The organism is Thauera humireducens (assembly GCF_001051995.2).
Lineage (GTDB): Bacteria > Pseudomonadota > Gammaproteobacteria > Burkholderiales > Rhodocyclaceae > Thauera > Thauera humireducens.
On sequence record NZ_CP014646.1, the window covers coordinates 3,566,002 to 3,621,195 of the forward strand.

Annotated in this window: 54 protein-coding genes (2 of these 54 cut by a window edge); 23 read left to right on the forward strand and 31 right to left on the reverse strand. The window is 67.3% G+C overall.

Annotated elements, in window-relative coordinates; genetic code table 11:
• Positions 1 to 655, forward strand: partial view of a class I SAM-dependent methyltransferase gene (locus tag AC731_RS16570; protein WP_004259768.1) — the 3' portion only. 521 nt of this gene lie to the left of the window's left edge; 655 of the gene's 1,176 nt are visible here — the last part of the coding sequence; the start codon falls outside the window, past its left edge; the stop codon is at positions 653 to 655.
• Positions 656 to 673: 18 nt separating this feature from the next.
• On the opposite strand, the gene AC731_RS16575 is transcribed toward AC731_RS16570, so the two are convergent.
• Complete coding sequence (locus tag AC731_RS16575) at positions 674 to 1,477, reverse strand: alpha/beta hydrolase (RefSeq protein WP_048707775.1); 804 nt, start codon at positions 1,475 to 1,477, stop codon at positions 674 to 676.
• Between the two features lie 182 nt (positions 1,478 to 1,659).
• Between AC731_RS16575 and AC731_RS16580 the strand changes: the two genes are divergently transcribed.
• Positions 1,660 to 1,857: a DUF2905 domain-containing protein gene (locus AC731_RS16580; RefSeq protein WP_004259774.1), complete on the forward strand. Its 198-nt coding sequence runs from the start codon at positions 1,660 to 1,662 to the stop codon at positions 1,855 to 1,857.
• Positions 1,858 to 1,878: 21 nt separating this feature from the next.
• On the opposite strand, the gene AC731_RS16585 is transcribed toward AC731_RS16580, so the two are convergent.
• From AC731_RS16585 to AC731_RS16600, 4 genes are read right to left on the reverse strand one after another with little or no spacing between them, the layout of a single operon-like run.
• Positions 1,879 to 3,135, reverse strand: coding sequence for a multifunctional CCA addition/repair protein (locus tag AC731_RS16585; RefSeq protein WP_048707776.1), 1,257 nt, complete (start codon positions 3,133 to 3,135; stop codon positions 1,879 to 1,881).
• On the reverse strand, positions 3,135 to 3,779 hold the full coding sequence (locus tag AC731_RS16590; RefSeq protein ID WP_048707779.1) for a glutathione S-transferase family protein: 645 nt from the start codon (positions 3,777 to 3,779) through the stop codon (positions 3,135 to 3,137). Before AC731_RS16590 ends, AC731_RS16585 begins: the two co-directional genes overlap by 1 nt.
• A gap of 24 nt (positions 3,780 to 3,803) precedes the next feature.
• Positions 3,804 to 4,760: a complex I NDUFA9 subunit family protein gene (locus AC731_RS16595; protein ID WP_048707780.1), complete on the reverse strand. Its 957-nt coding sequence runs from the start codon at positions 4,758 to 4,760 to the stop codon at positions 3,804 to 3,806.
• Between the two features lie 40 nt (positions 4,761 to 4,800).
• Complete coding sequence (locus AC731_RS16600) at positions 4,801 to 6,741, reverse strand: lytic transglycosylase domain-containing protein (RefSeq protein WP_048707781.1); 1,941 nt, start codon at positions 6,739 to 6,741, stop codon at positions 4,801 to 4,803.
• Here AC731_RS16600 and AC731_RS16605 point away from each other — a divergent pair.
• The gene (locus AC731_RS16605; protein ID WP_237266555.1) at positions 6,740 to 7,372 is read left to right on the forward strand and encodes a 5-formyltetrahydrofolate cyclo-ligase; all 633 of its coding nucleotides are present in this window, start codon (positions 6,740 to 6,742) and stop codon (positions 7,370 to 7,372) included. The genes AC731_RS16600 and AC731_RS16605 overlap by 2 nt on opposite strands.
• Before the next feature lie 12 nt (positions 7,373 to 7,384).
• Here AC731_RS16605 and ilvA read toward each other — a convergent pair whose 3' ends face one another.
• The 17 genes from ilvA to ubiB form a co-directional block, all read right to left on the reverse strand.
• Positions 7,385 to 8,905 (reverse strand): threonine ammonia-lyase, biosynthetic, encoded by a 1,521-nt coding sequence (gene ilvA / locus AC731_RS16610; protein ID WP_048707784.1) that lies wholly within the window; start codon positions 8,903 to 8,905, stop codon positions 7,385 to 7,387.
• Positions 8,906 to 9,021: 116 nt separating this feature from the next.
• Positions 9,022 to 9,969: an HPr(Ser) kinase/phosphatase gene (gene hprK, locus AC731_RS16615; RefSeq protein WP_004259797.1), complete on the reverse strand. Its 948-nt coding sequence runs from the start codon at positions 9,967 to 9,969 to the stop codon at positions 9,022 to 9,024.
• Positions 9,938 to 10,423, reverse strand: a complete 486-nt coding sequence (gene ptsN / locus AC731_RS16620) for a PTS IIA-like nitrogen regulatory protein PtsN (protein WP_048707786.1) — start codon at positions 10,421 to 10,423, stop codon at positions 9,938 to 9,940. Before ptsN ends, hprK begins: the two co-directional genes overlap by 32 nt.
• A gap of 136 nt (positions 10,424 to 10,559) precedes the next feature.
• Positions 10,560 to 10,883 carry a ribosome hibernation-promoting factor, HPF/YfiA family gene (gene hpf / locus AC731_RS16625; RefSeq protein WP_004259801.1) on the reverse strand — a complete coding sequence of 108 codons (324 nt, stop codon included), beginning with the start codon at positions 10,881 to 10,883 and terminating at the stop codon, positions 10,560 to 10,562.
• 17 nt (positions 10,884 to 10,900) lie between these two features.
• Positions 10,901 to 12,361 carry an RNA polymerase factor sigma-54 gene (locus tag AC731_RS16630; protein WP_048707789.1) on the reverse strand — a complete coding sequence of 487 codons (1,461 nt, stop codon included), beginning with the start codon at positions 12,359 to 12,361 and terminating at the stop codon, positions 10,901 to 10,903.
• Between the two features lie 7 nt (positions 12,362 to 12,368).
• A complete protein-coding gene (lptB, locus tag AC731_RS16635) occupies positions 12,369 to 13,091 on the reverse strand; it encodes an LPS export ABC transporter ATP-binding protein (RefSeq protein ID WP_004259805.1) in 723 nt (240 codons plus the stop codon).
• Positions 13,078 to 13,527, reverse strand: coding sequence for a recombination regulator RecX (gene recX, locus AC731_RS16640; protein WP_048707792.1), 450 nt, complete (start codon positions 13,525 to 13,527; stop codon positions 13,078 to 13,080). The genes lptB and recX overlap by 14 nt, the downstream gene beginning before the upstream one ends.
• A 12-nt stretch (positions 13,528 to 13,539) precedes the next feature.
• Entirely contained in the window at positions 13,540 to 14,574 is a 1,035-nt protein-coding gene (gene recA / locus AC731_RS16645; RefSeq protein WP_004259809.1) for a recombinase RecA, read from the reverse strand.
• Between the two features lie 133 nt (positions 14,575 to 14,707).
• On the reverse strand, positions 14,708 to 15,193 hold the full coding sequence (locus AC731_RS16650; RefSeq protein WP_048707796.1) for a CinA family protein: 486 nt from the start codon (positions 15,191 to 15,193) through the stop codon (positions 14,708 to 14,710).
• Between the two features lie 19 nt (positions 15,194 to 15,212).
• Complete coding sequence (locus AC731_RS16655; RefSeq protein WP_004259814.1) at positions 15,213 to 15,695, reverse strand: phosphatidylglycerophosphatase A family protein; 483 nt, start codon at positions 15,693 to 15,695, stop codon at positions 15,213 to 15,215.
• Between the two features lie 109 nt (positions 15,696 to 15,804).
• On the reverse strand, positions 15,805 to 16,764 hold the full coding sequence (gene thiL, locus AC731_RS16660; RefSeq protein WP_048707797.1) for a thiamine-phosphate kinase: 960 nt from the start codon (positions 16,762 to 16,764) through the stop codon (positions 15,805 to 15,807).
• Between the two features lie 154 nt (positions 16,765 to 16,918).
• Entirely contained in the window at positions 16,919 to 17,464 is a 546-nt protein-coding gene (gene ubiT / locus AC731_RS16665) for a ubiquinone anaerobic biosynthesis accessory factor UbiT (protein ID WP_048707799.1), read from the reverse strand.
• 102 nt (positions 17,465 to 17,566) lie between these two features.
• On the reverse strand, positions 17,567 to 18,478 hold the full coding sequence (locus tag AC731_RS16670; protein WP_048707800.1) for a U32 family peptidase: 912 nt from the start codon (positions 18,476 to 18,478) through the stop codon (positions 17,567 to 17,569).
• Between the two features lie 54 nt (positions 18,479 to 18,532).
• Positions 18,533 to 19,546 carry a ubiquinone anaerobic biosynthesis protein UbiU gene (ubiU, locus tag AC731_RS16675; RefSeq protein ID WP_004259838.1) on the reverse strand — a complete coding sequence of 338 codons (1,014 nt, stop codon included), beginning with the start codon at positions 19,544 to 19,546 and terminating at the stop codon, positions 18,533 to 18,535.
• A gap of 109 nt (positions 19,547 to 19,655) precedes the next feature.
• On the reverse strand, positions 19,656 to 21,116 hold the full coding sequence (locus AC731_RS16680) for a high affinity choline transporter 1 (protein ID WP_004259843.1): 1,461 nt from the start codon (positions 21,114 to 21,116) through the stop codon (positions 19,656 to 19,658).
• A gap of 122 nt (positions 21,117 to 21,238) precedes the next feature.
• Positions 21,239 to 23,431 (reverse strand): ornithine--oxo-acid transaminase, encoded by a 2,193-nt coding sequence (rocD, locus tag AC731_RS20380; protein WP_048707803.1) that lies wholly within the window; start codon positions 23,429 to 23,431, stop codon positions 21,239 to 21,241.
• 115 nt (positions 23,432 to 23,546) lie between these two features.
• Positions 23,547 to 25,076, reverse strand: a complete 1,530-nt coding sequence (gene ubiB, locus AC731_RS16690; protein WP_048707805.1) for a ubiquinone biosynthesis regulatory protein kinase UbiB — start codon at positions 25,074 to 25,076, stop codon at positions 23,547 to 23,549.
• 173 nt (positions 25,077 to 25,249) lie between these two features.
• On the opposite strand from ubiB, the gene argS reads away from it, so the two are divergent.
• From argS to AC731_RS16710, 4 genes are all read left to right on the forward strand, one after another.
• The gene (argS, locus tag AC731_RS16695; RefSeq protein ID WP_004259856.1) at positions 25,250 to 27,013 is read left to right on the forward strand and encodes an arginine--tRNA ligase; all 1,764 of its coding nucleotides are present in this window, start codon (positions 25,250 to 25,252) and stop codon (positions 27,011 to 27,013) included.
• Between the two features lie 15 nt (positions 27,014 to 27,028).
• Positions 27,029 to 27,661 (forward strand): SPOR domain-containing protein, encoded by a 633-nt coding sequence (locus AC731_RS16700; protein WP_004259870.1) that lies wholly within the window; start codon positions 27,029 to 27,031, stop codon positions 27,659 to 27,661.
• A 66-nt stretch (positions 27,662 to 27,727) separates the two neighbouring features.
• Positions 27,728 to 28,363, forward strand: coding sequence for a thiol:disulfide interchange protein DsbA/DsbL (locus tag AC731_RS16705; RefSeq protein WP_004259874.1), 636 nt, complete (start codon positions 27,728 to 27,730; stop codon positions 28,361 to 28,363).
• A complete protein-coding gene (locus tag AC731_RS16710) occupies positions 28,360 to 28,791 on the forward strand; it encodes a PilZ domain-containing protein (RefSeq protein ID WP_004259879.1) in 432 nt (143 codons plus the stop codon). The genes AC731_RS16705 and AC731_RS16710 overlap by 4 nt, the downstream gene beginning before the upstream one ends.
• A gap of 86 nt (positions 28,792 to 28,877) precedes the next feature.
• Here AC731_RS16710 and AC731_RS16715 read toward each other — a convergent pair whose 3' ends face one another.
• Together AC731_RS16715 and AC731_RS16720 are read right to left on the reverse strand one after the other, a co-directional pair.
• Positions 28,878 to 31,493: a TRAP transporter permease gene (locus AC731_RS16715; RefSeq protein ID WP_004259885.1), complete on the reverse strand. Its 2,616-nt coding sequence runs from the start codon at positions 31,491 to 31,493 to the stop codon at positions 28,878 to 28,880.
• 119 nt (positions 31,494 to 31,612) lie between these two features.
• Positions 31,613 to 32,581: a TAXI family TRAP transporter solute-binding subunit gene (locus tag AC731_RS16720; RefSeq protein WP_004259890.1), complete on the reverse strand. Its 969-nt coding sequence runs from the start codon at positions 32,579 to 32,581 to the stop codon at positions 31,613 to 31,615.
• 329 nt (positions 32,582 to 32,910) lie between these two features.
• Here AC731_RS16720 and AC731_RS16725 point away from each other — a divergent pair, with 329 nt between their 5' ends.
• On the forward strand, positions 32,911 to 33,771 hold the full coding sequence (locus tag AC731_RS16725) for a helical backbone metal receptor (protein WP_004259892.1): 861 nt from the start codon (positions 32,911 to 32,913) through the stop codon (positions 33,769 to 33,771).
• Here AC731_RS16725 and AC731_RS16730 read toward each other — a convergent pair.
• Complete coding sequence (locus AC731_RS16730) at positions 33,768 to 34,208, reverse strand: putative toxin-antitoxin system toxin component, PIN family (protein WP_048707812.1); 441 nt, start codon at positions 34,206 to 34,208, stop codon at positions 33,768 to 33,770. The genes AC731_RS16725 and AC731_RS16730 overlap by 4 nt on opposite strands.
• Positions 34,209 to 34,345: 137 nt before the next feature.
• Between AC731_RS16730 and AC731_RS16735 the strand changes: the two genes are divergently transcribed.
• Entirely contained in the window at positions 34,346 to 35,545 is a 1,200-nt protein-coding gene (locus AC731_RS16735; protein WP_156480675.1) for an ISL3 family transposase, read from the forward strand.
• Positions 35,546 to 35,597: 52 nt separating this feature from the next.
• Here AC731_RS16735 and phaC read toward each other — a convergent pair whose 3' ends face one another.
• Together phaC and AC731_RS16745 are read right to left on the reverse strand one after the other, a co-directional pair.
• A complete protein-coding gene (phaC, locus tag AC731_RS16740) occupies positions 35,598 to 37,427 on the reverse strand; it encodes a class I poly(R)-hydroxyalkanoic acid synthase (protein WP_048707814.1) in 1,830 nt (609 codons plus the stop codon).
• Between the two features lie 38 nt (positions 37,428 to 37,465).
• Positions 37,466 to 38,485 (reverse strand): MBL fold metallo-hydrolase, encoded by a 1,020-nt coding sequence (locus AC731_RS16745; protein ID WP_048707817.1) that lies wholly within the window; start codon positions 38,483 to 38,485, stop codon positions 37,466 to 37,468.
• Positions 38,486 to 38,647: 162 nt separating this feature from the next.
• Between AC731_RS16745 and AC731_RS16750 the strand changes: the two genes are divergently transcribed.
• The 5 genes from AC731_RS16750 to AC731_RS16770 all read left to right on the forward strand — a co-directional run bounded on the left by AC731_RS16750 (position 38,648) and on the right by AC731_RS16770 (position 43,416).
• On the forward strand, positions 38,648 to 39,091 hold the full coding sequence (locus AC731_RS16750) for a MerR family transcriptional regulator (protein WP_004259902.1): 444 nt from the start codon (positions 38,648 to 38,650) through the stop codon (positions 39,089 to 39,091).
• Between the two features lie 108 nt (positions 39,092 to 39,199).
• Positions 39,200 to 39,667, forward strand: coding sequence for a PaaI family thioesterase (locus AC731_RS16755; RefSeq protein WP_004259903.1), 468 nt, complete (start codon positions 39,200 to 39,202; stop codon positions 39,665 to 39,667).
• A gap of 48 nt (positions 39,668 to 39,715) precedes the next feature.
• Complete coding sequence (gene can, locus AC731_RS16760; RefSeq protein ID WP_048707820.1) at positions 39,716 to 40,858, forward strand: carbonate dehydratase; 1,143 nt, start codon at positions 39,716 to 39,718, stop codon at positions 40,856 to 40,858.
• Between the two features lie 36 nt (positions 40,859 to 40,894).
• Positions 40,895 to 42,106 carry an acetyl-CoA C-acetyltransferase gene (locus tag AC731_RS16765; protein WP_048707822.1) on the forward strand — a complete coding sequence of 404 codons (1,212 nt, stop codon included), beginning with the start codon at positions 40,895 to 40,897 and terminating at the stop codon, positions 42,104 to 42,106.
• 176 nt (positions 42,107 to 42,282) lie between these two features.
• A complete protein-coding gene (locus AC731_RS16770) occupies positions 42,283 to 43,416 on the forward strand; it encodes an acyl-CoA dehydrogenase (RefSeq protein WP_048707825.1) in 1,134 nt (377 codons plus the stop codon).
• 54 nt (positions 43,417 to 43,470) lie between these two features.
• Here the strand turns inward: AC731_RS16770 and AC731_RS16775 are convergent, their stop codons facing one another.
• The gene (locus AC731_RS16775; protein ID WP_048707827.1) at positions 43,471 to 44,676 is read right to left on the reverse strand and encodes an MFS transporter; all 1,206 of its coding nucleotides are present in this window, start codon (positions 44,674 to 44,676) and stop codon (positions 43,471 to 43,473) included.
• A 139-nt stretch (positions 44,677 to 44,815) separates the two neighbouring features.
• A complete protein-coding gene (locus AC731_RS16780; protein WP_004259914.1) occupies positions 44,816 to 45,721 on the reverse strand; it encodes a LysR substrate-binding domain-containing protein in 906 nt (301 codons plus the stop codon).
• A 111-nt stretch (positions 45,722 to 45,832) separates the two neighbouring features.
• Between AC731_RS16780 and AC731_RS16785 the strand changes: the two genes are divergently transcribed.
• The 9 genes from AC731_RS16785 (at position 45,833) to AC731_RS16825 (ending at position 54,142) form a co-directional block, all read left to right on the forward strand.
• Positions 45,833 to 46,924, forward strand: coding sequence for a 4-oxalomesaconate tautomerase (locus AC731_RS16785; RefSeq protein ID WP_048707828.1), 1,092 nt, complete (start codon positions 45,833 to 45,835; stop codon positions 46,922 to 46,924).
• A complete protein-coding gene (locus AC731_RS16790) occupies positions 46,921 to 47,946 on the forward strand; it encodes an amidohydrolase family protein (RefSeq protein WP_004259921.1) in 1,026 nt (341 codons plus the stop codon). Before AC731_RS16785 ends, AC731_RS16790 begins: the two co-directional genes overlap by 4 nt.
• A 14-nt stretch (positions 47,947 to 47,960) precedes the next feature.
• A complete protein-coding gene (gene ligK / locus AC731_RS16795) occupies positions 47,961 to 48,653 on the forward strand; it encodes a 4-carboxy-4-hydroxy-2-oxoadipate aldolase/oxaloacetate decarboxylase (RefSeq protein ID WP_004259925.1) in 693 nt (230 codons plus the stop codon).
• Positions 48,654 to 48,758: 105 nt separating this feature from the next.
• Positions 48,759 to 49,673 (forward strand): amidohydrolase family protein, encoded by a 915-nt coding sequence (locus AC731_RS16800; RefSeq protein ID WP_048707830.1) that lies wholly within the window; start codon positions 48,759 to 48,761, stop codon positions 49,671 to 49,673.
• 2 nt (positions 49,674 to 49,675) lie between these two features.
• Positions 49,676 to 50,119: a protocatechuate 4,5-dioxygenase subunit alpha gene (gene ligA, locus AC731_RS16805; protein WP_004259931.1), complete on the forward strand. Its 444-nt coding sequence runs from the start codon at positions 49,676 to 49,678 to the stop codon at positions 50,117 to 50,119.
• A 4-nt stretch (positions 50,120 to 50,123) separates the two neighbouring features.
• Positions 50,124 to 50,978, forward strand: a complete 855-nt coding sequence (locus AC731_RS16810) for a class III extradiol dioxygenase subunit beta (RefSeq protein WP_048707831.1) — start codon at positions 50,124 to 50,126, stop codon at positions 50,976 to 50,978.
• Entirely contained in the window at positions 50,978 to 51,937 is a 960-nt protein-coding gene (locus tag AC731_RS16815) for a Gfo/Idh/MocA family oxidoreductase (RefSeq protein WP_205626604.1), read from the forward strand. The genes AC731_RS16810 and AC731_RS16815 overlap by 1 nt, the downstream gene beginning before the upstream one ends.
• A gap of 91 nt (positions 51,938 to 52,028) precedes the next feature.
• A complete protein-coding gene (locus tag AC731_RS16820) occupies positions 52,029 to 53,030 on the forward strand; it encodes an aldo/keto reductase (RefSeq protein ID WP_048707834.1) in 1,002 nt (333 codons plus the stop codon).
• A gap of 155 nt (positions 53,031 to 53,185) precedes the next feature.
• Positions 53,186 to 54,142, forward strand: coding sequence for an AEC family transporter (locus AC731_RS16825; RefSeq protein ID WP_048707837.1), 957 nt, complete (start codon positions 53,186 to 53,188; stop codon positions 54,140 to 54,142).
• A gap of 15 nt (positions 54,143 to 54,157) precedes the next feature.
• On the opposite strand, the gene AC731_RS16830 is transcribed toward AC731_RS16825, so the two are convergent.
• Together AC731_RS16830 and AC731_RS16835 are read right to left on the reverse strand one after the other, a co-directional pair.
• On the reverse strand, positions 54,158 to 54,940 hold the full coding sequence (locus tag AC731_RS16830) for an SDR family NAD(P)-dependent oxidoreductase (protein ID WP_048707839.1): 783 nt from the start codon (positions 54,938 to 54,940) through the stop codon (positions 54,158 to 54,160).
• A gap of 3 nt (positions 54,941 to 54,943) precedes the next feature.
• A protein-coding gene (locus AC731_RS16835) for an NIPSNAP family protein (RefSeq protein WP_048707842.1) crosses the window boundary here: on the reverse strand, positions 54,944 to 55,194 show its 3' portion. 106 nt of this gene lie beyond the right edge of the window; only the last 251 of its 357 coding nucleotides appear in the window; the start codon falls outside the window, past its right edge; it ends in the stop codon at positions 54,944 to 54,946.

Below are 55,194 nucleotides of genomic sequence, written 5' to 3' on the forward strand. Positions count from 1 at the left end.
GCACCTGCTCGTATCGCGTGCGGACGGCTTGCTCGAGCGCGGCGTCAGTCTGGCGGAGGACGGCGCCGGCGGGCGCCGCCTGTGCTGGGCCGACGTGCCGGCCGAGGGCGTCGTCCGTGACGCCGCGCGCGCGCTGGACCTGCCCGCGCCGGCGGGCGGCGAGTACGTCACCGAGCTCAACCTTGCCGGTCGCGCCTGGGTGTCGGCCTGGGCGGAGCGGCTGGAACGGGGCGCGATGCTGCTGATCGACTACGGTTATCCGCGCGCCGAGTATTACCTGCCGTCGCGTTCGAACGGCACGCTGCTGTGCTACTACCGCCACCATGCCCACGGCGACCCCTTCCTGTGGCCGGGCCTCAACGACATCACCGCCTTCGTCGACTTCACCGCCGTGGCCGAGGCCGCCTTCGATGCCGGGCTGGACGTGCATGGCTACACCACCCAGGCGCAGTTCCTGTTTAACTGCGGCGTGCTCGAATGCCTGGCGCGTCGCGGCCCGCAGGAAAGCGCCGACTACATTCGCGCCGCGCGTGCGGTACAGCGCCTGACGGCGCCACAGGAGATGGGCGAGCTGTTCAAGGTGCTGGCGGTCGGGCGCGGCATCGATGCAGCGCTGCTCGGCTTCGTGCGCGGCGACCGCCTGCACGGGCTCTGAGCCCGTCCGGCGGCGGGCTTACAGGTTGCGCTCTTCCAGCCAGTCGGCGATGCGCGCAGCCACCGTTTCCCAGCCGCGCTCCAGCATCAGGCCATGGCCCATGTCGGGAAAGATCTCCGCGCGGCGGGCGTAGGTGGTCGCGGTCATATGCACCTGGTCGGGCGGAATCAGCGCATCGTGGCTGGCGCCGAGGATCAGCATCGGCACCTGGTGCATGCGGCCCGGATGGGGCAGGTTGAACAGGGTCATGTCCCAGATCGCGCGATGCGACTCCGGCTGGCTGAGGCGGTAGTAGCGCTGCAGGTCGGCGGCATCCACCGGCTGGTGGAACAGCGCCTCGCGCAGGCTGCTGATATCGACATCGTCGCCCGCCATGATGCGGTTGAGGTCGGCGAGCAGCGTCGGGCGTTTCAGCATCAGGCCGAAGGCCGAGCCCATCAGCCCTTGTGGCGGCACGGACGACATCAGCACGGCGGCGGGCGCGTCATGCTGTTCGAGGTATTTCTGCACCACCATGCCGCCCATCGAATGGCCGATGAGGACCGGGGGTGCGGGCAGTCGGGCCGCGACCTCGGCGACGTCGCGCACGTAATCGTCGATGGAATACGAGTCGAGGTGCTCACGGCGCCTGCTGTGGCCATGGCCCGACAGCGACAACGCATAGGCCGCCCAGCCACGTTCGGCGAACCAGGGCAGGAAGTGTTCCTCCCAGCACCAGGCCGAGACGTAGGCGCCATGGACGAACAGCAGAGGCGCAGGCTTGGGTTGGCCGGACGGGGTGCGGCACAGCACCTCGAGGTCGCCGAATCGTCCCGCGTTCATCGCACACCTCCGTGGCGGACGCCGGGCGTTGGGGCGGGTACGGGGAAGGCGGTGGCGTAGTCGGCGTGAGGGCGTTTCGTCATGAGGTGTCCGTCGATCGGGTTTTCGGGGGGTAGAGAAGCCCCTTGCTTGCCGCGCCCCGTGGGCACGGGTCTAATCCGGTTTTTGCTGCGGGGGCACAGATGCTCAAGTGGGTGCTGGTCGTGGTTCTGCTGGTGCTGGTCACCGGACTGTTGCGGCCAGGCACAGCTCGCCGGCTGCGCCTGGGCCGCCTGCCCGGGGATCTCGCCTTCCGCTTTCGGGGCCAGTCCTATCATTTCCCGTTTGCCACCACGGTACTGATTTCCGTGCTGGCATGGCTGATTCTGCGATCGCTCTAGGCATGAGGGAAGGGCATTCGGTCACGTTCGGGGAGGTGTGCCGGCGTCCGGCGCAGGCGCGCCATCGCGCAGTCTGAGCGCGCGTACGGCTGCCACGCGGGCTTCGTGCACGGCTTGCGGGATGCGGGCCTTGTCGCTGCAGCTGCGCGCGATGGCGCCGGCATCGATGCCGCGCACCGCAGCCAGTGCCGACAGCCACAGCGCTCGCGGCGCCCACTCCGGGCGCGGGCCGCCGCCACGGCCGTGGTGGTCGCAGGCCGTGGCCTCGAGCGCGAGGATGAAGCGCTCTGGGCGCCGCAGGGCGTCGCAGCGCTCCAGGACCTTCACCATCGTCTCCGGACGCAGCACCGGCGCCTCGCCGAAGACGCCGTGTTCGCGGGCAACCATCTCGGCCAGGTCGCGGCATTCGGACGGCGCCTTCAACCGGGTGGAGACCTCCCTTGCGCGCCGGGCACTGGCGTCCTCGTGGCGGTAGTGGTGCGGCAGGATCCCGGCCGGGGTGTCGGCCTTGCCCAGGTCGTGCATCAGGCAGGCCCAGCGCACCGCCAGCGGCTGGTGCGTGGCTGCGGCGTAGTCGATGACCATCAGCACATGTTCGCCGGTGTCGATTTCCGGATGATGACTGGCCATCTGCGGCACGCCGAAGAGGTGCTCGAGTTCGGGCAGGATGTGGGCGAGCGCACCGCATTCGCGCAGCACGCGGATCATGCGCGAGGGCGTGTCCTCCATCAGGCCGCGCGCGAACTCCTGCCACACGCGCTCGGCCACGAGGTGGTCGACCTCGCCCGCCTCGACCATGCGCCGCATCAGCGCGAGCGTTTCAGGGGCGATGCTGAAGTCGGCGAAGCGGGCAGCGAAGCGCGCCACGCGCAGGATGCGCAACGGATCTTCGGCGAAGGCGGGCGACACGTGGCGGAAGATGCGTGCCTCGAGATCCTGCACGCCGCCATGCGGGTCGATCAGGCGACCGTCCTCGTCGCGTGCGATGGCGTTGATCGTCAGGTCGCGGCGCAGCAGGTCTTCCTCGAGCGTGACCTCCGGTGCCGCGTAGCAGACGAAGCCAGTGTAGCCGTTGCCGGACTTGCGTTCGGTGCGGGCGAGCGCGTACTCCTCCTGCGTCTGTGGATGCAGGAAGACCGGGAAGTCCTTGCCCACCGGGCGGAAGCCCTGCGCCAGCATGTCTTCGGGGGAACTGCCGACCACGACCCAGTCGCGGTCCTTGACCGGCAGTCCGAGCAGGGCGTCGCGCACGGCGCCGCCCACCACATAGCATTGCATCAGCCGTACAGGTCCTCGGCAGGGATCGATTCGGTCTCCGTGCGTGCGGCGGCCGCCCAGTCCTGCATGTGCGGATTGGCAAGCATGGTCGCGAGGTACTCGCCGGCCGCGCCTTCCGGCTGCACGCCGTAGGTCTGGAAGCGGAAGCACACTGGCGCGAACGCCGCGTCGGCCAGCGAGAAGTGGCCGAAGAGGTAGGGGCCGCCCTGGCCGAAGCGCGCGCGGCAGTCGTTCCAGATCGCGACGATGCGCGCGATGTCGGCGTCGACTTCCGGCGTGTGGCCGAAGCCGCGGTAGTCCTTGCGGATGTTCATCGGCATCTTGCTGCGCAACTGCTGGAACCCGGAGTGCATCTCGGCGGTGACGGCCCGTGCCGTGGCGCGCGCCACCGGATCGGTCGGCAGCAGTGCCGGCTGCTTCTCGGCGAGGTATTCGCCGATCGCCAGCGAATCCCACACCACGACGCCGTGGTCGTTGAGGCAGGGCACCTTGCCCGAGGGCGAATGCGACAGGATGCGCTCGCGGCTGCCCGGTATGAACAGCGGGATGTCGATCTCGTCGAAGGCGATGCCGCTCTCGCGCGCTGCGAGCCAGGCACGCAGCGACCAGGAAGAGTAGTTCTTGTTGCCGATGATGAGTTTCATGGCTTGCTCCGTGGTGGTGAGGCCTTACCGGCGCGCGCGGCGACGGAAGGGGTAGTAGTTGGCGCGCATGGCATCCCTGCCAAGCCAGCCCGGCACGACCGCCTCGATCGCCGTGGGCGTCACGCCGAACGGCAGCGGCTCCCCCGTGGCGACGTTGTCGACGCGCATCGAGCGCACGTTGTCGCGGCTCATCAGCGGCTGCGGTGCCAGTTCCATCAGGCGCGCCTGCAGCATGGCCAGCCCTTCGGGCAGGGCGATGACCGGGCGCGGCTTGCCGACCAGGGCGGAAACGTACTCGACCAGCTGCCGCAAGGTGTAGACGGTCGGGCCGGCAAGTTCGTAGGTCTGGCCCGCGGCCTCCGGTGCCGTGAGGCTGCGCCACACGATCTCGGCGATGTCCTCGACGTGAACGGGCTGGAAGCGCGTGTTCGCCCCGGCGAGCGGCAGCACCGGAAAGAGGCCGGCCAACTCCGCGAACATGTTCAGGAAGCGGTCGTCGCGACCGAAGATGACCGAGGGGCGCAGGATGACCCAGTCGAGGTCGGCGCCCGTGCTGCGGATCGCGGCTTCACCGGCCGCCTTGGAGCGCTGGTACTCGGACGGCCCTTCGCTGCTCGCCCCGAGCGCACTGATGTGCACCAGTCGCTTTACGCCTGCGCCGCGACAGGCGGTGACAATCTTCTTCGGCAGCTCGACGTGGGCGCGGGCAAAGTCAGGTCCGTAGGGCTCGCCGCTGCGCGAATGCAGCACGCCGACGAGGCTTACCACCGCGTCCGCGCCGGCGAACAGGCGGGCGAGGGTGGCCGGATCATGCACGTCGGCTTCGACGGCCTCGACGTTGGGCAGCAGGAGGATGTGGCCGGCCCTGCTGCGGCGGCGGGTAGGAACGAGCACGCTCACCCCGGCATTCGCCAGGCGGTTGGCGATGGCCCGGCCGACGAAGCCGGAGCCACCTACGAGAACGACGCGTTTGACTTGCATGGTGGAATCTCGCTGTTGCTGTTTACGTAAAGGTTCGTGTTCATTCGCGCGCCGGGCGGGGGCTGACGACGCCCAGCCGGTCCTTGAGCGACTGCGGTCTGCGGTCGAGCATGGCACCGTAGATCACGGCATTGGTCATCACCTTGCGGACGTAGTCGCGCGTCTCGTCGAAGGGGATGGTCTCGGCATAGATGGCGCCTTCGAGCGGCTTTTCGTCGCGCCAGCGGCGTGCGCGCCCCGGCCCGGCGTTGTAGCCGGCGCTGGCCAGCACCGGGTGGTTGTCGAGTCCCTCGAGGATCAGGCGCATGTAGCTGGTGCCGAGCAGGACGTTCGTGTCCGGGTCGGCGAGCATGCTCTGGCTGTAGTTGCGCAGCCCGATCTGGCCGGCAACCCATTTGCCGGTGGCGGGCATGACCTGCATCAGCCCCTGGGCGCCGGCGCTGGAGCGAGCCGGCACGACGAAGCGGCTTTCCTGGCGCATGAGGCCGTATATCCAGGCCAGGTCGAGCCCCTGGCTGCGCACCTGCGGTTCGATGAGGTCGCGGTAGGGGGTCAGGAAACGCAGTTCGAAGTTCGCACGCGGGTTGGCGAGCTCGGCGGTATTGATCGCGCGGTCGTAGAGTTCGTTGCGCAGGGCGATATGTGCGGCAGCGAGGCGGAAGGGCTCGTCGCGGTCCCGCAGCGCCCAGATCCATTCCCGTATCGCCTCGGTGCGCATGTCCAGTCGGTACAGGGCGAGCGCGCGCTGCAGGCCCGGATCGCTTTCCGCTTCGGCGAGCCGTGCTGCAGGCAGCAGGCCATTTGACGGTGGCGGCGAGAACGGCTGGCCAAGCTCCTCCCCGGCAAGGATGCCGTAGAAGTGCGGTTCGCCGGCAATGCGGGCGAACAGGGTCTCGGCCTCGGTCCGGTTGCCGGTGGCGGCATGCGCGCGCCCGAGCCAGTAGGTCCATTCGGGCGCTTCGCGCTCGCCGTCCGGGAGCGCCTCGATCGCGTCCCGCACGCCCTTCCAGTCGAGCGCGCGCAGGGCGGCACGCACCCGCCAGGCGCGCTGCAGCGGCGTCAGCTCGACGCCGGCCGTCGCGCGGTACAGGCCCAGGGCCTCGGGGAACTGGTCCAGCGCCGCGTGCATCGCGATGACGGCCATCATGTGGCCGCGTTCCTCGCTGCCGAGGCGGTCCTGCAGGCGCAACAGACGATCGTAGGCGCCGCGTGAGTCCTCGCGCGCGACACGCGTCAGTGCGGCGAGCACCAGTTCGCGGCCGCCGCGGGTGACGGAAAAATTGGCGGGCAGGCGGTCGAGCCAGGCGCCCGGCGACTTCAGGGCGTGCTCGACCTGCGCGGCGGCGGGCGCTGCTTCGGCCGGCAGCCAGCGCCAGGTGATGCGCGCGTCGTCCGGCTTGCGCGTGTCGACCTGGCGGCGGGCGCGTTGCCACACCGCGTCCTCGCTGACGCTGCCGGATTCGAACGCGGCGCGCAGCGGGGTGTCGCAGGCGGCAGGGGCGTCGTCCAGGGTGCGCCACTGCTGTGCGACTTCTTCCAGCGCACTGCGGTCGCCGGTCATCAGGCGTGCGGTCCAGGCGGTGCAGCGCATCTCGTAGTCGGGATTGCGCAGCGCCGGGTAGAGGGTGACGAAGCGTGCCCAGTCGCCGTCCTTGGCCAGCCGGCGCAGCCAGTCGGCGCGAAGTCGCTCGGCGAGCACAGTACCGGCTTCCGCGTGCAGGAATGCATCAAGCTCGGCGTCGGGCGCAGGTTCCGGGCGCGCGAGCACGTTCACCAGCCGCCAGTAGCGGACGTAGACATCGAGGACATGGGGTCCAGTGGTCGCGGCCAGCTGCTCCAGCATGCGCTGGTCGCCCTTGCGCAGCGCTTCGCGAGCGGCGACGATGCGGGTGTCGCCGGGTTCGGACACCGTCTGCCCCGGCGCTGCTGTCGATGCAAGCAGTCCGACCGCCAGCAGTGCGGCTGTAACGCCTTTCTTCATGCTCTTCTTGCTCTCCATTGCGACCTACCATACCACAGTGATGACGCCTGTTTTCGACCCCCGGGAGGACCTTGTGCAGCGCCGCAACGGAATGCGGCAAAAGGCCCTGAAAGCGCGGCTGGAACTGCGTGCCGGGGACCGGCAGGAGCTCACCCGACGGCTGCTGTTTCATCTCGATGCGGTGATCCGCGAACTGGCGCCGAGCTCGCTCGGATTCTGCTGGCCCTATCGCGCGGAGCCGGATCTGCGTGACTGGGTCGCGGACTGGCTGACGCAGGGGGAAGAGCGGGTCGCGGCGTTGCCGGTGGTGGTCGAGAAGGACACCGCGATGCATTTCCGGCGCTGGGTGCCGGGGGCGCCGATGGTGCCCGACCGGCATGGCATCCCGCATCCGCTTGACGCAGTGGAAGTGCAGCCCGAGGTAGTGCTGGTGCCGCTGAATGCCTTCGATGCAGCGGGCTACCGCCTGGGCTACGGCGGCGGCTATTTCGACCGCACGCTGGTGCAGATGCGGACGATCGCGATCGGGGTCGGATTCGAGCTGGGACGGGTCGACAGCGTGCTGCCACAACCGCACGACCGGCCGATGAACTGGATCGTCACCGAGGCCGGGGCAGCGCGGGCCGCCTGAGCTGCCGCGGGTTCAGCTGGCGAGGAACAGGCGGTAGGCGGGATTGTCCGTCTCGGCGACGTATTCGTAGCCCAGACGCTGCAGGAAGTCGTCAAACGCCGCCTTGTCGGCCGGCGGTACCTGCATGCCGACGAGCACGCGGCCGAAGTCCGAGCCGTGGTTGCGGTAGTGGAACAGCGAGATGTTCCAGTCCGAGCGCAGGTTGGAGAGGAAATTCATCAGCGCGCCGGGCCGCTCGGGAAAAACGAAGCGATAGACGACCTCGTTCTCGGCCTGCGGCGAGTGGCCGCCCACCATGTAGCGCACGTGGGTCTTGGCCAGCTCGTCGTCGGTGAGATCGAGGGCGGGCAGCTCGTGGCGCTCGAGCATCTCGACCAGGCGGCCGGCCTCGTTGCGGTTGTGAACCGTGACGCCGACGAAGATGTGCGCCTGCCTGGCATCGGCGTAGCGATAGTTGAACTCGGTGATGTTGCGGTTGCCGAGCACGCTGATGAACTTGCGGAACGAACCCGGTTTCTCCGGAATCGTCACCGCCAGCACCGCCTCGCGCTGTTCGCCCAGTTCGGCGCGTTCGGCGACGAAGCGCAGGCGATCGAAGTTCATGTTCGCGCCCGAGGCCACCGCGACCAGGCTCTTGTCGCGCAGCTTGTGGCGCCTGGCGTATTCCTTGGCGCCGGCCACGGCCAGCGCGCCCGCAGGCTCCAGGATGGAGCGGGTGTCTTCGAACACGTCCTTGATCGCCGCGCAGATCGCGTCGTTGTCGACCACGATCATCTCGTCGACGTACTGCTGGCACAGGCGAAAGGTCTCCGCGCCCACTTCCTTGACAGCCGCGCCGTCGGCGAAGATGCCGACCTGATCGAGCGCGATACGCTTGCCCGCCGCCAGCGACTGGGTCATCGCATCGGCGTCGACAGCCTCGACGCCGATGATCTTCGTCTCCGGACGCAGGCGCTTGATGTAGGCCGCCACGCCGGCGATCAGGCCGCCACCGCCGACGCAGCAGAACACCGCGTGGATCGGCTTCGGATGCGCGCGCAGGATCTCCATGCCCACCGTGCCCTGGCCGGCGATCACGTCCGGGTCGTCGAAGGGATGGACGAAGGTGAGCTTCTCTGCCTTCTCGAGTTCGAGGGCGTGCGCGTAGGCGTCGGAGTAGGACTCGCCGGCGAGCACGACCTCGCCGCCGCGCGCCTTGACCGCGTCGATCTTGATTGCCGGCGTGGTGCTCGGCATCACGATCACTGCGCGCACACCGAGCTTGGCCGCCGACAAGGCCACGCCCTGGGCGTGGTTGCCGGCGGAAGCGCAGATCACCCCGCGCTTGAGAGCCTGTGGAGACAGCTTGGCCATCTTGTTGTAGGCCCCGCGGATCTTGAAGCTGAACACCGGCTGCATGTCCTCGCGCTTGAGGAAGATGCGGTTGTGCGCGCGCGCGGACAGATTGGTGGCGAGGTCGAGCGGCGTCTCGACGGCAACGTCGTAGACCTGCGCGTTGAGGATGCGCTCGAGATAATCCGTGGGGGTGCTCATGAGGGGGGCTCGCGGTGAAGCTGAAGCAGCAAAGGGGTCGAGGGTAGCAGCCGATGCGGCGCTGCGGCAAGGCGGGCTGTCACGACGCCGCGCGGCGGAACGCGACGGGGTGCGAGTCAGGCCTTGGGGTCGTGGCCTTCGGCCTGCATCAACCGCATCTGGCGGTCGATGAGTTCCTGCATCGTGTCGACGCCGCGCAACTGCAGGATCGTCGAGCGCACGGCCGCTTCGAGCAGCACGGCGAGGTTGCGTCCCGCGGCGACGGGCAGCACGACCCGCGCCACCTTCACGCCGAGGATGTCCTTGACCTCCTGCTGCAGGGGCAGGCGGGAGGGGTCGCCCGCGCCCGGCTGACGGCGCTCCAGGTGGCAGACCAGGCGCAAGCGCATCTTGCGCCGGCAGGCCGTCTCGCCAAAGATGGTGCGGATGTTGAGGATGCCCAGGCCGCGGACTTCGATGAAGTCCTGCAGCATCGGCGGGCAGCGTCCTTCGAGCACGGTGGGGGCGACGCGCGAGAACTCGACGACGTCGTCCGCCACCAGGCCGTGGCCACGCGAGATCAGCTCCAGCGCGAGTTCCGACTTGCCTGCGCCCGAATCGCCGGTGATCAGCACGCCCACACCGAGCACGTCCATGAAGACGCCGTGCAAGGAGATCTTCTCGGCCAGTTCCCGTGACAGGTAAAGGCGCAGCTGGTCGATCACGCCGGCCGCGGGCTGCGGCGTGGTGAACAGGGCGACGTCGTGGGCCTCGCAGATGCCGTGGATGATGTTCGAGGCAGCACAGCCGTCGGCGATGATGATGGCCGGTGGCCGGGTCGACAGGATCTCGTTGAGGTGATGGGCGACCTTGTCGGTCGTCTGGCGCCGTGCCCAGGCCAGCTCGGCTGCGCCAATGATCTGCAGGCGCGTGGGGTGGATCAGGTTGAGGTGGCCGACGAGGTCGGCCGGCCAGATACGCTCTTCAGCGACGGCCAGCGTGGCGTCGAGCCGTCCGCTGACGTGGGTGAGTTCAAGGCGCTCGCGCTGGGCCTCAAACAGCCTCGCGACGCTTGTCTGCCGCATCGGTACCCCAGTCGAGGAACATCTGGTGGATGTGTTCGGCGTCGGGCGCGTTCAGTAGTGCTTCGCGGAAGGCGCGGTCGCTGAACATCTGCGCGAGCTCGGACAGGAGCTGCAGGTGGGTCTCGTTGGCTTGCTCGGGCACCAGCAGCACGAACAGGAGATTCACCGGGCGGCCATCGGGCGCATCGAACTGCACCGGGGCAGCCAGGCGCAGGAAGGCGCCGGCCGCTTCCTTCAGGCCCTTGATGCGGCCATGCGGGATGGCGATGCCCTGGCCGAGGCCTGTGGAGCCAAGCCGTTCTCGAGCGAACAGGCTGTCGAACACGAGACTGCGGGCGATGCCCTGGTTGTTCTCGAAAAGCAGCCCCGCCTGTTCGAAGACACGCTTCTTGCTGCTTGCATCGAGATCGACCACCACATTGGACAGTGGCAGGAGTTGAGGTATCAGGCTCATTCGCAGTGGAGCTTGCGCAGCGCCGTTGCCGCTGGCGCCGCGCTGGGCGATCGGACGGACCGGGATGCGTTGAAGCCGCGTCTTGAAAACGCGCGCATTATACCCACACCCCGGACATAAAACCGCAACCTGGCAATCAGGCTTCCGGCTCCTGATGCTTCAGGGCTTCGTGGTTGTGGTCGGCCATCTTCTGCTTGTATTTCTGCACCTGACGATCGAGCTTGTCAGCCATCGAGTCGATGGCGGCGTACATGTCTGCGTCGTCGCTTTCGACGAAGAGATCCTTGCCGCGCACGTGCAGCGTGACTTCGGCCTTCTGCTTCAGCTTTTCGACGGAGAGGATCACCGCCACGCTGGTGACGTTGTCGAAGTGGCGGATGACGCGGTCAAGCTTGGTGCTCACGTAGTCACGGATGGCCGGGGTGACCTCGACGTGGCGCCCGGTGATGTTGAGATTCATGGTAACTCCTGTTGTTGTCAGATCGATTTGCGCAGACTGACCGGCGGGATATTCAGTGATTCGCGGTACTTCGCGATGGTGCGTCGTGCGACCACGATACCCTGCTGGCCCAAAACTTCTGCAATCCGTGCGTCGGACAGCGGCTTCTTGCTGTCCTCGGCGTCCACCAGTTGACGAATCAGTGCCCGAATCGCCGTGGAAGAGGCCGCTCCGCCAGTGTCGGTGGAGACGTGGCTGCCGAAGAAATACTTGAGTTCGAACACACCGCGCGGCGTCGCCATGTATTTCTGCGTTGTGACGCGCGAAACGGTGGATTCGTGCAGTTCGAGCTGGTCCGCGATCTCCCGGAGAGTGAGTGGCCGCATCGCCACGTCTCCATGATCGAAGAACTGCCGCTGCTGGTCAACGATGGCCTGGGAGACCCGCAGGATGGTGTCGAAACGCTGCTGGACGTTCTTGATCAGCCAGCGTGCTTCCTGTAACTGGCCGGTCAGGCCGCCGCCCTGGCCGCGGTTCTGCTGCAGCAGGCTGGCGTAGAGCCGGTTGACGCGCAGGCGCGGCATCGCGTCCTGGTTGAGGCTGACGGTCCAGCGCCCGCGGATCTTGCGCACGATGACGTCAGGCAGCACGTAGCGCGTCTCGGAGACGGAGTGGCGCGAGCCCGGATGCGGGTCGAGGCTGCAGATCAGAGCGTGGGCAGCGCGCAGCTGGTCGTCGTCGCAACCGGTGTGTTTCTTGAGGCGCGCGAAGTTGCGCTCGGCGAGCAGTTCGAGATGCTGGTCAACGATCTCGAGCGCGAGCATCTGCGTCGGCGTCTCGGGCATCGCACGCAACTGGAGCGACAGGCATTCCTGCGGGCTGCGTGCGCCGATGCCGGCAGGGTCGAGGTGCTGCACGTGGCGCAGCGCGATGGAAAGCTCGTCGAGGTCGATGTCGAGCTCGGGTGGTAGCAACTCGAGCAATTCCTCGAGCGGCTGGTGCAAGTAGCCGTCGTCGTCCAGCGCCTCGATGATGAAGCGCACCAGCGCGCGGTCGCGGTCGGAGAGCGGCGACAGCGCCACCTGTTCGTCGAGGTGGTCGCGAAGCGACAGCTCGGCCGCCTGGAACTCCTGGAAGTCGGTGTCGTCGTCATCGTCGCGCTTGGCCTGGGCGCCACTGCCGACGTTGGACCAGTCGATGCCTTCCTCGTTGTCCTCGCGATCGTTCGCCTTTCCTGCTTCGCCGTCGCTGGCGGCCTCGGCGCTGGTTTCGCGTTCGCGCTCGCGCTCACGTTCGGCAGGCGGGGTGCTGGTGGCGAGACCGGGCTGCGGCACGAAGTCGTCGATCTCCTCGCGCTCGAGCATCGGGTTCTCGAGCAGGAAGCGCTCGATCTCCTGGTTCAGCTCGAGCGTGGACAGCTGCAGCAGCTTGATCGACTGCTGCAGCTGAGGCGTCAGCGTGAGGTGCTGCGAGAGCTTGAGCTGGAGGCTGGGTTTCATTCGGGCGCTAGAGGCGGAAATGTTCGCCGAGGTAGACCTGGCGCACCTTCTCGTTGGCGATGATCTCGTCAGGCTGGCCGCTGGCGAGCACGCGACCCTCGCTGATGATATAGGCGCGATCGCAGATGCCAAGCGTCTCGCGCACGTTGTGGTCGGTGATGAGCACGCCGATGCCGCGTTCCTTGAGGAAGCGGATGATCTTCTGGATATCGATCACGGCGATCGGGTCGACGCCGGCGAAAGGCTCGTCGAGCAGGATCAGGCGCGGATCGGTGGCGAGCGCGCGGGCGATCTCGCAGCGGCGGCGTTCGCCACCCGACAGGGAGATCGCGGTGTTGTCGCGCAGGTGGGTGATGCCCAGTTCCTCGAGCAGTTCCTGCAGGCGTTCGTCGATCTGGCGTGACTCCAGCCCCTGCAGTTCGAGCACCGCGCGGATGTTCTCGGCCACCGTGAGCTTGCGGAACACGCTCATTTCCTGCGGCAGGTAGGACAGGCCGAGGCGGGCGCGGGCGTGAATCGGCAGGTGGGTGAGATCCTTGCCGTCCAGTCCGATCTGGCCGCCGTCGGCACGCACCAGGCCGACGATCATGTAGAAGCAGGTGGTCTTGCCCGCCCCGTTGGGGCCGAGCAGGCCGACGACCTCGCCCGAGCCGACCTCGAAGCCGACGTCGTGCACCACCGTGCGCGCCTTGTAGCGCTTCTGCAGACCGGCGACCTTAAGCAGACTCATCGTAGGGCTCTTTCAGCAGCTTGCGGATCAGGTCGGGCGCAAAGCCGCGGGTTTGCAGGAAGCGCGCCTGCCGGGCCCACTCGCGGGGGTCGGTCGGCGGCTCGCGGAAGCGGCCATGCAGCACGCTGCGGGCACGCTCGATCTCGGACTCGGTACATTCGCCGGCGATGGCCTCGTCGATCAGCTCGCGCTCGATGCCGCGACGGGCCAGCTCGTTGCGCAGCCGGCTCGCGCCGAAACGCGCGGCCTTGCCGCGCACGAAGGCTTCCGCGAAGCGGCTGTCGGACTGCAACCCGAGTTCGCCCATGCGTGCGATGACGGCCTCGACCTCGTCGGCCTCGCCATGCGCGGCGAGCTTGCGCGCCAGCTCGGCGCGCGAATGATCGCGGCGGGCGAGGTGGCGAAGGGCGCGCTCGCGCAGGCTGGGCTCGGCCATGGCGTCGGGCGCTCAGGCCTCGGCGGCTGCCGCAGCGGGCGTCGCCGGCGGCATTTCAGGCAGACCGACCGCGACGCGGACCCTGTTCTCGATCTCGCGCGCCAGCGCAGGGTTGTTGCGCAGGAACTCGCGCGAGTTGTCCTTGCCCTGGCCGATCTTGTCGCCCTTGTAGGCGTACCAGGCGCCGGACTTGTCGACGATCTTGTGGTCGACGCCGAGATCGATGATCTCGCCTTCGCGCGAGATGCCCTCGCCGTACAGGATGTCGAAGTGCGCTTCCTTGAACGGGGGCGAGACCTTGTTCTTCACCACCTTGACGCGGGTCTCGGACCCGACGACCTCGTCGCCCTTCTTGATCGTGCCGGTGCGGCGGATGTCCATGCGCACCGAGGCGTAGAACTTGAGCGCGTTGCCGCCGGTGGTGGTCTCCGGGCTGCCGAACATCACGCCGATCTTCATGCGGATCTGGTTGATGAAGATGACCAGCGTGTTGGTGCGCTTGATGTTGGCGGTGAGCTTGCGCAGCGCCTGCGACATCAGGCGGGCCTGCAGGCCGGGCAGCTGGTCGCCCATCTCGCCTTCAATTTCGGCCTTGGGCGTCAGCGCGGCGACCGAGTCGACCACGACCACGTCCACGCCGCCCGAGCGCACCAGCATGTCGGCGATCTCGAGCGCCTGTTCGCCGGTGTCGGGCTGGGAGATCAGCAGGTCCTGGATGTTGACGCCGAGCTTTTCGGCATAGCCGACGTCGAGCGCATGTTCGGCGTCGATGAACGCGGCGGTGCCGCCGAGCTTCTGCATCTCGGCGATGACCTGCAGCGTCAGCGTGGTCTTGCCGGATGATTCCGGGCCGTAGATCTCGACCACACGACCGCGCGGCAGGCCGCCGAGGCCGAGTGCGATGTCGAGCCCGAGCGAGCCGGTGGACACGGTCTGGATGTCGCGTTCGACGTTGCCGTCGCCCATGCGCATGATCGAGCCCTTGCCGAACTGCTTTTCGATCTGCGAGAGCGCAGCGGCGAGCGCCTTGGCCTTGTTGTCGTCCATGAAAGTCGTTCCTGAGTGATTGGCGAATTATGGCACAGAGCTTGCTGTGATGCTGTCGGGCATCTCTGACGGCGACAGTGTAAGACCTGTAAATGAATACAGCAATGCCGCGGGTCGGCGCCCGCCAGCCGCTTCAGCGAGCGAGTTCGATCACTTCGCTGAGCGCGTGGATCACGGTCTGACGGCGCACGGCCGTGCGATCCCCGGGCAGCTGAAGCGTACGGACCCGTGTCGGCACCCCGCGTTGCGCCCAGGCCACGCACACCATGCCGACGGGTTTCTGCGCGCTGCCGCCGGTCGGGCCGGCGACGCCGGATACCGCGACGGCCAGGTCCGCGGTGCTGCGTGCCAGGGCGCCTTCCGCCATTTCGGCGACCGTGGCTTCGCTCACCGCACCGTGGCTGTCGAGCGTGTGCGCAGAGACGCCGAGCATGTCGGTCTTGGCCGCATTCGAGTAGGTGACGAAGCCGCGGTCGAACCAGGCCGAACTGCCGCTGGTGGCGGTGACGACCTGTGCGATCCAGCCGCCGGTGCAGGACTCCGCGGTGGCCAGCATCCAGCCGCGCGCGGCCAGCGCCTCGCCGACCGCGACCGAGAGCGCGTCGAGTTCGGTGTCCATGCCTCTCCTCCCCTTCGGATCAGATGCCGAACAGTGTGACCAGTACCGCCAGTGCCAGCAAGGTGTAGCCCGCCGCAACGAGGTCGTCGAACATGACCCCGAAGCCGCCTTTGAAGCTGCGGTCCGCCCAGCGCACCGGCGGCGGCTTGACGATGTCGAAGAAGCGGAACAGCGCCACTGCGATGGCCTGCCACAGCAGCGTCTTGGGGGCGAATGCGAGCACCAGCCAGGTGGCGACCATCTCGTCCCATACGATGCCGCCATGGTCCGGCACGCCCAGTGCCTGTCCGGTCCGTTCGGCGGCGATCACCCCGGCAACGAACAGGCTGGCGAGCAGGGCGAGGAAGACGAATTCCGACAGCGGGGTGCGGATCAACGGGTACAGCGCCCACGCCAGCAAGGTGCCGACCGTGCCCGGCGCCCACGGCGACAGTCCGGCACCGAAGCCGAGGGAGATGAAGTGGGTCGGGTGGCTCAGCAGCAGGCGCGGGGTTGGGCGCATTGAGGGGTCCTGATCGGGGTTCTGCGGTATGTGGGCGTGGCGGCTCGCGTGCGCACGCTCAGGCGAAATGACTACTCAGGCGAAATGACTACTCAGGCGAAATGACTACTCAGGCGAAATGATCGTAGCCCGAGGCGCTGGCGGGAGCCAGCATGCCGTCGGATTCGCGCAGCAGGCAGTCGCCTGTCTGGCCGGTGATCTGGCCGATGCGGTGCAGCGGCAGACCCAGTCTGGTGGACAGTTCGCGTAGCGCCGGGCGTGCGCCGACCGGTGCGGTGAACAGCAGCTCGTAGTCGTCACCGCCGGACAGCAGGCAGCGTCTGGCCGTCGCCGCGTCCGCGCCGGTCGCGCGCAGCGCGCAGAGCGGCAGGGCGTTGACCTCCACGATGGCACCAACCCCGGAACGCTCCAGAATGTGGGCGAGATCGCCGAGCAGGCCGTCGGATACGTCGAGCATCGCCGTCGCCAGGCTCCGCAGTTGCAGGCCCAGTTCGACGCGCGGCAGCGGACGCTGCAGGGCGTCCACGCAGCGGGCGTGCCCGGCCGCGTCCAGTGCGACCTCGCCGCGCAGCGCAGCCAGTCCAAGCGCAGCCAACCCGGGCTGGCCCGAGATCCACAGCTCGTCTCCGGCGCGGGCGCCGGCACGGGTGATCGCCTTTCCTGCGGGGACCTCGCCGATGATGGTGACCGACAGGTTCAGCGGGCCGCGGGTGGTGTCGCCACCTGCAAGGTCTACGCCGAAGGCTTCGGCGCAGGCGAACAGGCCGCGCGCGAAGGCCGCGATCCAGGCATCGTCGGCTGCCGGCAGGGCAAGGGCGAGGAAGGCCCAGCGCGGCTCAGCCCCCATCGCTGCCAGGTCGGAGACGTTGACCGCGAGTGTCTTCCAGCCGAGATCTTCCGGATCGGTGTCGGGAAAGAAGTGGGTGCCGCTGACCAGCATGTCGGTCGAGACCGCCAGCTGCATGCCGGCGCGTGGGCTCAGCAGCGCGGCATCGTCCCCGACAGCGAGGTCGGTATGTCGCGGGGGCCGGCTGAAATGACGCCGGATCAGGTCGAATTCGGAAGGCATCGCGCGTCGGGGCCAGCACGGTATCGAGGGGGTGCAAGCTTAACGCAGATGGCGCGTGCGGGTGGCGCAGGTCACGCCGCCGGCCGTCAGGCTCCGCACCTCCGGCCGGGTGCGCGAGCCGGGCGGATGCCTGAGGTCGGACGTGTCGGAGGTCTCAGCCGCGGCGGCCGGTGAGGCGAGCCTTCAGTGCGTCCCAGTCGACCGCGTCGAGCGTGTTCTTGACCAGCAAGCCGAGGTCGGTGTCGCCTTCCATGCGCAGGCGACGGCTGAAGAACAGGGTGTCGGGGTCTTCCTCGCGCAGTGCCAGCGCCATGAAGTCGCGGGTGGTCGCGGAGATGATCAGGTCCGGTTTCCTGTCCGCCGCCGGCGTGGCGCGGCGAAAGCCCTTTTCGGTGAGGGTGAAGTCGAGCGTGAGGCCGGCATCGAGCACGCGCATCTGCAGGTGATGGCCGGTGAGCGGCGCGAGCGTGTCGCGCGGCAGGATGCGATCGAGCGCGAGGTTCAGCGCCAGTGTCAGCACCTGCGTGGGCGGTTGCTGCGGCAGACGCGACACCAGCTTCGCCACCGGTGCCGGCACGGTGAAGTCGGGAATGCGAAGGTTCTCCAGGCGTTCGCCGATGCGTCGGCGCAGGCTGCCGGGCAGCAGGTCGGCGGGCAGCGGCGGGCGAGGCAGGGCTGGAAGCGCGGGAAGGGCAGGCATGTTCGGTCTCCGGGGGTGAGGCGGGCGGGCGACGAGAGCGGGGGGCGAAGACGGGGTTCTGGGCGGGGACGCTGACCGGCAGGGGCGGGCGGTCCCTGCCGGTCAGGCGGCGATGTACTGCTCCACGCCGGCGCGACCGTGCCAGAAGCCGTTGCACGGCGCCTCGACCATCAGCGCGCGGCTGGCGGCGAGCGCGTCGGCCGGCGTGTGGGCACCGTCGAGCGCGGCGCGGAAGAGTTCGACGATGCCACGCGTGCTGGCGCCCTGCGGGCTGATGCGCAGCATCTCGGCCTTGCCTTGCACGGCCGGGAGGTCGGCGAGCAGGTTGTGCACGCGCGCCGACTGGGTCTGCACGCCGTTCAGGGTGAGGAAGGGTTCGCCTTCGCGCGTGCGCAGCGTGATGCCGTCCATGATCGACAGACAGCGGAACTCGCAGGTGTCCTTCTGCAGGTTGAAGTGGCGGGCGGTGAAGCAGCGCGCCGAATGCGCCAGCGGCAGCCGGCCGTAGGCGAAGACCTCGGTCTCGATCGGCGTTGCGAGCGCTGCGCGCACCTCGGCCAGCGCCGCGCCCGACATCTCGGGAGCGACGGCCCAGCGCGTGGCGCCGGAATCGACCATCAGCTGCAGCGTCGCCGGATTGAAGATGTTCAGCGTCGGGCCGGCGATCCAGTTCTTCACGCCAGCGTCGGTCAACAGGCGCACCGCGCCCATGTCGTTGGCCTCGACGCGAAAGCCGGGCTCGCCGCTTGCGCTCTGGCGCACGATGCGGCGCAGCACCTTGAGGTCGGACTCGGACTCGATCAGGCCCTGGGTGCTCATCACCACTTCCTTGCCTGCGGCGGCGAGCATCTGGCCGACCTCGAGCCAGTCGTCGAGGCGCAGTTCGTGACGGCGCGAGCAGACCGTCTCGCCGAGATAGACGCTGTCGACCGGGCTTTCGGCGATGTCGGCGTAGAAATCGAGCACGCTTTGGCGCGGCCAGTAATAGAGCAGGGGGCCGAGGGCGAGTTTCATCGGGGGCGTCTCAGTTCGTTCGGATGATGCGGTGCGATGCAGCGTGCGCGGGGCTCACTTCCACGGGCGGTAGTAGGCGCCCAGCGTGTGGCTCTGGCCTTCGGAGACCTTGTTGAGTTCGGCCATCCACGCCGGCAGCACGCTGAAGCCTTCGGCGCCGCCGGACTTGAGCTTGTCGAGCGCAGCGCGCCAGACCTTGGTGACCTGGGCGACGTAGGCCGGGCTGCGCTGGCGACCCTCGATCTTGATCGCGCGGATGCCGATGCGGGCGAGTTCGGGCAGCAGCTCGAGCGTGTTGAGGCTGGTCGGCTCCTCGAGTGCGTAGTAGGTCTCGTCGTTGACCTCGAAGCGGCCCTTGCACAGCGTCGGGTAACCGGCGCGCTCGCCGTCGGCGAAGCGGTCGATGAGGATGCCGTTGAGCCGCGTCTCCATGCCGCGCGGCGTGTCTTCCCAGCGCACGTGCTTGCCCGGCGAGCAGGCACCGTTGCAGTTGGGCGACTCGCCGGTGGCGTAGGCCGACAGCGCGCAGCGTCCCTCGACCATCACGCACAGGCCGCCGAAGCCGAAGACCTCGATCTCGACCGGGGTGTGGGCGACGACGCTCTCGACCTGCGCCATCGACAGCACCCGCGGCAGCACCGCGCGCTGGATGCCGAAGTGTTCGTGGTACCAGTTGATCGCTTCGTAGCTGGTGGCCGAACCCTGCACCGAAAGGTGCAGGCGCAGCTGCGGATGGGTCCTGGTGGCGTAGGCCATCAGGCCGGGGTCGGCGAGGATCAGCGCGTCGACGCCGTATTCGGCGGCGCGGTCGATGGCCTGCGTCCAGCTCGACCAGTTGTCGGTCTGCGGGTAGGTGTTGAGCGCCAGCAGCACCTTGCGCTTGCGTGCGTGGGCATAGGCGACGCCCTCGCGCACCTGTGCCGGGTCGAAGTTCAGCCCGGAGAAGTTGCGTGCGTTGGTGGCGTCCTTGAAGCCGAGATAGACGCAGTCGGCACCGTGGTCGATGGCGGTCTTGAGGGCCGGCAGGCTGCCGGCGGGACAGACGAGCTCGATCGGGGAAGAAGTCATTGAGGCGGGACCAAGGCAGGGGAAAAATGCCCCGCAACCTTAATGCCGCAAAACAAAAGGGGCTTTGACTCGTGTCAAAGCCCCTGCATTGGATGCTGCCCGACCGGGTTCAGCGCGCCGTGTGGTGCGTCCCCGCGGCGGCGTGATGGTGGCTCGCATGCGGCCGGTGGTGCGAGGGCTTGCCGATCAGTCCGCCGACCAGCATGCCGAGCGCGCTGGCCGCGAGGCCGAAGAGTTGCGGCTCGATGTCGCCCTCCTGCACGAACAACTCGAACAGGATCCAGGTCGTCAGGCCGCAGACGATGGCGAGCGCGGCACCGAGGTTGTTGGCACGTTTCCAGAACAGGCCCGCCGCCAGCGGCACGAAGGCGCCCGCCAGGGTGATGCGGTAGGCGTTCTCCACCATCTGGTGGATGCTCGATTCGGTGCTGGTGGCGTACCAGGTGACGAGCACGGTGAAGATGACGACGGTGACGCGGGTCGACCACAGGAACTGGCGGTCGCGCATCGCGGGGAAGAAACCGCGCAGCACGTTCTCGGAGAAGGTGACCGAGGGCGCCAGCAGCGTGCCCGAGGCGGTGCTCATGATCACCGACAGCAGGGCGCCGAAGAACACGACCTGCGCGGTGAAGGGCATGTACTGCAGGATCAGCGTCGGCAGGATCAGTTGCGAGTCCTGTTCCATCAGCCTGCCCACCATGTCCGGGTCGATGATCGTCGCGGTGTAGGCGAGGAACAGCGGCACGGCGGCGAAGAAGAAGTAGCTGACGCCGCCGAGCGTGGTGCCCCACACGGCGACGGTCTCGTTCTTCGACGAGTTGACGCGCTGGAACACGTCCTGCTGTGGAATCGAACCCAGCGCCATGGTGGCGAAGGCGGCGATCCACGCGATCATGTCGACCATGTCGAGCGTGGGCAGCCAGTCGAGCTTGCCGTCCGCTGCTGCCTTGGCGACGACGACATCGAAGCCGCCTGCCATGTCGCCCGCCAGCGTGGTGACGTAAAGCAGGCCGAGCACGATCACGATCATCTGCACGAAGGTCGTCATCGCCACCGACCACATGCCGCCGAACAGGGTGTAGACCAGCACCACGGCGGAACCGATCAGCATGCCCTCGTTCATCGACACCACGTCGGCCGACAGCACGTTGAACACCAGGCCCAGTGCGGTGATCTGCGCCGCCACCCAGCCGAGGTAGGACAGCACGATGCAGATCGACAGGATCAGCTCGGTCGTGCGGTTGTAGCGCATGCGGAAGAAGTCACCCAGCGTCAGCAGGTTCATGCGGTACAGCGGGCGCGCAAAGATCAGGCCGAACAGCACCAAGCACACCGAGGCGCCGAGCGGGTCGGAGATCAGGCCGCGAAAACCTTCGTCGATGAAGGTGGCGGAGATGCCGAGCACGGTTTCGGCACCGAACCAGGTGGCGAACACCATGGCCAGCACCACCACCATCGGCAGGTTGCGGCCGGCGGTGATGTAGTCACGCGCGTTGTGTACGCGGGTAGCGGCATACAGGCCGATGCCGATGGAAACGACGAGGTAGGCGACGACAAGCCAGAGCAGCATGGTTGGGCCCTTCGTGATGGCGCATCCGCGCGTGGTGAGCGAAAAAATGAGGCGCGAGTTTATCAACAGAACGCCCGCGCAGGGGGGGTGATCTGCGTTCCAAGGGCTTGATCGTTCGCAGGTTATTGCATGCGTACAACGTCCGCGTCGACCCCGGCGGGTGTGAGCATCCGCAGGGTGTCGAGGATGCGGCGCGCGGCCTCGTCGAGCGTGGCTTCGTCGATCGTCAGCGGCGGCGCCAGCCGGATCACGTTGCCATGGGTGTCGCGGGTGGCGATGCCGCGCGCGAGCAGCTGCGTGGCGACCTCGCTGGCGTCGGCGAGGGCGGGGTCGAGCGCAAGCCCGACGAGCAGGCCGCGACCGCGCACTTCGCGCACGCACGGCAGTGCGGCGGCGCGCAGCGTTTCCATCAGCTGCGTGCCCAGGCGTGCCGCGCGCTCCCAGGGTCGGGTCTCGGCGAGCAGGGCGAGCACCTCGGTGCCGACTGCGGCGGCGAGCGGATTGCCGCCGAAGGTCGAGCCGTGGTCGCCGGGGCCGAAGACATCCATCACGCGACGGTCGGCGAGAAAGGCCGATACCGGCAGCAGTCCGCCGCCGAGTGCCTTGCCGAGGATCAGCCCGTCGGGACGCACGCCGTCGTGTTCGCATGCGAGCAGGCGTCCGGTGCGACCGAGGCCGGTCTGTACTTCATCGGCGATCAGCAGCACGTCGTGGCGGCGGCAGATCTCCGCGCAGCGTGACAGGTAGCCCGGTGGCGGCACGACGATGCCACCTTCGCCCTGGATCGGCTCGACCAGGAAGGCTGCGGTATCGGGCGTGATCGCCGCCTCGAGGGCGTCCACGTTGCCGAACGGCACGCGCTCGAACCCGGGCGGGAAGGGGCCGAAGCCGTTACGGTACTGCGCATTGGCGGACAGGCCGACGATGGCGATGGAGCGGCCGTGGAAGTTGCCGTCGCAGGCGAGGATGCGGGCGCGCTCGGGAGCGATGCCCTTGACCTTGTAGCCCCATTTGCGTGCCGCCTTGAGCGCGGTTTCCACCGCCTCGAGCCCGGTATTGACCGGCAGTGCGCATTCGTAGCCGAAGGTGGCGCACAGGCGCTCGAGGAAGACCGGCAGACGGTCGCTGGAGAAGGCGCGCGAGGTCAGCGCGAGGCGCTGGGCCTGATCCACCAGCGCCCTGACGAGGCGCGGGTGGCCGTGGCCGAAACTCATCGCCGAGTAGGCGCTCATCATGTCGAGATAGCGGCGGCCGTCCGTGTCCCAGAGCCACACGCCCTCGCCGCGCTGGAATACCGCCGGCAGCGGTGCGTAGTTGGTGGCACCGAAGCGGCGCTCCGCCGCGCGCAGCCAGTCGGTGGAAGGACCGAGCGCGGCGAGCACGAACTCGGCGATCCAGTCCGCACCCCGGTGGTCGGCATCGAGATCGGGCCGGTACTCGACGATCTCGAGTCCGACCAGGTCGGCGCAGGCGCGCAGTCCGAGCAGGGCGTCGGCGAGCGTGCGCGGCTCGATGCCGCCCGGCTCCGGGCAGGTGACCGCGGGGAAGGCCTGCGGATCGAGCGCGTCGAGGTCGAGGCTGAGGCCGAAGCCGGCGTCCGGATCGGCGCGCGCGAGGCGGAGCGCGTCGGCGAATACCGCGGACAGCCCGCGGGCGCGCACCTCGCTCATCGTGAAGACGCGCACCCCCAGCCGCGTCAGCAGCGCCAGCTCTTCGGGCTCCCAGGCGCGCGCGCCAATGATGCAGGTGCGTGCAGGGTCGAGTGCGGGGCCGGGGATGCCGGTGAGCGCGGCATGGCCTGTGCCCAGCAGCGCGGCGAGCGGCATGCCGTGGATGTTGCCGGAGTGGGTGGTGGCGTCGGTGTGGCTGTCGAGGTGCGCGTCGATCCAGATCAGGCCGGGCGCGCGCGCGCGCCGTCGGCCGATGCCGCGCCAGGTGCCGGCCGCAACCGCGTGGTCGCCGCCGAGCACCAGCGGGAAGCGGTCCGCGGGCAGGGTGGCGATGCGGTCGGCAAGGCAGCGCGCGAAGTCGGCGTTGGCCGCAATGCGGGCAGCCATGTCGCTCCCGGCAATGTGGTCTTCCTTGCCGGCGCGCGCGCGGGCGCTGGTCACGTGGGCGGGCGGAACGCCCGGGCTCAGGATGGCAGCCCATTCCGCCGCCGGCCCGAGGCCGGCGAGGCGCTGCCGTAGCGGGCTGTCCTGCAGGGCAGCGGGGGCGGCAGCCGTGCCCGCATGCGGTGCGCCCAGGGCCGATGCGGCACCGATGATGCTGACCAGAGCGTGGGGCGCCCGCAGTGCGCCGGGATTCGTCGTCATCGCACACCTCCCGTTCGCGGCCATGGCTGGGCCGCTCGCCTTCAAGCGATTCGACGCAGGGGGGTGGGAATCGTTCAGCCGGTCCCGGTCGGGCACGGCGCTGTGCCCGGCGGACTCAGCCGAAGAAGCGGTACAGCTCCAGGCCGAGCAGCGCCATCGCGATTGCGCCGACGGCGAGCAGCAGCCTGCCCTGCCCACGCTGACTGGCGGCGAGTTCGTCGAGGCGCTGCTGTTGTGCGCTCTGGTGGCGGCCGGACTCGGACAGGGCGTGATGCACCAGGCGCGGCAGTTGCGGCAGGGTGCCGGCCCAGGCCGGCACCTCTTCCTTGACGCCGCGCATCAGTGCGCGCCAGCCCATCTGTTCGTCCATCCAGCGCTGAAGGAAGGGCTTGGCGGTTTTCCACAGGTCGAGCTCGGGGTCGAGCTGGCGACCCAGGCCCTCGATGTTGAGCAGCGTCTTCTGCAGCAGCACGAGCTGCGGCTGCACTTCCATCTCGAAGCGGCGCGCGGTCTGGAACAGGCGCAGCAGGGTCTTGCCGAACGAGATGTCCTTCAGCGGCTTGTCGAAGATCGGCTCGCACACGGTGCGGATCGCGGCCTCGAACTCATCCACGCGCGTCTTCGCCGGCACCCAGCCGGCCTCGATGTGGGCGAGCGCGACGCGGCGGTAGTCGCGCTTGAAGAAGGCGAGGAAGTTCTGCGCGAGGTAGTTCTTGTCCACCTCGTTGAGCGTGCCCATGATGCCGAAGTCGAGCGCGATGTAGCGCCCGTCCTGATGCACGAAGATGTTGCCCGGGTGCATGTCGGCGTGGAAGAAACCGTCGCGGAACACCTGGGTGAAGAAGATCTCCACGCCCGCGCGCGACAGCGCCTTCAGGTCGGTGCCCTGGGCGAGCAGCGCCGGCGTCTGCGAGATCGGCACGCCGCGCATGCGCTCCATCACCATGACCTTGCTGCCGCACCAGTCCCAGTAGACCTCGGGCACGATCAGCAGCGACGAGTCCTTGAAGTTGCGCCGCAACTGCGAGCAGTTGGCCGCCTCGCGCATCAGGTCGAGCTCGTCGTGCAGGTACTTGCTGAACTCGGCGACGACCTCGCGCGGCTTCAGGCGCCGGCCTTCGGGCCAGATCTTCTCGAGCAGGATCGCAGCCACTTCCATCAGCGCGAGGTCATGTTCGATCACGCGCTCGATGCCCGGGCGCAGCACCTTGACCGCGACCTCGGTGCCGTCGGGCAGGCGGGCGAAATGCACCTGTGCGACCGAGGCCGAGGCCACCGGGGTGCGCTCGAAGTCGTCGAACACCTCGTCGATCGGCCGGCCATAGAAACCTTCCAGCACGCCGAGCGCCTGCTCGGTGGGGAAGGGCGGTACGCGATCCTGCAGCAGCGCGAGCTCGTCGGCGAGGTCGGGCGGCAGCAGGTCGCGCCGCGTCGACAGCATCTGGCCGAACTTGACGAAGATCGGGCCGAGCGATTCGAGCGCCTTGCGCAGGCGCACCGCGCGCGATTCGGAAAAGCGGCGCCAGAAGAACACGGTGTGCCAGATGCGCGCCAGCCTGCCGCTGCTGTCGGCGTCGAGGATCATGCGGTCGAGGCCGAAGCGCAGGCCGACGGAAACGATCTTGGTGAGGCGGAAGAGACGCACTTTGCAGAGCCAGGCAGCCGGAAAGGCCGGACTTTAGCCCGAAAGCCCGAAACGGTGGAAGTCGCGCCCGGTGCTGTGCGCCCGGGCCGCATCGAAATGCCCGCTCACAAGCCGGGCCGGGGAGGGCGACGCGATCCGCTATAATCGCGCGTTTAGTTTGCCTACCGAGTGCCATGAGCGCCGACCCGAAAGTCCTGCTGACCGATCTGCTGAAGACCGCGCTGAAGAGCGTGGCGCCGGATCACGCCGATACCGCCATCCTGCTGGAGCGCCCGAAACAGGCGAGCCACGGCGACTTCGCCACCAACCTCGCGCTGCAGCTGGCCAAGCCGCTCAAGCGCAATCCGCGCGACCTGGCTGCACTGCTGCTGGCCGAACTGCCGGCCACCGGCCTCGTCGCCAAGGCCGAGGTCGCCGGCGCGGGATTCATCAACTTCACGCTCGCGTCCGATGCCAAGACCGCGGTCGTGCGCGACGTGCTGGCCAAAGGCGCGGACTTCGGCCGCGGCGCGGCCAAGGGCGTCAAGGTGCAGGTGGAGTTCGTCTCCGCCAACCCCACCGGCCCGCTGCACGTCGGCCACGGTCGCGGCGCGGCCTATGGTGCCTCGCTGTCGGACGTGCTGGCTTTCGCTGGCTACGATGTCACCCGCGAGTATTACGTCAATGATGCCGGCCGCCAGATGGACATCCTGGCGCTGTCGACCTGGCTGCGCTACCTCGCATTCTTCGGCATCGAGATTCCCTTCCCGCCCAACGCCTACCAGGGCGATTACGTGATCGACATGGGCCGCGACATGCGCGACGCCCACCAAGATCGCTTCGCCAAGGTCACGGCCCAGCAGGTGCTCGCCGGCACGCCCGGTCTGCCGCCCGCAGAGCGCAAGGACGACGAGTCCAAGCAGCAGCGCGAGGAACACCTCGATGCGCTGATCGCCAACGCCAAGCAGCTGCTCGGCGACGACTACGGTTGGGTGCACGGGTTTGCGCTGAACGAACAGCTCGGCGACGGCCGCGACGACCTCGGCGAGTTCGGCGTGCGCTTCGACAAGTGGTTCTCGGAGCAGAGCCTGTTCGACACCGGCCTGGTCGAGCGTGCGGTGACCCAGCTCGAGAAGCAGGGCCACATCTACGTGCAGGATGGCGCCAAGTGGTTCCGTTCCACTGCCTTCGGCGACGAGAAGGACCGCGTCGTGCAGCGCGAGAACGGCCTGTACACCTACTTCGCCTCCGACATCGCCTACCACCTCAACAAGTACGAGCGCGGCTTCGACCGCGTCATCGACATCTGGGGCGCCGACCACCACGGCTACATCCCGCGCGTGAAGGGCGCCATCGCCGCCCTTGGCCTGCCGCCGGAGAAGCTCGAGGTGGCGCTGGTGCAGTTCGCGGTGCTGTACCGCAACGGCCAGAAGACCTCGATGTCCACCCGCTCGGGCGAATTCGTCACCCTGCGCGAGCTGCGCAAGGAAGTCGGCAACGACGCCTGCCGTTTCTTCTACGTGCTGCGCAAGTCCGACCAGCATCTCGATTTCGATCTCGACCTCGCCAAGAGCCAGAGCAACGAGAACCCGGTCTACTACGTGCAGTACGCCCACGCCCGCGTGTGCTCGGTGTTGAACCAGTGGAGTGGCGAAGCGTCGGAACTCGCAGACGCCGACCTCGGCCTGCTGCAGAACGAGCGTGAGCTGGCGCTGTGCGCCCGCCTGTCGATCTTCCCCGAGCTGGTGCAGAACGCCGCGGCCGATTACGCGCCGCACCAGGTGGCCTTCTACCTGAAGGACCTCGCTGCCGATTTCCACAGCTGGTACAACGCCGAGCGCATGCTGGTGGAGGATGAGGCGGTCAAGCTCGCCCGGCTGGCGCTCGCGGCGGCGGTACGCCAGGTGCTCGCCAGCGGGCTCGCCCTGCTCGGCGTGTCCGCGCCGGAATCGATGTAATCCACGGAGACGCATGTGAGTCGTGATCGCAAGCCTGTTCGCAAGCCCGCGCGCGCGCCGTCGCGCAGTGGGGGCGGCACGCTGATCGGCATCTTCATCGGCCTGGTGTTCGGGGCGCTGATCGCCGCTGGGGCGGCGTGGTACTTCACCCGTTCCAATCCCTTCCAGGCCGCGCCGGTGGCGCCGCGTATCCCGTCGGCCGACCAGCCGCCGGCGGCCCTGCCGGGCAAGCCGGGCGACCGCCCGGTGGTGAAGCAGGACTTCGAGTTCTACAAGATCCTGCCGCAAGGCGACAACGTGCCGGCGGTCGTCGACCCGGCCGCAAAGCCCGGCACGCCAGCCGCGCAGCCCCCCAAGACGCCAGCCCAGCAGGCCCCGGCGCCGGTACAGGAAGCCGCGGCCAAGCCGGTCGAACGCCTTTACCTGCAGGTCGGGGCCTTCGAGAACCCGGGCGAGGCGGACAACCTCAAGGCCCGTCTGGCGCTGGCCGGTATCGAGGCGAGCGCCCAGCGCGCCCAACTGGCCGATGGTCGGGTGGTGCACCGTGTGCGCATCGGCCCGTTCTCGAGTCCGGAGGACATGAACCCGACGCGCGCCCGCCTGGCCGCCGCCGGATTCAATGCCTCGGTGAGTCGCAGCAATCCCTGACCTCCCTGCCGGGAACGCCCCGCGAGTTCCGGCGTCTGAATGCCGTCATCGAACCTGGAGCCCTGCATGAACCGTCGTGATGCCCTGAAACAGCTTGCCGCCTTTGCCGCAGCCCTGCCCGTCGCCAACGCCGCGTGGGCGCGGGATGCGTTTACCGTCCTGAATCCTGCGCAGAAGACCGACGATCCGTCGAAGATCGAGGTCGTCGAGTTCTTCCATTACGGTTGCCCCCACTGCCGCGATTTCGATCCGCTGGTCGAGGCCTGGAGCAAGAAGCTGCCCGCCGACGTGAGCTTCCGCCAGGTGCCCGCGATCTGGAACAACCCGCAGCTGGCCGGGCTGGCCCGCCTGTTCTATGCCGCCCAGGTGTCGGGCGAGCTGCACGCGATCCACGGCAAGGTGTTCGTGGCGGTGCAGGAGGAAAAGCGCCCGCTCCATTCCGAGGAAGGCGTGCGCGAGTGGATCACTGGCAAGGTCGCCGACACGGGCAAGTTCATGGACGCGTACAAGTCCTTCGGCGTCAATTCGATGCTGCAGCGCGCCGACCAGCTCGCCCGCGCGATGCGCATCCAGGGCGTGCCGACCGTCGTCGTCGATGGCCGCTTCGTGACGTCCGCCTCGATGGCGGGCAGCCACCAGAATGCGCTGAAGGTCACCGACGAGCTTATCGAGCGCATCCGCAAGGAGCGCGGCGGCAAATGAGCGAAGTGCGGCCCGCGCAGACGATGCTCGCGGAGGCGCTGGGAGGCGATCGGCGCGGTAGCCAGCGCTTCGTGGCGCGGCGCCGTGGCGAGCCGTGCTTCTGGGTCATGATCGGGGGTGAGCGCATCGCCCTCAACGACATCTCGCCCGAGGGTTTTTCGTTCCAGGCCGACGATCCGCAGGCCTTCGGCGAGGAGCTCGAGTTCGTGCTGCTGCGCGACGGCGTGCCCGACGAGATTCACGGGCGGGCGCGTCGCATGAACTACCTGGACGGGGCGGCGCAGATCGGCTGCCGGTTCGTGGCCTTGGAGGGGGACGGCACCGAACGCCTGCGGGACTGGCTGATCGCCCATGTGATCATGAGCGCCACGGTGCGCATTACGGAGAAAGACGCCGCTGCCATCGTCAGTGGTCGGTCGCTGATCTGAAGCGGCGTCGGGCTCGCATCGGGTAGAAGAAAAAAGCCGCTGACCCCTTGGGGTGCAGCGGCTTTTTTGCGGGCGCCGTATTGTGATCAGGCAGCGACGCGTGGCGCCGGTTCGCGTCGTGCGCGACGTTTCTGCACGAACCACACCAGCCCCAGCAAGGCGAAGGCGGGGATGAACATCCACTCCTTGTCCGGACGGTTGCTTGCGGGCAGTTCGATCGTCTTGATGGTGAAGCCCTGTTCGAGGCCGAGCTTTTCGGCCTGGCTGCCGAAGCGCACCGCGGCGACCTGCACGTCCTCGCCCAGTGCCATCACCGTCAGGCCCATCTGATTCAGGCGCTCGCGGGCGTTCGCCGCGGGTTCGCCGAGCGGCAGCAGTACGCCCTTGGAGATGTCGCGGCCCTCCAGGCTGATGCCTTCGACCCAGACGCGCAGGTTGGCATTGCGCGGCGCCTGCTCGACCAGGCGGGTGAGCTCGGTGGGCGGCACCTCCTCGAAGGGTGGGTACAACATGTCCATCCAGAAGCCCGGGCGGAACAGGGTGAAGGTGACCAGCAGCAGCAGCAGCGATTCGTGCACACGGCTCTTGGTTACGAACCAGCCCTGAGTCGCAGCGGCGAACATCATGCTGGCGAGCGTTGCGCTGACGATGGTCAGGATCAGGTGGAAGGCGTCGGTGATGTCGATCAGCAGCAGCTGGGTGTTGAAGATGAACATGAAGGGCAGGATCGCCGTCCGGCCGCTGTAGCCGAAGGCGGTGAAACCGGTCTTGATCGGGTCGCTCTTGGCGATGCCTGCGGCCGCGTACGAGGCCAGACCCACCGGCGGCGTCACGTCGGCCATCAGGCCGAAATAGAACACGAACATGTGGACCGCGATCAGGGGCACGAGCAGGCCGGTCTGGGCGCCGAGCTCGACGATCACCGGCGCCATGAGCGTCGACACCACGATGTAGTTCGCCGTGGTCGGCAGGCCCATGCCGAGGATCAGGCAGATCACCGCGACCAGGATCAGCATCACCATCAGGTTGCCGCCCGACAGGATCTCGACCAACTCCGTCATCGCGAGGCCGATGCCGGTCAGCGTGACGGTGCCGACGATGACGCCGGCGGTTGCCGTGGCGATGCCGATGCCGATCATGTTGCGCGCACCGGTGACGAGACCGTCGAACAGGTCCTTGAAGCCGTGCTTCAGCGTGGCACCGAAGTTGCCGGTGCCGCGGAAGAAGGCGAACAGCGGGCGCTGGGTGACGAGGATGAAGATCAGGAACAGCGTGGCCCAGAACGCCGACAGCGCGGGCGAGAGTTGCTCGACCATCAGGTTCCAGATCAGCGCCGCGACGGGCAGCAGGAAGTGCAGGCCGGACTTCAGGGTCGGGCCGATCTCCGGCAGGTACTCCATGGTCTCGCCAGGCTTGTCCATGTGCAGCTCGGGATACTTTGCCGCGAAGCGCACGATGGCGACATAGGCGCCAAGCATCAGCGCGCCCATCACCAGGAAGGCACTCTCGCCGAGCACGGTCTTGGCCCATCCCAGGCCCCAGTAGATGGCCGCGGAAAGGATCACCAGGCCGGACACGGTCATCGTCGTCGTCACCGCGACCCGCTGCCAGGGCAGGGGCTCACGCCGCGGCAGGCCCTGCAGGTTCATCTTCAGCGCCTCGAGGTGCACGATGTAGTACAGCGCGATGTAGGAGATCAGCGCCGGCACGATCGCGTGCTTCATCACCTGCACGTAGGTGATGCCCACGTACTCCACCATCAGGAACGCGGCTGCGCCCATCACCGGCGGCATGATCTGGCCGTTGACCGAGGAGGCCACCTCGACCGAGGCGGCCTTGTCCGCGCGGTAGCCGACACTCTTCATCAGCGGGATGGTGAAGGTGCCGGTTGTGACGACGTTGGCGATCGACGAACCGGAGATGAGGCCGGTGCTGGCCGAGGCGACGACGGCGGCCTTGGCCGGGCCGCCGCGCATGTGGCCGAGCAGGGCGATGGCCGACTTGATGAAGTAGTTGCCCGCCCCCGCCGTCTCGAGCAGGGCGCCGAACAGTACGAACAGGAAGATGAAGCTGGTTGACACGCCCAGCGCCACGCCGAACACGCCTTCGGTCGTCAGCCACAGGTGGCTCATGCCCTTGGCGAGCGAGGCACCGCGGTGGGCAATGACCTCGGGCATGTACGGGCCGAAGAAGATGTAGCCGAGGAAGACCACGGCGAGGATCACCATCGGCAGGCCGAGCGCGCGGCGGGCGGCCTCCAGCAGCAGGGTCAGGCCGACGACGGATGCCACCAGGTCGGTGGTGGTCGGCATGCCCGGACGGCCCGCGAGTTCCTTGTAGAAGATGAACAGGTAGGCCGCGCAGAAGGCGCCGGCCGCGGCGAACAGCCAGTCGACGACGGGAATGCGGTCACGCGGCGAGCGCTTGAAGGCCGGATAGGCCGCGAAGGCGAGGAAGACGGCAAAGCCGAGGTGGATCGCGCGTGATTCGGTGTCGTTGAACACGAACACGCCGAGCGAGAAGGGCAGGGGCGAGGCGATCCAGAGCTGGAACAGGGACCAGGCCAGGGCAACGACCAGCAGCAACTGGGCGGTGAAGCCGGTGGGCTTGCGACCCCCTGTGTCCGCTTCAGCCACGATCTGCTTGAGTTGTTCGTCGGTCAGCTCGATGCTGCGCGTATCTTTGTTGTCAGGGCCGGCCATGCGCCACCTCCCTCATTGTGTGTTGCTGGGTCGAACACGAAAAACGGCGAAGGGCTGATGGCCCGCCGCCGTTTCACAGAAAGTCGCGCCGCCCGTGTCGCGGGCGGCGCGCGGCGGAATTACATCCAGCCCTTTTCCTTGTAGTACTTCACCGCGCCATCGTGCAGCGGGGCGGACATGCCGTTCTTGATCATGTCCTTCGGCTCGAGGTTGGCGAAGGCCGGGTGCAGCTTCTTGAAGTCCTCGAAGTTCTCGAACACCGCCTTCACCAGGGTATAGACCGTGTCGGCCGGCACCTTGGACGAGGTCACGATGCTCGCCACGACGCCGAAGGTCTTGGTGGCTTCGGGGTTGTTGGCGTACATGCCGGCCGGGATGGTCGCGGGTGCGAAGTAGGGGTACTGGGCCAGGATCTTGTCCACGCCCGGGCCGGTGATCGACACCAGCTTCGCGCCGCAGGTGGTCGTGGGGTCCTGGATGTTGGCGGCCGGGTGGCCGACGACGAAGGCGAAGCCGTCGATCTTGTTGTCGCACAGGGCGGCGCCGTGCTCGTCGGGCTTCAGTTCCGAGGCGAGCGAGAAGTCGGCGAAGCTCATGCCCATCGCCGGCAGCAGCACTTCGAGCGTGGCGCGCTGGCCCGAACCCGGGTTGCCGATGTTGAAGCGCTTGCCCTTGAAGTCCTCCATCTTGGTGATGTTGGCTTCCTTGCGCGACAGCACGGTCAGCGGCTCGGCATGCAGCGAGAACACCGAGCGCAGGTCGGGGAAGGCGCCGCCGTCCTTGAACTGGACTTCGCCCTTCAGTGCGTTGTACTGGATGTCGGACTGCGACACGCCGAAGTCGAGCTCGCCGGCCTTGATGGTATTGACGTTGTAGACCGAGCCGCCGGTGCTCTCGACCGAGCAGCGGATGCCGTGCTGGGCGCGATCCTTGTTCATGAGGCGGCAGATGGCTCCGCCCGCCGCGTAGTAGACGCCGGTGACGCCACCGGTACCGATCGTGACGAACTTTTGTTGGGCCTGCGCGGGCGTGGCGCCGAGCGTTCCGAAAAGGGCGAAGGCGGCGGCCAGAGCGGTGATTTTCTTCATCTGTTCATCCTCGGAAAGGAAGTGTCTGAGTTGTCGCGTCGCGCCTGCGCAGCCGCCTGTGAGCGCGCTTTGGCGTGTGGAGGCGGTTCCGTGGCTGGACGACAGGCGGAGGATTGCATAGGTCGACTGGATTTGTCAGCTTCGGGTAGTCCGCAATAAGTGCGGAGTCCGGGCAAAGGAGAGCCCAGGCCGGGTGGACGCAGTGCCGATCAGGCGGTAAGGTCGATCGCTGCGGGTCGTCGTGCCCGCGTGATCGCGGCACTGCTTTCCGCGCCCCGGTGCGGGCGGAGCATGGGCCGCGCCGTCCGCCCCTCGATTGCCTGAACGCCATGCATCTCGCCGATCCCCGCTTCACCGATCCCGCTGCGCCCGTGTTGCGCGACGCGCTGGGTACCCTGCATCAGTCTGCGGGCTCGTCTGCGCGCATCGTCTCGCTCGTGCCCTCGCTCACGGAACTCCTGTTCGAGCTGGATCTCGGGGCACAGGTGGTGGGACGCACGGGATTCTGCATCCATCCGCGCGAAGCCCTGCGTGCCGTGCCCAAGGTCGGTGGAACGAAGGACGTGAAGATGGACCGCATCCGCGAACTGGCGCCCACGCATGTGATCGCGAACATCGACGAGAACCGGCGCGAAACCATCGATGAGCTTGCGGCCTTCGTGCCCAATATCGTGGTCACGCATCCCTGTGGGCCGCGCGACAACCTCGCGTTGTTCGACCTCTTTGGCGGGCTGTTCGGGCGCGAACGCGCCGCGCAGGCGCTCGCGGCCGATCTGCGTGCTGCGCTGGGCGAGGCGGAAGCAGTGAGGGCAGCGCTGCCGGCGGAGCGTGTGCTGTATCTCATCTGGCGCGAGCCATGGATGACGGTCGCGCGCGACACCTATGTGTCGGCCATGCTCGCGGAGGTCGGCTGGACCACCTTGCCCGGTGTACACGGCGGTGTCAGTGGTGCCGGGCGCTATCCGGCCTTCGATTGGTCGGCGGGCTGGCTCGGCGACGTGGAGCGCGTGTTCCTGTCGAGCGAGCCCTATCACTTCCAGTTGCGTCATGCCGACGAGGTGACGGCGCTGAGTGGCCGTCCGGCGACATTGATCGACGGCGAGATGGTGTCGTGGTATGGCAGCCGGGTGGTTGCCGGCTTGCGCTATCTGGCGGGGCTGCGTCGGCAGTTGGTCGATTTCGCGCGCTAGTCGTCCGCCAGCTGCGCGACGAGGCGTTCGGGCGTCAGGACAGTGAAGCGGTCGCGCACGAGTCGGTGTCGGGCCAGTTTCAGCAGGGCCTTGTCGCGCGTGACGAGATGGCTCGCGCCGGCGTCACGGGCGATCTCGAGGAACTTCTGGTCGTCGCCGTCCCGGCAGGCGGGCAGTGCTGCGGCATCGGCCGGCGGTGTGTCCGGTAGCAGGCTCAGGCGTACGCGATAGGTTTCGTGCAATAGCGCCTGGGTGGCAGGCTCGAGGCGAAACTGCGGGTAGCCGAGCACGATGCGCAGTTCGTCGAGCGCATCCGCCCGGCCGTGCAAGGAGCAACGGCCGTCCTCGATGAACGCGCGCAGCGGGGCCAGGCGCGGATCGCAGAACATCCACAGCGCGAGGACGGTGTTGGTGTCGAGGACGAGCCTGGCGGTCATGTCGGCGGAGGTGGGAAAAAAAGAAAAAGGTTCTTCGCGCGATCTGGGGGTAGTAGTGGTTGACGGTTCTGAGGTTGGTAGATTGGCAGTCGCCAAACAAACCGATCCCCTTCCTCTTCCCCGTCATGTGCGATGCTATGTTGGGCGTGGTCTTCTGGGAAGGCCGCCTCGTCGATTCATGCCAGGAGCGAGCCGACGGTTCGCTGCTTCTCACCCTCTCTGAAGACCCCTCACACCGCCCGCGATGTGGGCGCTGCGGTAGCGACGGTGTTCTGCTCCACGAGCGCCGGCGACGCCGGGTGCGCGATCGAGACTGGTTCGATCGACGCGTCTGGCTGGATGTGCCGATTCGCCGCCTCGACTGTTACCAGTGTGGCGCACGGGCGGCCGAGCGCCTGAGCTGGCTCGACACGGGTGAGCGCATCACACACCGATTACGCGCCTGGATCGAGGCGCTGGTGCAGATCCTGCCGATCGCCCACGTCGCCCAACTCACGGGCTTGCACTGGCACACCATCAAGCGCATCGACCATCGGCGTCTGCAGACCCGGTATGGCGCTTTCGATGCGCAGGGCGTGCGTCGGTTGGTGATGGACGAGTTCGCGCTGCACAAGGGGCACCGCTACGCGACGGTGATCATGGATGCTGAACGTATGCGCGTGTTGTGGGTCGGCGAAGGCAACAGCCGCGAGGCGATCCGGCCCTTCTTCGAATTGCTGGGCAAAGAGGGCTGTCAGCACATCGAGGCGGTCGCAATGGACATGAACACCGCCTTCGATCTGGAGGTGCGCGCCCATTGCCCGAACGCCGAAGTCGTCTATGACTTGTTCCATGTCGTCGCCCGCTTTGGTCGGGAGGTCGTCGACCGGGTGCGCGTCGATCAGGCCAATGCCTTGCGCAGTGCGCCCGCACAACGTCAGGTCATCAAGCGCTCGCGCTGGTTGCTGCTGCGCAACCGCGACAACCTGGGCAACGAGCAGGCGGTCAAGCTCGAGGAACTGCTGGCGGCCAACGCACCGCTGGCTACCGTCTATCTGCTGAAGACCGCCATCAAGGAAATCTGGTTTGCGCCATCGGTCAGAGACGGCGCCCGAAGATGGAAAGACTGGTACCGCTTGGCGATCGAAAGCGGCATCGCGCCGGCGATCGCCTTTGCAAAGCGACTCCGAAAGTACCGGCGTGGCATCCTCGCCTCAGCCATCTTTCCCTTGAACACCAGCATTCTCGAGGGCGTCAACAACCGCATTAAGGTCATCAAGCGTATGGCCTACGGGTTCCGGGATTCAGCCTATTTCTTCCTGAAGATCAAGGCCGCCTTCCCCGGAAAGGCGCGATGAACCAAGAAAAAGGGGAGGGTCACCCCTCCCCTGCCTGTAGAGCCGGCGCCTGTCAGGCAGCGGCTTTCTTGGCGTCGATGCGGATCTTGACGAAGGTGCCCGGCGCGTCTTCCAGCACCTTGAGCTTGCCCTTCGCCGGATCGCGCGGCTCGGTCTGCTCGCTGTCCATGGCGGTCAGCCAGGCCTGCCAGTCAGTCCACCACGAGCCGGCGTTCTGCTGCGCGCCGGCCAGCCAGTCGTCGGGCGTGGCGGGCAGCTTGGCGGCCGGGTTGATCCAGAAGCCGTACTTATTGGCCGCCGGCGGGTTGACGATGCCAGCGATGTGGCCAGAGCCACCGAGCACGAAGCGGACCGGGCCGCCGAAGTTGCGGGCACCTGCGTAGGTGCTCTTCCACGGCGCGATGTGGTCTTCGATGGTCGAGATGAAGTAGCACGGGGTCTTGATCTTGCCCAGGTCGATCGCAACACCGTCGATGGTGATGCCGCCCGGCTCGACGAGGCGGTTCTCCATGTACAGCTTGCGCAGGTAGAAGCTGTGCATCTTCGCCGGCATGCGGGTGGAGTCCGAGTTCCAGTACAGCAGGTCGAACGGGAACGGGTCCTTGCCGAGCAGGTAGTTGTTGACCACGAAGGACCAGATCAGGTCGTTGGCACGCAGCATATTGAAGGTGCCGGCCATTTCCGAGCCTTCGAGGTAGCCGCGCTCGAACATCTTCTTCTCGAGGCTGGACACCTGCCCTTCGTCGATGAACACACCGAGTTCGCCCGGGTCGGTGAAGTCGGTCATCGTGGTGAAGAAGGTGGCGGCCGAGATGCGGTTGGCCTGGCGCTTGCCGGCCAGGTAAGCCAGCGTGGTGGCGAGCAGGGTGCCGCCCAGGCAGTAGCCGGCGGCATTGACCGACTTCTCGCCGGTCTGCTGCTCGATGGCGTCCAGCGCGGCGATGATGCCTTCCTGCACGTAGGATTCGAAGGTCTTCTCGGCGTGACGCTCGTCGGGGTTCACCCACGAGATCACGAACACGGTGTGACCCTGGTCCACGCACCACTTGATGTAGGAGTTCTTTTCGCGCAGGTCGAGGATGTAGAACTTGTTGATCCAGGGCGGCACGATCAGCAGCGGCTTCTTCAGCACCTTGTCGGTGCTGGGCGTGTACTGCAGCAGCTGCATCATGTCGGTCTGGAACACGACCTTGCCCGGCGTCGTGGCGACGTTCTTGCCCAGCTCGAAGGCCGTGGTGTCGGTCATCTTGACGCGCAGGTTGCCGCCGCCGTCCTCGACGTCGCGCAACAGGTTGTTGAGGCCCTTCAGCAGGTTCTGGCCGTGGCTCTTGACCGTTTCGCGGAAGACCTCGGGGTTGGTCATGGCGAAGTTGGACGGCGACAGGGCGTCGATGTACTGGCGCGTGTAGAAGTTGACCTTCTTCTGCGTCTGCTCGTCCAGGCCGTCCACGCAGCACACGGTGTCATGGATGTGGCGCGCGGCGATCAGGTAGGACTGCTTGATGAAGTCGAACAGGAAGTGCTGTTCCCACTCCTCGTCCTTGAAACGCTTGTCGGACTTCTCGGGGGCGGCGATCGGCGCGGCGTTGAGGCCGGCAAAACGCATCATCGAGTGCTGCCACAGCGAGAAGTAGTCCCACACCAGGTTCATCTGCGCCTGGGCGAGCTTGTAGGGGTTGGACAGCAGCTTGGCCATCATGTCCATGAAAGCCTGGGCGATGCCCAGTTCGTCGGCCGGGGCGGCGATGCCCTTCTTCAGCTGGCGATTGACGTGATCGCTGATCAGGTGCGAGGCGCGGCGCGCGACTTCCGCGTAGGTCTTGGCGACTTCCTGCGGATCGGGCAGTTCGGCGTGAGGGGTTTCGTTCGAGGGTGCAGCCATGTTGTTTGAACTCCTGGTTGGCGACCGGTGGGTCTCTCTCAATTGATATTGACGAAACGGGTCAGACCATCCGCGCCGACCTCCCGGCGAAGCGCGCCCCGCTTCTCCAGATGGTTGAGGTGAGCAATCGCCTCCCCCATGGCGAACATGACCTGATGGGTATCGAGCTCGCGCGGAAACAGTGTCGCCAGCAGTTCTCCAGCCGCTTTTGCTGCACTGCACTCAGCCAGCAGCGCGTCGCAACGCTCGCGGTGGTGGGCGACGAGTTGTTCCACTCTTGTCCGGATACCCTTGAAAGGTTTGCCGTGGGATGGTAGCACGAGCGTGTCGTCGGGCAAGTTGCAGAGTTCCCGAATGGAGTCAAGAAAGTAGCCGAGTGCGTCGTCGTGCGGCGTTGCAGCATAGACGCTGACATTGGTCGAGATGCGGGGCAGCAGCATGTCGCCCGAAATGAGCAGTCCGAGTTCGGCGCAGTACAGGCTGGCGTGTTCCGGTGCGTGGCCGTAGCCGATGATGACGCGCCAGCTGCGCCCGCCGATCGACAGCGTGTCGTCGTTGCGCAGGCGGTGGTAGCGCGAGGGCATCTCGGGGACGCCCCGGCGATAGGCGTTGCCGCGCGCGGCCAGCGCGTCGGCGCGTGCGGTGTCGAGGCCGTGAGCGCGGAACTGGGCGACCATGTCGGGTACCGCGTAGCCCGGCAGCTGGTGCCAGATCGCGTGGCCGGCGAGGTACTCGCCCAGCGTCATGTGCAGGCTGGCGCCGTCGCGCGCGGCCAGCCAGGTCGCCAGCCCGAGGTGGTCCGGGTGGTGATGGGTGACAATGATGCGGCCGACGGGCTGGGGCCTCGCGTCGAGGATCGGCGTCCACCCCGCGCGCGAACTGTCTGATCCATAGCCGCAGTCGACGATGACGCGTTCGTCGCCGTCGTCCAGCAGCCACAGGTTGATATGGTCCAGTGCGAAGGGCAGGGCCATGCGCACCCAATGGACACCGGGCGCGACTTCGAGCGTCTGCCCCTCGGCGGGCAGGTCGGGGAAGGGATAGTGCAGTACGGACATGGGACTCCCGGTGTCATGGGGCACGCGACTCGTCGATTTGCGTTGCTCAAATCGTTGAAATCTGCTTAACTTTTGCCAGTATTTGTAAGTTTTCTTATATAAAACAGTATCTTGTCGATTGCGCGGGAATTCTCCCGCGCAATCGACCTGCCGCGGATTGCAATGGGCGACGAACAAACCTACACCATCACCGAACTGGCGCGCGAATTCGACATCACGCCGCGCGCCATCCGTTTCTACGAAGACCAGGGCTTGCTCACTCCGGCGCGCGCGGGACGGGCCCGGGTCTACACCAAGGCCGATCGCACGCGGCTGAAACTCACGCTGCGCGGCAAGCGCCTCGGCCTGTCGCTGGCCGAGATCCGCGAGTTGCTCGACATGTACGGCGGCGTGCGCAATTCGGCGCAGCAGCTCGAAAGCTTCCTCAAGGTGCTGGCCGAGCGCCGCGCCGCGCTCGAGCAGCAACGCCTGGATATCGAGGCCGTGCTCCTCGAGATCGACATGCTGGAGCAGCAGTGCCATGCCTTGCTCGGTCACAACGCCGAAGGGGCGGCTGCAGCCCAGGCCGAACTGGCGCGGCACATCGACGAGGCGGGCATCGGTTGAAACGCGGGGCTTTGCCCCGTTTTTTTGACCTTAAGCTTACGTTGACGTAAACGTAAAAACAACGAAAATACCGTCACAGCGATAAGGACACCCACGGAGACACCGACCATGCGCCCGGAGATGCCGCAGTTCCAGCCCAAGGACCCAGACTACGCCGGTCGCGTCCGCGCCAGCTTCGACCTGCAGCACGCGATGGCCTTGATCGGGGCGCGGCTTGCCGTGGTCGAGCCGGGCTTCGTCGAGATCCATCTGCCGCACAAGACGGAGATCACCCAGCAGCACGGCTACATCCATGGTGGTGTGGTGGGCATGATCGCCGACTCGGCGGCAGGCTATGCGGCCAATACCCTGACGCCCTCGGACACCAGCGTGCTGACGGTGGAGTACAAGCTCAACCTCGTCGCGCCGGCCGATGGCCAGCGCCTGGTGGCGCGCGGCGAGGTCATCAAGCCGGGGCGCACGCTGATCATCACCCGCGCCGAAGTGTTCGCGATCCGCGACGAGCGCTGGACCTTGTGCGCGATCATGCAGCAGACCATCATGGCCATGCAGGGCAAGAGCGAGCGCGGGGGCTGATGCGAACCGGTTCTTCATTGCGCGCGCCGACTGACCGGAGGAACTGACATGACTGTCCGCCTGCGCGTGCTGACGGCATCCGACACGACCGAACTGGACTACGTGCGCCAGTTCTTCCGCAACTACGCCGCGTGGCTCGGGGTGGATCTGAGCTACCAAGGGTTTGCCGACGAGGTCGCGAACCTGCCCGGGGCCTACGGCGAGGCGGATGGTCGCCTGTTCTTCGCCGAGTACGAGGGGCGCCCCGCCGGCTGCGTCGGCGTGCGCCGCTTCTCGGAAGGCGTGTGCGAGATGAAGCGGCTGTACGTCGACCCCGATGCGCGCGGCCATGGCCTGGGACGCCAGCTTGCGCTGGCCGCCATTAGGGCGGCGCAGGAACTGGGCTACCGCCGCATCCTGCTCGACACCCAGCCGGCGATGCGCATCGCGATGAAGCTCTACCGCGAACTGGGCTTCACCGAGGCGCCGGCCTATTACCCGAGCCCGATCGAAGGCACGGTCTTTCTTACGCTGGACCTGTCGCAATGGTCCGAGGACGAGGTGCGCAACGAGAACCTCTTCCACCTGTTCGACTACAACCAGGCCTGGTCGCGCCAGATGCAGCAGCTCGATGCGGGCTTCTTCGAGAAGCTGTCGCACCTGCAGAGCCCGGAGTACCTGTGGATCGGCTGTTCCGATTCGCGCGTGCCGGCCAACCAGATCGTCGGCTTGCTGCCGGGCGAAGTCTTCGTGCATCGCAACGTCGCCAACGTCGTCGTGCACACCGACCTCAACTGCCTCGCCGTCATCCAGTACGCAGTGGATGTGCTGAAGGTGAAGCACATCATGGTCGTCGGTCACTACGGTTGCGGCGGCGTCAAGGCAGCGCTGGATCGCGCCCGCGTCGGACTGGTCGACCTGTGGCTGCGCCATGTGCAGGACGTGCATGTGCGCCACCTGCGGGCGGTGGATGACTTGCCGCCCGAACTGCGCCATGACCGCCTGTGCGAACTCAACGTCATCGAGCAGGTGGCCAACGTCGCGCAGACCGTCGTCGTGCAGGACGCCTGGCAGCGCGGCCAGCGCCTCACCGTGCATGGCTGGATCTATGGCCTGAAGGATGGGCTGATCCGCGACCTGGGCCTGAATGTCAGCCGCAGCGAGGACCTGATGCCGCGCTATGCCGCTGCGCTCGAAGCGCTCCAGCCCTGAGCGCAACCCACAACACCGATTCAACAGGAGAACCGCATGTCCGATCCCGTCGTCATCGTTTCCGTCGCCCGCACACCGCTGGGCGGTTTCCAGGGCGAGCTTTCCAGCCTGACCACGCCGCAGCTCGGCGCCATCGCCATCAAGTCGGCGGTCGAGCGCGCCGGCCTCAAGCCCGAGCAGGTCGAAGAGGTCATCATGGGCTGCGTGCTGCCCGCCGGTCTGGGCCAGGCGCCCGCCCGCCAGGCTGCGCTCGGCGCCGGCCTGCCGCTGTCGGCCGGCTGCACCACCATCAACAAGGTGTGCGGTTCGGGCATGAAGGCCACCATGCTGGCCCACGACCTGATCCTCGCCGGTACCAACGAGGTGATGGTCGCCGGCGGCATGGAGTCGATGTCCAACGCGCCCTACCTGCTGCCCAAGGCGCGCGGCGGCTACCGCCTCGGCCACGGCCAGATGTTCGACCACATGTTCCTCGACGGCCTGGAAGACAGCTACTCCAAGGAGAACAAGGGTCGCCTGATGGGCACCTTCGCCGAGGAATGCGCGAGCCACTTCAGCTTCAGCCGCCAGGCGCAGGACGAGTTCGCCATCGCCTCGACCACCCGTGCCCAGGCCGCGATCAACAACGGCGACTTCACCTGGGAAGTGGTGCCGGTCACCGTGTCGGGTCGCAAGGGCGACGTCGTCGTCGACAAGGACGAGCAGCCGCTGAAGGCGCAGATCGACAAGATCCCGGGCCTCAAGCCCGCGTTCAAGAAGGACGGCACGGTCACGCCGGCCAACTCGAGCTCGATCTCGGACGGCGCCGCGGCGCTGGTGCTGATGCGCAAGTCGACCGCCGACAAGCTGGGCCTGAAGCCGGTCGCGACCATCGTCGGCCATGCCACCCATGCGCAGGAGCCGGCCTGGTTCACGACGGCCCCGGTGGGCGCGATGCAGAAGGTGCTGGCCAAGGCCGGCTGGTCGACCGACGACGTCGATCTGTGGGAGATCAACGAGGCCTTCGCGGTCGTCACCATGGCGGCGATGCACGAGATGAAGCTGGCGCACGACAAGGTCAACGTCAATGGCGGCGCCTGCGCGCTGGGCCATCCGATCGGCGCCTCGGGTGCGCGCATCCTGGTCTCGCTGATCGGCGCGCTGCGCAAGCGCGGCCTCAAGCGCGGTGTCGCCAGCCTGTGCATCGGCGGCGGCGAGGCGACGGCGATGGCGATCGAGGTGGATGCCTCGGTGGGCTGCGGCGGCTGATTGCCTGTGCTTCGAACCGCCAGCCGCGCCGGGGGTTCGTTCCGCAGCCTGCGGAACGAACCCTGCGGGCTCGGGCAGTCCTCGGCGGCTTCACCAACCCCCGACACGGCCGGCTTGGCCGTGTCGCATATTGACGAGCAATGGAACGGTGCGTCCGTTCCATCAGAGGTTTCATCATGATTCTGACCCAGGAACAGGAACTCATCCGCGACTCGATGCGCGCCTTCGCGCAGGAGCGCCTCGCGCCCTTCGCCGCCGAATGGGACCGCAACCATACCTTCCCGCGCGAGGCACTGAACGAGCTCGCCGAACTCGGCGCGCTCGGCATGGTGGTGCCCGAGGAGTGGGGCGGGGCCGGCATGGACTACATGAGCCTGGTGCTGACGCTGGAAGAGATCGCGGCTGGCGACGGCGCCACCTCGACCATCGTCAGCGTGCAGAACTCGCTGCCCTGCGGCATCCTCAACCGCTTCGGCACCGATGCGCAGAAGGAAGCCTGGCTGAAGCCGCTCGCCCGCGGCGAGAAGCTCGGCTGCTTCTGCCTCACCGAGCCGCACGTGGGCTCGGACGCCTCGGCCATCCGCACTTCCGCGGTGCGCGACGGTGACGAGTGGGTGCTGAACGGCGTCAAGCAGTTCATCACCACCGGCAAGCACGCCGACGTCGCCATCGTGTTCGCGGTGACCGACAAGGCTGCCGGCAAGAAGGGCATCACCTGCTTCCTGGTGCCTGCCACTGCACCGGGCTACCAGGTCGGTCGCATCGAGGAGAAGATGGGGCAGAAGGCCTCCGATACCACGCAGATCCTGTTCGAGAACTGCCGCATCCCGGCGGACTCGGTGGTTGGTGCGGAAGGCGAGGGCTACAGGATCGCGCTGTCGAACCTCGAAGCCGGCCGCATCGGCATTGCCGCGCAGTGCCTGGGCATGGCCCGCGCCGCGCTGGAGGCGGCGGTGAAGTATGCGCAGGAGCGCGAGAGCTTCGGCAAGCCGATCTTCGAGCACCAGGCGGTGAACTTCCGCCTCGCCGACATGGCCACGCAGCTCGAGGCCGCGCGCCAGCTCGTGTGGCACGCCGCCAGCCTGAAGGATGCGGGCCGTCCGTGCCTGAAGGAGGCCTCGATGGCCAAGCTGTTTGCCTCCGAGATGGCCGAGCGCGTGTGTTCGGATGCCATCCAGGTGCACGGCGGCTATGGCTACGTCACCGACTTCCCGGTCGAGCGCATCTACCGTGACGTGCGCGTGTGCCAGATCTACGAAGGCGCCAGCGACATCCAGAAGCTGGTCATCGGGCGCGCGCTGGCAGCTTGATGCCGAGGGACGGGCGCGGCGGCATGGCGCCCCGCCCGTCCTGCAGCGCGATCGTCAGACGGGCTTGGTGTCGTGGATCTGCCGGTCGCGGCCCGACAGAAAGCCGAATACGGCCATGACGAGGGCGAGCGCGAGGCAGCCGGCCAGCGGTACGTCCCAGCTGCCGGCGGCGTCGTGCATCCAGCCGATCAGTGGCGGGCCACTGGCCGCCAGCAGATAACCGATGCACTGCGCCATGCCTGAAAGTGCGGCGGCCTGCTCGGGGCTGCGCGTGCGCAGGCCCATGAACATCAGGCTCAGCGTCACGCCGGCGCCCGCGCCAAAGCCGAAGCAGACCACCCACAGCGTTGCCAGTGACGGGTGCGCCAACAGCCCGCCGAGCGCCAGCACGATCAGCAGCGACACCGCGACCGCGATCGCCTTCTGATTGCGGCTGCGCTGGATCAGCGGGCCAAGCAGCAGGCCTGGTACGGCCGATGCGAGTTGCATCAGGCCGTGCAGCGATCCGGCGCCGGTGGCCGAATGGCCGTGCGCGAGCAGGATCGTGGGCAGCCAGCCGACGATCACGTAGTACACGAAGGAATTCAAGCCCATGAACAGGGTGACCTGCCAGGCGAGCGCCGACGTCCATACCGGCGCGGCGCGAGTCCCGGCAGTCGTCATCGCGGCCGGATGGTGCCGGCCGGACAGGCGCGTCCACCAGACGGCGAGCGCCGCGAGCGGCAGCACGATCATCGTCGCCAGCGCGCCGTCCCAGCCGAGTCCGAAACGGGTCGCCAGCGGTGTCATCGTCGCCGAGGCCAGGGCCGCCGCCACGCCCATCGTCAACGCATAGGCGCTCGTCATGCTGGGGATGCGGGTGGGGAAGTCGCGCTTGATCAGGCTCGGCAGCAAGACGTTGCCGAGCGCGATGCCGATGCCGATCGCCGCCGTGCCGGCGAAGAGACTCCACTGCGGCCCGAGTGAACGCAGGGCGATGCCGCCCGCGATCAGTACCAGTGCGGCGAACAGCACGGCTTCGAGGCCGGTGCGGCGCGCAAGGCGCGGTGCCAGCGGCGAGAAGAACGCGAAGGCAAGCAGCGGCAGCGTGGTGAGCAGGCCGGCCAGGGTGGTGTCGAGGTCGAGGGCGGGCTGCAGGATCGGCAGCAGCGGCGGCAGTCCGGTGATCGGTGCGCGCAGGTTGGCGGCGATCAGCAGGATGCCGGCGAGGATCAGGAGCAGACGGGCGTTGCGCGGGGTGGGGTGTCGTGTGTCGGTCATGTGGGGGTGTGTCCATGACGTGGTCTGGCCTGGTGCATGCGCGCCAGGCCGGTGTCGCCAGCGTTCTTCGGGTTGCGGGATGGGTTGGTCGTGGGCCGTCGTGATGCGGGCTGGCCCAAGGCGGCGCGCGGCGCGGTTCTCACGCCGGCGTGATCAGCTCCCTGACCTTCGACTCGATGAGCTCGATCAGATTGCGCTGCACCTGGGTCATCGGGCGCCGTGCGCTGACGGCCCATGACAGGTGTGTCAGCAGGCCGGGGTCGCGGATCGACCGCAGCACGAGATCGTTCTGCAGTCGCGGCGAATGAGCGTCGAATGCGCTGGCAGGGAGTATGCCGGAGCCGAGTCCGTCCGCAACCAGGTCGAGGATGGCCGGCGTGGCTTCCGCCTCGATGGTGATGTGAGGCTGCAGGCCGAGTCGCTGCATCTCGGTCTCAACGATCATCCTGATCGCATTCGGGCGGCCAGGCAGGATGAGCGGCAGCCTGGCCACCTCGCGCAGGCTCACCGGGCCGGTTTCGCTGGTCTGCCGCCTGGCCTGCAACAGGTGGAGCGATTGCGACAGCAGGGGATGGATTTCGAGGTCGGGCGAAGGCCGGGCCTGATAGAGCAGCGCGATGTCGAGGCGGCCCTGGATCACCGATTCCTGCATCGTGAAGGACAGGCCCTCGTTGATCGACAGGATGGCGTCGGGCATCAGTTCGCGGAAGGCATGCGTCAGCGGCACCGTGAGTACGCGCGAGACGCTGGGGGGCATGCCCACCGCCACCCGCCCGACCTCCCCGCCGCGCGCGCGCGCCAGCTCCTCGCGGACACGCTCGATCTGGTGCAGCACGCCGCGGCCGTGTTCGAGCAGGATCTTGCCGGCCTCGGTGGTCGTCACGCCGCGTCCATTGCGCAGCAGCAGCGGTTGGCGCAGTTCGATCTCGAGCTGGCGGATCTGCCGGCTGAGTGCCGGCTGTGCGATGTCCAGCGCGATGGAGGCACGGGTGAAGCTGCCCAGTTCGGCGACGTGGACGAAGTACTCGATCTGCTTGATATCCATTTCCGATCGACGCTATTTATTATCCCTTCTATGATTCTATATCAAAATGCGATAGCAGATAGAGTCAGTCCATCCTATTGAACAGAGGGGGGTGGTTCCAGAATTGGCGGCATGCAAACACCCATTCCCACCCTGTTCATGCGCGGCGGCACTTCGCGAGGCCCGTTCTTCCGGGAAAGCGATCTGCCTGCGGATGTTGCGACGCGCGATCGAGTCCTGCTTGCCGTGATGGGGTCGCCCGACCGCCGTCAGATCGACGGTCTGGGCGGCGCCAATCCGCTGACGAGCAAGGTCGGCATCGTGCGCCCCGGCTCCCGGCCGGGCGTGGATCTGGACTTCCTGTTCGCGCAGTTGCAGCCCGAGAAGGACACGGTCGACACCACGCCCAACTGCGGCAACATGCTGGCGGCCGTCGTGCCCTTCGCGCTCGAGACGGGCATGGTCCGCGCGCAGGGCGAGGAATCCACTTTCCGCGTGCTGACCCTCAATACCGGCATGGCTTGCGACATCACCGTGCAGACCCCCGGTGGCCGGGTGAGCTACGAGGGTGACGCCCGCATCGACGGTGTACCGGGTAGCTCGGCGCCGATCAAGATCAATTTTCTTGATACCGCAGGTTCGGTCTGTTCCGGTCTGCTGCCCACCGGCAAGGTGCGCGACGTCATCGATGGCGTCGAGGTGACCTGCATCGACAACGGCATGCCGTTGGTGATCTTTCGTGCCGCCGACGTCGGCCGTACCGGCTACGAGAGCGTGGCCGAGCTGAACGCCGACACCGAACTCAAGGCGCGCATCGAACGCCTGCGCATTGCCTGCGGCCATGCGATGGGCCTGGGCGACGTGAGCGCCAAGAACTACCCCAAGATGACACTGGTTGCGCCGCCGCGCGACGGCGGCAGCCTGACCACGCGCAGCTTCATCCCGCATGTTTGCCACGACGCCATTGGCGTGCTTGCCGCGGTGACCGTCGGCACGGCCTGTGTGCTGCGCGGCTCGATCACCGAAGGCATCGCCGTGGTGCCCGAAGGCCTGGCGCGCACCGTGTCTGTGGAGCACCCGACCGGCGAGTTCTCGGTCGAGCTGGAACTGGATCCGGCCGATCCGCAAAACGTTACCCGCGCTGCGCTGTTGCGCACCGCGCGCCTCATCATGCGCGGCGAAGTCATGGTGCCGGCATCCATCTGGAAAGGAGACAAGCAATGATCATCGACATCCACGGTCACTACACGACGGCGCCGAAGGCGCTGGAAGACTGGCGCAACCAGCAGATCGCCGGCCTGAAGGACCCCTCGGTCGCACCCAAGGTCTCCGACCTGAAGATCAGCGATGACGAACTGCGCGAGACCATCGAGAAGAACCAGCTGCGCCTGATGAAGGAGCGCGGCTCGGACCTGACGATCTTCTCGCCGCGCGCCAGCTTCATGGCCCACCACATCGGCGACTTCAACACCAGCGCGACCTGGTCGGCGATCTGCAACGAGCTGTGCTATCGCGTCTCGCAGCTGTTTCCGGACCACTTCATCGGCGCCGCCATGCTGCCGCAGTCGCCCGGTGTCGACCCGAAGACCTGCATCCCCGAGATCGAGAAGTGCGTCAATGAATACGGTTTCGTCGGCATCAACCTGAACCCGGACCCCTCCGGCGGCCACTGGACCAGCCCGCCGCTGCACGACCGTCACTGGTACCCCATCTACGAGAAGATGGTCGAGCTCGACATCCCGGCCATGGTGCACGTGTCGACCAGCTGCAACGCCTGCTTCCACACCACCGGCGCGCACTACCTCAACGCGGATACGACCGCCTTCATGCAGTGCCTGACCAGCGACCTGTTCAAGGACTTCCCGACGCTGAAGTTCGTGATTCCGCACGGCGGCGGCGCGGCGCCCTACCACTGGGGCCGTTTCCGCGGCCTGGCGCAGGAACTGAAGAAGCCGCTGCTCACCGAGCACCTGCTGAACAACATCTACTTCGACACCTGCGTGTACCACCAGCCCGGCATCGACCTGCTGACGAAGGTCATCCCGGTCAAGAACGTGCTGTTCGCCTCCGAGATGATCGGTGCGGTGCGTGGCATCGACCCCGAGACCGGCCACTACTACGACGACACCAAGCGCTACATCGAGAGCGCCAACCTGACCGCCGAAGAGCGCCACATGATCTACGAAGGCAACGCCCGCCGCGTGTATTCGCGCCTGGATGCCGCGCTGAAGGCCAAGGGCCTGTAAGAGGAGAGGGGAAGATGACGCAACTGAACCAGCTCGGCATCGTCAAGCGCAACATCGTCCGCGCCGACAAGGCAGCGGTCGAAAAGCTGTCGCGCTTCGGCGTCGCCACCATCCACGAGGCCATGGGCCGCGTCGGCCTGATGAAGCCCTACATGCGTCCGGTCTACACCGGCGCCAGGATGTGCGGCACCGCCGTCACCATCCTGCTGCAGCCGGGCGACAACTGGATGATGCACGTCGCCGCCGAACAGCTGCAGGAAGGCGACGTCGCCGTCGCCGCGTGCACCACCGACAACGCCGACGGCTTCTTCGGCGACCTGCTCGCCACCTCGTTCAAGGCGCGCGGCGCGCGCGGCCTGATCATCGATGGCGGCGTGCGCGACGTGGCCGATCTCGAGCAGATGGGCTTCCCGGTGTTCGCCAAGGCCATCCACGCCAAGGGCACCATCAAGGCCACGCTCGGCTCGGTGAACGTGCCGGTGGTGTGCGCCGGTGCGCTGGTCAATCCGGGTGACGTCGTCATTGCCGACGTCGACGGCGTGGTCGTCGTGCCCGCCGCCATCGCCCAGCAGGTGGCCGATGCCGCCGAGAAGCGCGAGTCCTTCGAAGGCGAGAAGCGCGAGAAGTTCGCTGCCGGCGTGCTCGGCCTCGACCTCTACAAGATGCGCGAGCCGCTGGAAAAGGCCGGCCTCAAGTACATCGACTGAGGTTCAGCCGCCGACTACAAAAAGGGACGGTCCGACCGGCGCCGGCTGCAGCGCACCGGCGGGCCCCACCCCCAGCCACAACAGAGAGAACACCAGAGGACACGCATGCAATTCGAAAAGACCCCCGGCTGGCTCGATTGGTACGCCGGCCCGAGCAAGCCCCGCTTCACGCTGCCGGCCGGCGCGGTGGATGCGCACTGCCATGTGTTCGGCCCCGGCGCGGAGTTTCCCTACGCCCCCGAACGCAAGTACACCCCCTGCGACGCGAGCAAGGCGCAGCTCTTCGCGCTGCGCGACCACCTCGGCTTCGCCCGTAACGTGGTCGTGCAGGCCACCTGCCACGGCGCCGACAACCGCGCCATGGTCGATGCGTGCAAGGCTTCGAGCGGCAGGGCGCGCGGGGTCGCCACGGTGCGTCGCAGCATCACCGACCAGGAACTGCAGGACCTGCACGCCGCCGGCGTGCGCGGCGTGCGCTTCAACTTCGTCAAGCGCCTGGTGGACTTCACGCCCAAGGACGAACTGCTCGAGATCGCCAACCGCATCGCCCCGCTGGGCTGGCACGTGGTGATCTACTTCGAGGCGGTCGACCTGCCCGAGCTGTGGGACTTCTTCACCGCGCTGCCCACCACCGTGGTCGTCGACCACATGGGCCGCCCGGACGTCTCCAAGCCGATCGACGGTCCGGAGTTCGAGCTGTTCGTGAAGTTCATGCGCGAGAACTCCAACGTCTGGTCCAAGGTCAGCTGCCCCGAGCGCCTGTCCGTCACCGGCCCCAAGGCGCTGGACGACGAGCAGAATGCCTACCGGGACGTCGTGCCCTTCGCCCGCCGCATCGTCGAGCAGTTCCCCGACCGCGTGCTGTGGGGTACCGACTGGCCGCACCCCAACCTGAAGGACCACATGCCCGACGACGGCCTGCTGGTCGACTTCATCCCGCACATCGCGCCGACCGCCGAACTGCAGCGCAAGCTGCTGGTCGATAACCCGATGCGTCTCTACTGGCCGGAGGAGTGCTGATCATGGCTTTGGACAAACCTTACCTGGACATTCCCGGCACGATCATTTTCGATGCCGAGCAGTCGCGCAAGGGCTACTGGCTCAACCAGTTCTGCATGTCGCTGATGAAGGCCGACAACCGCGCCCGCTTCAAGGCGGACGAGCGCGCCTATCTCGACGAATGGCCCATGACCGAGGAGCAGAAGCAGGCCGTGCTGGCGCGCGACCTCAACTGGTGCATGCGCACCGGCGGCAACATCTACTTCCTCGCCAAGATCGGTGCCACCGACGGCCTGAGCTTCCAGCAGATGGCGGGCAGCATGACCGGCATGACCGAAGAGGAATACCGCGACATGATGATCAAGGGCGGCCGTTCGCCCGAGGGCAACCGCTACCTGGGCGAAGACGGTGACGCCCAGCCGCAGCACCAGCCGCAAGGTGCGGCGGGCAAGAACAAGGGAGCCTGACAGCATGGCCAAGATTTCCGCATCGGTTTACACCTCGCACGTGCCGGCCATCGGTGCCGCCATCGACCTCAAGAAGACCGGCGAGGCCTACTGGCAGCCGCTGTTCGCCGGCTACGAGTACTCGAAGGAATGGATGAAGGAGAACACGCCCGACGTGATCTTCCTCGTCTACAACGACCACGCCACGGCCTTCAGCCTGGACATGATCCCGACCTTCGCCATCGGCACCGCCGCCGAGTTCATCCCGGCCGACGAAGGCTACGGCCCGCGTCCGGTGCCCAAGGTCATCGGCCATCCGGAGCTCGCCTCGCACATCGCGCAGAGCGTGATCCAGGACGATTTCGACCTCACCATCGTCAACAAGATGGAAGTCGACCACGGCCTCACCGTGCCGCTGTCGCTGATGTTCGGCGAGCCCGAGGCCTGGCCATGCAAGGTCATCCCCTTCGCGGTCAACGTCGTGCAGTATCCGGTGCCGTCGGGCCGCCGCTGCTTCCAGCTCGGCCAGGCCATCCGCAAGGCGGTGGCGTGTTTCGACGACGACATCAAGGTGCAGATCTGGGGCACGGGCGGCATGAGCCACCAGCTTCAGGGCGCGCGTGCCGGCCTGCTCAACCGCGAGTGGGACAATGCCTTCCTGGATCGCCTGATCGCCGACCCGGCGGGGCTGTCCGAAGTGCCGCACATCGAGTACGTTCGCGAGGCCGGCTCCGAAGGCATCGAGCTGGTGATGTGGCTGATCGCACGCGGCGCGATGAGCGACATCCAGGGCGGTCCGGCGCCCACGGTCAAGCACCGCTTCTATCACATTCCCGCGTCCAACACGGCCGTGGGCCACCTGATCCTGGAGAACAACTGATGAGCAAGACGATCAAGGTCGCACTCGCCGGTGCCGGCGCATTCGGCATCAAGCACCTGGACGGCATCAAGAACATCGACGGCGTCGAAGTGGTTTCGCTGATCGGCCGTGACCTGGAAAAGACCCGCGAAGTCGCCACGCAGTACAAGGTCGGCCACGTCACCAATGACCTCGCCGAGACCCTGGCGCTGCCCGAGGTCGATGCGGTGATCCTGTGCACTCCGACGCAGATGCACGCCGACCAGTCGATCCAGTGCCTGAAGGCCGGCAAGCACGTGCAGGTCGAGATCCCGCTCGCCGACACGCTGAAGGGCGCCGAGGAAGTCGCGCGCCTGCAGAAGGAAACCGGCCTGGTCGCCATGGTCGGCCACACGCGCCGCTTCAACCCCAGCCACCAGTGGGTGCACAACAAGGTCAAGGCGGGTGAGTTCAATGTCCAGCAGATGGACGTGCAGACCTATTTCTTCCGCCGCACCAACATGAACGCGCTGGGCCAGCCGCGCAGCTGGACCGACCACCTGCTGTGGCACCATGCGGCCCACACCGTCGATCTGTTCGCCTATCAGGCCAACAGCCCGATCGTGCAGGCCAATGCCATCCAGGGCCCGATCCACCCGACGCTGGGCATCGCGATGGACATGTCCATCCAGCTCAAGGCCGCGAACGGCGCCATCTGCACGCTGTCGCTGTCCTTCAACAATGACGGCCCGCTCGGCACCTTCTTCCGCTACATCGGCGACACCGGCACCTACATCGCCCGCTACGACGACCTGTTCAACGGCAAGGAAGAGAAGATCGACGTCTCCAAGGTCGACGTGTCGATGAACGGCATCGAGCTGCAGGACCGCGAGTTCTTTGCCGCCATCCGCGAAGGCCGCGAGCCGAACTCGAGCGTGCACAAGGTGCTGCCGTGCTACCAGGTGCTGCACCAGCTCGAGCAGCAACTGAACGCCGCCTGAGCCCGATGCATCGCGCCTGATCCGTCCCGATCAGGCTTTCCGGCTCCATCCTCACGGCTGGAGCCGTTGTCATTTTCTGCAGGAGCCCCGCATGCAACAACGCAAACTCGGTCCCTTCCAGGTCGGCGCCATCGGCCTGGGCTGCATGAACCTGAGCCACGCCTATGGCGTGCCGCCTTCGCCCGAAGTGGGCGAAGCCGTGTTGCTGCGGGCGCTGGAACTGGGCGTGACGCACTTCGACACCGCCGCGCTGTACGGCTTCGGCGCCAACGAGACGCTGGTGGGCCGTGTGCTGGGCAAGCACCGTTCGCGCTACACGCTGGCGAGCAAGTGCGGCATGACCGGCGTGGATGGCAAGCGCGTCATCGACGGCCGTCCCGCGACCATCAAGCGCACCTGCGAAGAGGCGCTGCAGCGCCTGCAGACCGACGTCATCGACCTGTACTACCTGCACCGCTGGGACAAGGTGGTGCCGATCGAGGACAGCATGGGCGCGATGGCCGACCTGGTGCGCGAGGGCAAGATCCGCAGTATCGGCCTGTCCGAGGTGTCGGCCGATACCCTGCGCCGCGCGCATGCGGTGCACCCGGTCGCGGCGCTGCAGACCGAATATTCGCTGTGGACGCGCAACCCCGAGATCGCGGTGCTCGACGCCTGCCGCGAACTGGGCGTCTCCTTTGTCGCCTTCAGTCCGGTGGCGCGCGGTTTCCTCGCCGGCGCGCTGACCGATCCGGCGCAGGTCGCCGCCTTCGAGGCCAAGGACATCCGCCGCGCGATGCCGCGCTTCCAGAGCGCGCATTTCGCTGCCAACCTGCGACTGCTCGACGGCTACCTCGGGCTCGCGCGCGAGGCCGGCTGCACGCCCGCGCAACTGGCGCTGGCCTGGTTGCTGGCCAAGGGTACGGACATCCTGCCGATTCCCGGCACGACCAGCCTCGCGCACCTGGAAGAGAACCTGAAGGCCGCCGACGTCGCGCTGGCGCCCGACCTCGTCGCGCGGCTCGAGGCCCTGATCAACGCCCGGACCGTCTCCGGCCCGCGCTACCCGGCCGCCACGCAGGTCGAGATCGATACCGAAGAATTCGCTGCGTGAGCGGTGCCGCGGACAACGACTCCCTCTACGGTTCCGTCATCCACCCGGATGCGGAGCCGGTTCCCTCGACCCCCGCGCCGCCTCCCCGCGGCCGGGGGTTCTTTTTGAATCCCTGACCTGCGTGCCGGTCGCAAGCCCGGCCGCCGGAGCCTGACGTGCTCGACATCCTCGCCATCACCACCCCGGTCTTCATCCTGATCGGCCTCGGCTTCGGCGCCGTGCGCCTGGGCCTGTTCTCCAAGCCCGACATGCGCGTGCTCGGCACCTTCGTCATCCGCTTCGCGTTGCCGGCGATGCTGTTCCAGGCCCTGTCGCAGCGGCCTTTCCGTGAGGTGATGAACTCCGGTTATCTGCTCGCCTATGCGCTGGGCTCGCTCGCGGCGATGGCGGCGACGGTGCTGCTGGCGCGCTGGGTGTTCAAGCGCAGCTTCCGCGACAGCGTCGTGTTCGGCATGGGGGCGTCGCTGTCGAACAGCGCGTTCATCGGCCTGCCGGTGGCGCTGCAGGTGCTGGGCCCGATCGCCACCGTGGCGATGGCGCTGACCATGCTGGTCGAGAACCTGCTGATGCTGCCGCTGGTGCTGATCCTGGCCGACAGCGCCGGCAACAGGGGCGCGAGCATCCTGCGCATCCTGCGCGACATCGCGCTCAACCTGCTGAAGAACCCGATGATCATCGCGATCGCCATCGGCTTCAGCTTCGCGCTCACCGGCATCCGCCTGCCGCAGCCGCTGTTCAAGGCGATCGACATGCTGTCGCTGGCCTCGGCCGCGATCGCGCTGTTCGTCATCGGCGGCAACCTCGCCGGCAGCACGGTGAAGGGGATGGGGCGCGAGGTCGCCCTTGTGACTGGCGGCAAGCTCCTGCTGCACCCGCTGGCGGTGTTGCTGGCGGTGTTTCTGATCCCGGGCATTTCCGCCGAGCTGCAGGCCGCAGCGGTGTTCTTCGCCTGCGTACCGATGTTCAGCATCTACGCCATCCTCGGCCAGAAGTACGGCCTGGAAGGCCTGTGCTCCGCGGTGCTGGTGATGGCGACCGTGGTCTCCTTCATCACCATCAGCGCGTTCATCTGGCTGGTGAAGGTCGGCGGGGTGATCCCGGGGCTGGGCTGAGCCCCGGGTACCGCCTCACAGCCCGGGCAGGCTGTCCTCGGGCGCGCCCCAGGCGAGCCAGCCGCCGTCGGCGACCAGGGTGCTGCCGGTGACGAAGCTGGCACGCTCGGAGGCGAGGAAGGCGATGACCTCGGCGATCTCTTCCGGGCGCGCCATCCGGCCCATCGGCGTGCGGGACAGCAGGCTGCGAGCGTTCAGCGCACCCTTCGCTTCCAGTTCGGCCACCAGCGCGGTGCGCACATAGCCCGGCGCGACGGCGTTGACGCGCACGCCGTGGCGAGCCCATTCGCAGGCCATCGAACGCGTCATGCCGACGATGCCCGCCTTCGCCGCTGCATAGGCGTTGCGCTGGGGAATGCCGGCGAAGCCCGCGATGGAGGACAGGTTGACGATGCTGCCGCAGCCCTGCGCAAGCATCACCCGACCCACCGCCTGCGACATCAGGAAGGTGCCGCGCAGGTGCACGCCGATCACCCGGTCGAAGGCGGCGAGTTGCTGATCGACCGTGGCGGCGACCTGCTCGGGGACGCCGGCGTTGTTCACCAGCATGTCGATGCGGCCGAAGCGGTCCACGACAGTGTCGACCAGCGCCGCGACATCCTCCTGCCCGGTCACGTCGGCACCCAGGCCACAGTGGCGTTCGCCCAGCGCGGCCGCACGTGCCTGCGCCGCATCCGCACGCAGGTCGGCGACGACCACATGTTCGACTTCCTGGGCCAGGCGCTGGGCCGTGGCCCAGCCGATGCCGTCGGCGCCGCCGGTGACGATCGCCACCTTGCCCTTCGTCGGTGAGCTCATGCTTCAGGTCCTCCGCAGGCTGGGCATGTCGACCATGCGGATCAGCCGCGTTTCCTGGGCGGTGATCAGGTGGCCGGAGGCAGCAAGGTACTTCGGGAAGTCGGGGTGCGTGTCGCGCGCCCGGCAACGCGCCTCGTAGTCCGCCATGCTGTCGTAGGCCCACAGATGGATGAACTGGTTCTGTGCGCCGACGAGGCTGGTGTAGAAACCGACCGGGTGACCGAGGGTCTCGAGCAGGATCGGCATCGCGAGAC

What these genes read in the sequence shown, in the direction of transcription:
- AC731_RS16575 (WP_048707775.1), bottom strand. Translation starts at nt 1,477, where the DNA reads ATGAACGCGGGACGATTCGGCGACCTCGAGGTGCTGTGCCGCACCCCG.
- AC731_RS16580 (WP_004259774.1), top strand. Translation starts at nt 1,660, where the DNA reads ATGCTCAAGTGGGTGCTGGTCGTGGTTCTGCTGGTGCTGGTCACCGGA.
- AC731_RS16585 (WP_048707776.1), bottom strand. Translation starts at nt 3,135, where the DNA reads ATGCAATGCTATGTGGTGGGCGGCGCCGTGCGCGACGCCCTGCTCGGA.
- AC731_RS16590 (WP_048707779.1), bottom strand. Translation starts at nt 3,779, where the DNA reads ATGAAACTCATCATCGGCAACAAGAACTACTCTTCCTGGTCGCTGCGT.
- AC731_RS16595 (WP_048707780.1), bottom strand. Translation starts at nt 4,760, where the DNA reads ATGCAAGTCAAACGCGTCGTTCTCGTAGGTGGCTCCGGCTTCGTCGGC.
- AC731_RS16605 (WP_237266555.1), top strand. Translation starts at nt 6,740, where the DNA reads ATGCTCTTCTTGCTCTCCATTGCGACCTACCATACCACAGTGATGACG.
- AC731_RS16600 (WP_048707781.1), bottom strand. Translation starts at nt 6,741, where the DNA reads ATGAAGAAAGGCGTTACAGCCGCACTGCTGGCGGTCGGACTGCTTGCA.
- ilvA (WP_048707784.1), bottom strand. Translation starts at nt 8,905, where the DNA reads ATGAGCACCCCCACGGATTATCTCGAGCGCATCCTCAACGCGCAGGTC.
- hprK (WP_004259797.1), bottom strand. Translation starts at nt 9,969, where the DNA reads ATGCGGCAGACAAGCGTCGCGAGGCTGTTTGAGGCCCAGCGCGAGCGC.
- ptsN (WP_048707786.1), bottom strand. Translation starts at nt 10,423, where the DNA reads ATGAGCCTGATACCTCAACTCCTGCCACTGTCCAATGTGGTGGTCGAT.
- hpf (WP_004259801.1), bottom strand. Translation starts at nt 10,883, where the DNA reads ATGAATCTCAACATCACCGGGCGCCACGTCGAGGTCACCCCGGCCATC.
- AC731_RS16630 (WP_048707789.1), bottom strand. Translation starts at nt 12,361, where the DNA reads ATGAAACCCAGCCTCCAGCTCAAGCTCTCGCAGCACCTCACGCTGACG.
- lptB (WP_004259805.1), bottom strand. Translation starts at nt 13,091, where the DNA reads ATGAGTCTGCTTAAGGTCGCCGGTCTGCAGAAGCGCTACAAGGCGCGC.
- recX (WP_048707792.1), bottom strand. Translation starts at nt 13,527, where the DNA reads ATGGCCGAGCCCAGCCTGCGCGAGCGCGCCCTTCGCCACCTCGCCCGC.
- recA (WP_004259809.1), bottom strand. Translation starts at nt 14,574, where the DNA reads ATGGACGACAACAAGGCCAAGGCGCTCGCCGCTGCGCTCTCGCAGATC.
- AC731_RS16650 (WP_048707796.1), bottom strand. Translation starts at nt 15,193, where the DNA reads ATGGACACCGAACTCGACGCGCTCTCGGTCGCGGTCGGCGAGGCGCTG.
- AC731_RS16655 (WP_004259814.1), bottom strand. Translation starts at nt 15,695, where the DNA reads ATGCGCCCAACCCCGCGCCTGCTGCTGAGCCACCCGACCCACTTCATC.
- thiL (WP_048707797.1), bottom strand. Translation starts at nt 16,764, where the DNA reads ATGCCTTCCGAATTCGACCTGATCCGGCGTCATTTCAGCCGGCCCCCG.
- ubiT (WP_048707799.1), bottom strand. Translation starts at nt 17,464, where the DNA reads ATGCCTGCCCTTCCCGCGCTTCCAGCCCTGCCTCGCCCGCCGCTGCCC.
- AC731_RS16670 (WP_048707800.1), bottom strand. Translation starts at nt 18,478, where the DNA reads ATGAAACTCGCCCTCGGCCCCCTGCTCTATTACTGGCCGCGCCAAAGC.
- ubiU (WP_004259838.1), bottom strand. Translation starts at nt 19,546, where the DNA reads ATGACTTCTTCCCCGATCGAGCTCGTCTGTCCCGCCGGCAGCCTGCCG.
- AC731_RS16680 (WP_004259843.1), bottom strand. Translation starts at nt 21,116, where the DNA reads ATGCTGCTCTGGCTTGTCGTCGCCTACCTCGTCGTTTCCATCGGCATC.
- rocD (WP_048707803.1), bottom strand. Translation starts at nt 23,431, where the DNA reads ATGACGACGAATCCCGGCGCACTGCGGGCGCCCCACGCTCTGGTCAGC.
- argS (WP_004259856.1), top strand. Translation starts at nt 25,250, where the DNA reads ATGAGCGCCGACCCGAAAGTCCTGCTGACCGATCTGCTGAAGACCGCG.
- AC731_RS16705 (WP_004259874.1), top strand. Translation starts at nt 27,728, where the DNA reads ATGAACCGTCGTGATGCCCTGAAACAGCTTGCCGCCTTTGCCGCAGCC.
- AC731_RS16710 (WP_004259879.1), top strand. Translation starts at nt 28,360, where the DNA reads ATGAGCGAAGTGCGGCCCGCGCAGACGATGCTCGCGGAGGCGCTGGGA.
- AC731_RS16715 (WP_004259885.1), bottom strand. Translation starts at nt 31,493, where the DNA reads ATGGCCGGCCCTGACAACAAAGATACGCGCAGCATCGAGCTGACCGAC.
- AC731_RS16720 (WP_004259890.1), bottom strand. Translation starts at nt 32,581, where the DNA reads ATGAAGAAAATCACCGCTCTGGCCGCCGCCTTCGCCCTTTTCGGAACG.
- AC731_RS16725 (WP_004259892.1), top strand. Translation starts at nt 32,911, where the DNA reads ATGCATCTCGCCGATCCCCGCTTCACCGATCCCGCTGCGCCCGTGTTG.
- AC731_RS16730 (WP_048707812.1), bottom strand. Translation starts at nt 34,208, where the DNA reads ATGACCGCCAGGCTCGTCCTCGACACCAACACCGTCCTCGCGCTGTGG.
- AC731_RS16735 (WP_156480675.1), top strand. Translation starts at nt 34,346, where the DNA reads ATGTTGGGCGTGGTCTTCTGGGAAGGCCGCCTCGTCGATTCATGCCAG.
- phaC (WP_048707814.1), bottom strand. Translation starts at nt 37,427, where the DNA reads ATGGCTGCACCCTCGAACGAAACCCCTCACGCCGAACTGCCCGATCCG.
- AC731_RS16745 (WP_048707817.1), bottom strand. Translation starts at nt 38,485, where the DNA reads ATGTCCGTACTGCACTATCCCTTCCCCGACCTGCCCGCCGAGGGGCAG.
- AC731_RS16750 (WP_004259902.1), top strand. Translation starts at nt 38,648, where the DNA reads ATGGGCGACGAACAAACCTACACCATCACCGAACTGGCGCGCGAATTC.
- AC731_RS16755 (WP_004259903.1), top strand. Translation starts at nt 39,200, where the DNA reads ATGCGCCCGGAGATGCCGCAGTTCCAGCCCAAGGACCCAGACTACGCC.
- can (WP_048707820.1), top strand. Translation starts at nt 39,716, where the DNA reads ATGACTGTCCGCCTGCGCGTGCTGACGGCATCCGACACGACCGAACTG.
- AC731_RS16765 (WP_048707822.1), top strand. Translation starts at nt 40,895, where the DNA reads ATGTCCGATCCCGTCGTCATCGTTTCCGTCGCCCGCACACCGCTGGGC.
- AC731_RS16770 (WP_048707825.1), top strand. Translation starts at nt 42,283, where the DNA reads ATGATTCTGACCCAGGAACAGGAACTCATCCGCGACTCGATGCGCGCC.
- AC731_RS16775 (WP_048707827.1), bottom strand. Translation starts at nt 44,676, where the DNA reads ATGACCGACACACGACACCCCACCCCGCGCAACGCCCGTCTGCTCCTG.
- AC731_RS16780 (WP_004259914.1), bottom strand. Translation starts at nt 45,721, where the DNA reads ATGGATATCAAGCAGATCGAGTACTTCGTCCACGTCGCCGAACTGGGC.
- AC731_RS16785 (WP_048707828.1), top strand. Translation starts at nt 45,833, where the DNA reads ATGCAAACACCCATTCCCACCCTGTTCATGCGCGGCGGCACTTCGCGA.
- AC731_RS16790 (WP_004259921.1), top strand. Translation starts at nt 46,921, where the DNA reads ATGATCATCGACATCCACGGTCACTACACGACGGCGCCGAAGGCGCTG.
- ligK (WP_004259925.1), top strand. Translation starts at nt 47,961, where the DNA reads ATGACGCAACTGAACCAGCTCGGCATCGTCAAGCGCAACATCGTCCGC.
- AC731_RS16800 (WP_048707830.1), top strand. Translation starts at nt 48,759, where the DNA reads ATGCAATTCGAAAAGACCCCCGGCTGGCTCGATTGGTACGCCGGCCCG.
- ligA (WP_004259931.1), top strand. Translation starts at nt 49,676, where the DNA reads ATGGCTTTGGACAAACCTTACCTGGACATTCCCGGCACGATCATTTTC.
- AC731_RS16810 (WP_048707831.1), top strand. Translation starts at nt 50,124, where the DNA reads ATGGCCAAGATTTCCGCATCGGTTTACACCTCGCACGTGCCGGCCATC.
- AC731_RS16815 (WP_205626604.1), top strand. Translation starts at nt 50,978, where the DNA reads ATGAGCAAGACGATCAAGGTCGCACTCGCCGGTGCCGGCGCATTCGGC.
- AC731_RS16820 (WP_048707834.1), top strand. Translation starts at nt 52,029, where the DNA reads ATGCAACAACGCAAACTCGGTCCCTTCCAGGTCGGCGCCATCGGCCTG.
- AC731_RS16830 (WP_048707839.1), bottom strand. Translation starts at nt 54,940, where the DNA reads ATGAGCTCACCGACGAAGGGCAAGGTGGCGATCGTCACCGGCGGCGCC.